This window comes from Lysobacter changpingensis (assembly GCF_017308985.1).
GTDB classification, from domain to species: domain Bacteria; phylum Pseudomonadota; class Gammaproteobacteria; order Xanthomonadales; family Xanthomonadaceae; genus Lysobacter_J; species Lysobacter_J changpingensis.
The window spans coordinates 167946-220575 of the sequence record NZ_JADWPE010000007.1 but is presented as its reverse complement, the minus strand read 5'-3'; the positions used below and the strand labels follow the sequence as shown (position 1 = coordinate 220575).

The 52630-nt window shown below is 68.0% G+C and carries 62 protein-coding genes, 2 tRNA genes and 1 pseudogene (1 of these 65 running past the window's edge); 36 read left to right on the top strand and 29 right to left on the bottom strand.

Annotated features, from left to right (window positions below; translation table 11 throughout):
- Window positions 1-348, bottom strand: the 5' portion of a protein-coding gene (locus tag I4U41_RS16870) for a DUF6630 family protein (protein WP_206862325.1). The gene continues 183 nt to the left of window position 1, outside the view; 348 of the gene's 531 nt are visible here — the first part of the coding sequence; the start codon lies at window positions 346-348; its stop codon lies off the left edge, out of view.
- Between the two features lie 276 nt (window positions 349-624).
- On the opposite strand from I4U41_RS16870, the gene I4U41_RS16865 reads away from it, so the two are divergent.
- Window positions 625-1038, top strand: coding sequence for an SRPBCC family protein (locus I4U41_RS16865; RefSeq protein WP_206862324.1), 414 nt, complete (start codon window positions 625-627; stop codon window positions 1036-1038).
- 175 nt (window positions 1039-1213) lie between these two features.
- Here the strand turns inward: I4U41_RS16865 and I4U41_RS16860 are convergent, their stop codons facing one another.
- Window positions 1214-1684, bottom strand: a complete 471-nt coding sequence (locus tag I4U41_RS16860; RefSeq protein WP_206862323.1) for a hypothetical protein — start codon at window positions 1682-1684, stop codon at window positions 1214-1216.
- A 176-nt stretch (window positions 1685-1860) separates the two neighbouring features.
- On the opposite strand from I4U41_RS16860, the gene I4U41_RS16855 reads away from it, so the two are divergent.
- Window positions 1861-2847 (top strand): NAD-dependent epimerase/dehydratase family protein, encoded by a 987-nt coding sequence (locus I4U41_RS16855; RefSeq protein ID WP_206862322.1) that lies wholly within the window; start codon window positions 1861-1863, stop codon window positions 2845-2847.
- A gap of 185 nt (window positions 2848-3032) precedes the next feature.
- Here the strand turns inward: I4U41_RS16855 and I4U41_RS16850 are convergent, their stop codons facing one another.
- The 4 genes from I4U41_RS16850 to I4U41_RS16835 form a co-directional block, all read right to left on the bottom strand.
- Window positions 3033-3635, bottom strand: coding sequence for a hypothetical protein (locus I4U41_RS16850; RefSeq protein ID WP_206862321.1), 603 nt, complete (start codon window positions 3633-3635; stop codon window positions 3033-3035).
- A 128-nt stretch (window positions 3636-3763) separates the two neighbouring features.
- Window positions 3764-3943, bottom strand: coding sequence for a hypothetical protein (locus tag I4U41_RS16845; RefSeq protein WP_206862320.1), 180 nt, complete (start codon window positions 3941-3943; stop codon window positions 3764-3766).
- Between the two features lie 10 nt (window positions 3944-3953).
- Window positions 3954-4163 carry a hypothetical protein gene (locus tag I4U41_RS16840; protein ID WP_206862319.1) on the bottom strand — a complete coding sequence of 70 codons (210 nt, stop codon included), beginning with the start codon at window positions 4161-4163 and terminating at the stop codon, window positions 3954-3956.
- A 157-nt stretch (window positions 4164-4320) separates the two neighbouring features.
- Window positions 4321-4668, bottom strand: coding sequence for an RcnB family protein (locus I4U41_RS16835; protein ID WP_206862318.1), 348 nt, complete (start codon window positions 4666-4668; stop codon window positions 4321-4323).
- 335 nt (window positions 4669-5003) lie between these two features.
- On the opposite strand from I4U41_RS16835, the gene I4U41_RS16830 reads away from it, so the two are divergent.
- From I4U41_RS16830 to I4U41_RS16820, 3 genes are all read left to right on the top strand, one after another.
- Entirely contained in the window at window positions 5004-6326 is a 1323-nt protein-coding gene (locus I4U41_RS16830; protein ID WP_206862317.1) for a metal-dependent hydrolase family protein, read from the top strand.
- A gap of 118 nt (window positions 6327-6444) precedes the next feature.
- On the top strand, window positions 6445-6666 hold the full coding sequence (locus I4U41_RS16825; protein ID WP_206862316.1) for a hypothetical protein: 222 nt from the start codon (window positions 6445-6447) through the stop codon (window positions 6664-6666).
- 256 nt (window positions 6667-6922) lie between these two features.
- Entirely contained in the window at window positions 6923-7807 is an 885-nt protein-coding gene (locus I4U41_RS16820) for a bifunctional helix-turn-helix transcriptional regulator/GNAT family N-acetyltransferase (protein ID WP_206862315.1), read from the top strand.
- Window positions 7808-7811: 4 nt separating this feature from the next.
- Here I4U41_RS16820 and I4U41_RS16815 read toward each other — a convergent pair whose 3' ends face one another.
- Window positions 7812-8186 (bottom strand): YciI family protein, encoded by a 375-nt coding sequence (locus tag I4U41_RS16815; RefSeq protein WP_206862442.1) that lies wholly within the window; start codon window positions 8184-8186, stop codon window positions 7812-7814.
- A gap of 185 nt (window positions 8187-8371) precedes the next feature.
- Here I4U41_RS16815 and I4U41_RS16810 point away from each other — a divergent pair, with 185 nt between their 5' ends.
- The 3 genes from I4U41_RS16810 to I4U41_RS16800 all read left to right on the top strand — a co-directional run bounded on the left by I4U41_RS16810 (window position 8372) and on the right by I4U41_RS16800 (window position 10430).
- Window positions 8372-8641, top strand: a complete 270-nt coding sequence (locus I4U41_RS16810) for a DUF2798 domain-containing protein (RefSeq protein ID WP_206862314.1) — start codon at window positions 8372-8374, stop codon at window positions 8639-8641.
- Window positions 8642-8706: 65 nt separating this feature from the next.
- A complete protein-coding gene (locus I4U41_RS16805) occupies window positions 8707-9672 on the top strand; it encodes an ABC transporter ATP-binding protein (protein ID WP_206862313.1) in 966 nt (321 codons plus the stop codon).
- Complete coding sequence (locus I4U41_RS16800) at window positions 9669-10430, top strand: ABC transporter permease (protein ID WP_206862312.1); 762 nt, start codon at window positions 9669-9671, stop codon at window positions 10428-10430. The genes I4U41_RS16805 and I4U41_RS16800 overlap by 4 nt, the downstream gene beginning before the upstream one ends.
- 89 nt (window positions 10431-10519) lie before the next feature.
- On the opposite strand, the gene I4U41_RS16795 is transcribed toward I4U41_RS16800, so the two are convergent.
- The gene (locus I4U41_RS16795) at window positions 10520-11077 is read right to left on the bottom strand and encodes a DUF3016 domain-containing protein (RefSeq protein ID WP_206862311.1); all 558 of its coding nucleotides are present in this window, start codon (window positions 11075-11077) and stop codon (window positions 10520-10522) included.
- A gap of 326 nt (window positions 11078-11403) precedes the next feature.
- Here I4U41_RS16795 and I4U41_RS16790 point away from each other — a divergent pair, with 326 nt between their 5' ends.
- Window positions 11404-12120 carry a M23 family metallopeptidase gene (locus tag I4U41_RS16790; RefSeq protein WP_206862310.1) on the top strand — a complete coding sequence of 239 codons (717 nt, stop codon included), beginning with the start codon at window positions 11404-11406 and terminating at the stop codon, window positions 12118-12120.
- Between the two features lie 88 nt (window positions 12121-12208).
- On the opposite strand, the gene I4U41_RS16785 is transcribed toward I4U41_RS16790, so the two are convergent.
- Both I4U41_RS16785 and I4U41_RS16780 read right to left on the bottom strand, forming a co-directional pair.
- Window positions 12209-12466, bottom strand: coding sequence for a DUF3297 family protein (locus I4U41_RS16785; protein WP_206862309.1), 258 nt, complete (start codon window positions 12464-12466; stop codon window positions 12209-12211).
- Between the two features lie 88 nt (window positions 12467-12554).
- Entirely contained in the window at window positions 12555-12839 is a 285-nt protein-coding gene (locus I4U41_RS16780; protein WP_206862308.1) for a DUF4031 domain-containing protein, read from the bottom strand.
- Window positions 12840-13077: 238 nt separating this feature from the next.
- Between I4U41_RS16780 and I4U41_RS16775 the strand changes: the two genes are divergently transcribed.
- Window positions 13078-13287 (top strand): cold-shock protein, encoded by a 210-nt coding sequence (locus I4U41_RS16775; protein ID WP_115841954.1) that lies wholly within the window; start codon window positions 13078-13080, stop codon window positions 13285-13287.
- Between the two features lie 68 nt (window positions 13288-13355).
- On the opposite strand, the gene I4U41_RS16770 is transcribed toward I4U41_RS16775, so the two are convergent.
- The 4 genes from I4U41_RS16770 to I4U41_RS16755 form a co-directional block, all read right to left on the bottom strand.
- The gene (locus I4U41_RS16770) at window positions 13356-13766 is read right to left on the bottom strand and encodes a DUF3037 domain-containing protein (RefSeq protein WP_206862307.1); all 411 of its coding nucleotides are present in this window, start codon (window positions 13764-13766) and stop codon (window positions 13356-13358) included.
- A complete protein-coding gene (locus I4U41_RS16765) occupies window positions 13753-14520 on the bottom strand; it encodes a HipA family kinase (protein WP_206862441.1) in 768 nt (255 codons plus the stop codon). The genes I4U41_RS16770 and I4U41_RS16765 overlap by 14 nt, the downstream gene beginning before the upstream one ends.
- A 131-nt stretch (window positions 14521-14651) precedes the next feature.
- On the bottom strand, window positions 14652-14843 hold the full coding sequence (locus tag I4U41_RS16760; RefSeq protein ID WP_206862306.1) for a hypothetical protein: 192 nt from the start codon (window positions 14841-14843) through the stop codon (window positions 14652-14654).
- 108 nt (window positions 14844-14951) lie between these two features.
- The gene (locus I4U41_RS16755; RefSeq protein WP_206862305.1) at window positions 14952-16226 is read right to left on the bottom strand and encodes an MFS transporter; all 1275 of its coding nucleotides are present in this window, start codon (window positions 16224-16226) and stop codon (window positions 14952-14954) included.
- Between the two features lie 303 nt (window positions 16227-16529).
- Between I4U41_RS16755 and I4U41_RS16750 the strand changes: the two genes are divergently transcribed.
- Both I4U41_RS16750 and I4U41_RS16745 read left to right on the top strand, forming a co-directional pair.
- Window positions 16530-16961, top strand: a complete 432-nt coding sequence (locus tag I4U41_RS16750) for a PepSY domain-containing protein (RefSeq protein ID WP_206862304.1) — start codon at window positions 16530-16532, stop codon at window positions 16959-16961.
- A gap of 267 nt (window positions 16962-17228) precedes the next feature.
- Window positions 17229-18902: a M28 family metallopeptidase gene (locus I4U41_RS16745; protein WP_206862303.1), complete on the top strand. Its 1674-nt coding sequence runs from the start codon at window positions 17229-17231 to the stop codon at window positions 18900-18902.
- A gap of 95 nt (window positions 18903-18997) precedes the next feature.
- On the opposite strand, the gene I4U41_RS16740 is transcribed toward I4U41_RS16745, so the two are convergent.
- Window positions 18998-19600 carry a cysteine hydrolase family protein gene (locus I4U41_RS16740; protein WP_206862302.1) on the bottom strand — a complete coding sequence of 201 codons (603 nt, stop codon included), beginning with the start codon at window positions 19598-19600 and terminating at the stop codon, window positions 18998-19000.
- 100 nt (window positions 19601-19700) lie between these two features.
- Between I4U41_RS16740 and I4U41_RS16735 the strand changes: the two genes are divergently transcribed.
- Window positions 19701-20135: an Lrp/AsnC family transcriptional regulator gene (locus tag I4U41_RS16735; RefSeq protein ID WP_206862301.1), complete on the top strand. Its 435-nt coding sequence runs from the start codon at window positions 19701-19703 to the stop codon at window positions 20133-20135.
- 15 nt (window positions 20136-20150) lie between these two features.
- Here the strand turns inward: I4U41_RS16735 and I4U41_RS16730 are convergent, their stop codons facing one another.
- Window positions 20151-20477, bottom strand: a complete 327-nt coding sequence (locus tag I4U41_RS16730; protein ID WP_206862300.1) for a DUF6249 domain-containing protein — start codon at window positions 20475-20477, stop codon at window positions 20151-20153.
- A gap of 152 nt (window positions 20478-20629) precedes the next feature.
- Between I4U41_RS16730 and I4U41_RS16725 the strand changes: the two genes are divergently transcribed.
- Both I4U41_RS16725 and I4U41_RS16720 read left to right on the top strand, forming a co-directional pair.
- Window positions 20630-21202: a sigma-70 family RNA polymerase sigma factor gene (locus I4U41_RS16725; RefSeq protein ID WP_206862299.1), complete on the top strand. Its 573-nt coding sequence runs from the start codon at window positions 20630-20632 to the stop codon at window positions 21200-21202.
- Complete coding sequence (locus tag I4U41_RS16720; RefSeq protein WP_206862298.1) at window positions 21199-21723, top strand: hypothetical protein; 525 nt, start codon at window positions 21199-21201, stop codon at window positions 21721-21723. Before I4U41_RS16725 ends, I4U41_RS16720 begins: the two co-directional genes overlap by 4 nt.
- A gap of 370 nt (window positions 21724-22093) precedes the next feature.
- Here I4U41_RS16720 and I4U41_RS16715 read toward each other — a convergent pair.
- A pseudogene (locus tag I4U41_RS16715) lies at window positions 22094-23317 on the bottom strand (RtcB family protein); the annotation flags it as partial.
- A 57-nt stretch (window positions 23318-23374) separates the two neighbouring features.
- Window positions 23375-24502 (bottom strand): slipin family protein, encoded by a 1128-nt coding sequence (locus tag I4U41_RS16710; RefSeq protein WP_206862297.1) that lies wholly within the window; start codon window positions 24500-24502, stop codon window positions 23375-23377.
- 45 nt (window positions 24503-24547) lie between these two features.
- Between I4U41_RS16710 and I4U41_RS16705 the strand changes: the two genes are divergently transcribed.
- Window positions 24548-24865: a hypothetical protein gene (locus I4U41_RS16705; protein WP_206862296.1), complete on the top strand. Its 318-nt coding sequence runs from the start codon at window positions 24548-24550 to the stop codon at window positions 24863-24865.
- 16 nt (window positions 24866-24881) lie between these two features.
- Here I4U41_RS16705 and I4U41_RS16700 read toward each other — a convergent pair.
- The 3 genes from I4U41_RS16700 to I4U41_RS16690 all read right to left on the bottom strand — a co-directional run bounded on the left by I4U41_RS16700 (window position 24882) and on the right by I4U41_RS16690 (window position 26393).
- Window positions 24882-24949, bottom strand: a tRNA-Ser gene (locus tag I4U41_RS16700).
- A 3-nt stretch (window positions 24950-24952) separates the two neighbouring features.
- Window positions 24953-25021 (bottom strand) — tRNA-OTHER (locus tag I4U41_RS16695).
- 646 nt (window positions 25022-25667) lie between these two features.
- On the bottom strand, window positions 25668-26393 hold the full coding sequence (locus tag I4U41_RS16690) for an arylesterase (RefSeq protein WP_242525306.1): 726 nt from the start codon (window positions 26391-26393) through the stop codon (window positions 25668-25670).
- Between the two features lie 67 nt (window positions 26394-26460).
- Here I4U41_RS16690 and I4U41_RS16685 point away from each other — a divergent pair, with 67 nt between their 5' ends.
- Both I4U41_RS16685 and I4U41_RS16680 read left to right on the top strand, forming a co-directional pair.
- Entirely contained in the window at window positions 26461-27162 is a 702-nt protein-coding gene (locus I4U41_RS16685) for an ABC transporter ATP-binding protein (protein WP_206862295.1), read from the top strand.
- The gene (locus I4U41_RS16680) at window positions 27159-29666 is read left to right on the top strand and encodes an ABC transporter permease (protein WP_206862294.1); all 2508 of its coding nucleotides are present in this window, start codon (window positions 27159-27161) and stop codon (window positions 29664-29666) included. Before I4U41_RS16685 ends, I4U41_RS16680 begins: the two co-directional genes overlap by 4 nt.
- 124 nt (window positions 29667-29790) lie before the next feature.
- On the opposite strand, the gene I4U41_RS16675 is transcribed toward I4U41_RS16680, so the two are convergent.
- A complete protein-coding gene (locus tag I4U41_RS16675; protein ID WP_206862293.1) occupies window positions 29791-30051 on the bottom strand; it encodes a hypothetical protein in 261 nt (86 codons plus the stop codon).
- A gap of 137 nt (window positions 30052-30188) precedes the next feature.
- Between I4U41_RS16675 and I4U41_RS16670 the strand changes: the two genes are divergently transcribed.
- From I4U41_RS16670 to I4U41_RS16660, 3 genes are read left to right on the top strand one after another with little or no spacing between them, the layout of a single operon-like run.
- Window positions 30189-31250 (top strand): class I SAM-dependent methyltransferase, encoded by a 1062-nt coding sequence (locus tag I4U41_RS16670; RefSeq protein ID WP_206862292.1) that lies wholly within the window; start codon window positions 30189-30191, stop codon window positions 31248-31250.
- Entirely contained in the window at window positions 31247-31954 is a 708-nt protein-coding gene (locus tag I4U41_RS16665; protein ID WP_206862291.1) for a pseudouridine synthase, read from the top strand. Before I4U41_RS16670 ends, I4U41_RS16665 begins: the two co-directional genes overlap by 4 nt.
- Entirely contained in the window at window positions 31951-32640 is a 690-nt protein-coding gene (locus tag I4U41_RS16660) for an HAD family hydrolase (RefSeq protein ID WP_206862290.1), read from the top strand. Before I4U41_RS16665 ends, I4U41_RS16660 begins: the two co-directional genes overlap by 4 nt.
- A 155-nt stretch (window positions 32641-32795) precedes the next feature.
- Here the strand turns inward: I4U41_RS16660 and I4U41_RS16655 are convergent, their stop codons facing one another.
- Entirely contained in the window at window positions 32796-33332 is a 537-nt protein-coding gene (locus I4U41_RS16655; protein ID WP_320415215.1) for a DUF1415 domain-containing protein, read from the bottom strand.
- 5 nt (window positions 33333-33337) lie between these two features.
- The gene (locus I4U41_RS16650) at window positions 33338-33820 is read right to left on the bottom strand and encodes a YajQ family cyclic di-GMP-binding protein (RefSeq protein ID WP_206862289.1); all 483 of its coding nucleotides are present in this window, start codon (window positions 33818-33820) and stop codon (window positions 33338-33340) included.
- 163 nt (window positions 33821-33983) lie between these two features.
- On the opposite strand from I4U41_RS16650, the gene I4U41_RS16645 reads away from it, so the two are divergent.
- Both I4U41_RS16645 and I4U41_RS16640 read left to right on the top strand, forming a co-directional pair.
- A complete protein-coding gene (locus I4U41_RS16645; RefSeq protein WP_206862288.1) occupies window positions 33984-35066 on the top strand; it encodes an NAD(P)-dependent alcohol dehydrogenase in 1083 nt (360 codons plus the stop codon).
- Between the two features lie 400 nt (window positions 35067-35466).
- The gene (locus tag I4U41_RS16640) at window positions 35467-36354 is read left to right on the top strand and encodes a DMT family transporter (protein WP_206862287.1); all 888 of its coding nucleotides are present in this window, start codon (window positions 35467-35469) and stop codon (window positions 36352-36354) included.
- A 66-nt stretch (window positions 36355-36420) separates the two neighbouring features.
- Here the strand turns inward: I4U41_RS16640 and I4U41_RS16635 are convergent, their stop codons facing one another.
- From I4U41_RS16635 to I4U41_RS16625, 3 genes are all read right to left on the bottom strand, one after another.
- The gene (locus I4U41_RS16635; protein ID WP_206862286.1) at window positions 36421-37170 is read right to left on the bottom strand and encodes a DNA-formamidopyrimidine glycosylase family protein; all 750 of its coding nucleotides are present in this window, start codon (window positions 37168-37170) and stop codon (window positions 36421-36423) included.
- Between the two features lie 6 nt (window positions 37171-37176).
- Window positions 37177-37371 carry a hypothetical protein gene (locus I4U41_RS16630; protein WP_206862285.1) on the bottom strand — a complete coding sequence of 65 codons (195 nt, stop codon included), beginning with the start codon at window positions 37369-37371 and terminating at the stop codon, window positions 37177-37179.
- Window positions 37372-37565: 194 nt separating this feature from the next.
- On the bottom strand, window positions 37566-38219 hold the full coding sequence (locus tag I4U41_RS16625; RefSeq protein ID WP_206862284.1) for an OmpW/AlkL family protein: 654 nt from the start codon (window positions 38217-38219) through the stop codon (window positions 37566-37568).
- A 312-nt stretch (window positions 38220-38531) separates the two neighbouring features.
- Here I4U41_RS16625 and I4U41_RS16620 point away from each other — a divergent pair, with 312 nt between their 5' ends.
- The 4 genes from I4U41_RS16620 to lpdA all read left to right on the top strand — a co-directional run bounded on the left by I4U41_RS16620 (window position 38532) and on the right by lpdA (window position 43396).
- Complete coding sequence (locus I4U41_RS16620; RefSeq protein WP_206862283.1) at window positions 38532-39350, top strand: DUF2884 family protein; 819 nt, start codon at window positions 38532-38534, stop codon at window positions 39348-39350.
- Window positions 39351-39442: 92 nt separating this feature from the next.
- A complete protein-coding gene (locus I4U41_RS16615; RefSeq protein WP_206862282.1) occupies window positions 39443-40885 on the top strand; it encodes a dihydrolipoyllysine-residue acetyltransferase in 1443 nt (480 codons plus the stop codon).
- Window positions 40882-41559, top strand: coding sequence for a hypothetical protein (locus I4U41_RS16610; RefSeq protein ID WP_320415214.1), 678 nt, complete (start codon window positions 40882-40884; stop codon window positions 41557-41559). The genes I4U41_RS16615 and I4U41_RS16610 overlap by 4 nt, the downstream gene beginning before the upstream one ends.
- A 19-nt stretch (window positions 41560-41578) precedes the next feature.
- Window positions 41579-43396, top strand: a complete 1818-nt coding sequence (gene lpdA, locus I4U41_RS16605) for a dihydrolipoyl dehydrogenase (protein WP_206862281.1) — start codon at window positions 41579-41581, stop codon at window positions 43394-43396.
- 77 nt (window positions 43397-43473) lie between these two features.
- Here lpdA and I4U41_RS16600 read toward each other — a convergent pair whose 3' ends face one another.
- On the bottom strand, window positions 43474-44280 hold the full coding sequence (locus I4U41_RS16600; RefSeq protein WP_425492609.1) for a YfaZ family protein: 807 nt from the start codon (window positions 44278-44280) through the stop codon (window positions 43474-43476).
- Between the two features lie 331 nt (window positions 44281-44611).
- Window positions 44612-44833 carry a DUF2061 domain-containing protein gene (locus tag I4U41_RS16595; protein WP_206862280.1) on the bottom strand — a complete coding sequence of 74 codons (222 nt, stop codon included), beginning with the start codon at window positions 44831-44833 and terminating at the stop codon, window positions 44612-44614.
- 248 nt (window positions 44834-45081) lie between these two features.
- On the opposite strand from I4U41_RS16595, the gene I4U41_RS16590 reads away from it, so the two are divergent.
- The 9 genes from I4U41_RS16590 (at window position 45082) to I4U41_RS16550 (ending at window position 52482) form a co-directional block, all read left to right on the top strand.
- On the top strand, window positions 45082-45450 hold the full coding sequence (locus I4U41_RS16590; RefSeq protein ID WP_206862279.1) for a hypothetical protein: 369 nt from the start codon (window positions 45082-45084) through the stop codon (window positions 45448-45450).
- Between the two features lie 10 nt (window positions 45451-45460).
- Window positions 45461-46291, top strand: coding sequence for a F0F1 ATP synthase subunit A (atpB, locus tag I4U41_RS16585; protein WP_206862278.1), 831 nt, complete (start codon window positions 45461-45463; stop codon window positions 46289-46291).
- 77 nt (window positions 46292-46368) lie between these two features.
- Complete coding sequence (gene atpE / locus I4U41_RS16580) at window positions 46369-46647, top strand: F0F1 ATP synthase subunit C (protein WP_115841924.1); 279 nt, start codon at window positions 46369-46371, stop codon at window positions 46645-46647.
- Between the two features lie 94 nt (window positions 46648-46741).
- Window positions 46742-47212: a F0F1 ATP synthase subunit B gene (locus I4U41_RS16575; RefSeq protein WP_206862277.1), complete on the top strand. Its 471-nt coding sequence runs from the start codon at window positions 46742-46744 to the stop codon at window positions 47210-47212.
- Window positions 47213-47260: 48 nt separating this feature from the next.
- Window positions 47261-47788, top strand: a complete 528-nt coding sequence (locus I4U41_RS16570; RefSeq protein WP_115841922.1) for a F0F1 ATP synthase subunit delta — start codon at window positions 47261-47263, stop codon at window positions 47786-47788.
- Between the two features lie 48 nt (window positions 47789-47836).
- The gene (atpA, locus tag I4U41_RS16565) at window positions 47837-49387 is read left to right on the top strand and encodes a F0F1 ATP synthase subunit alpha (protein WP_115841921.1); all 1551 of its coding nucleotides are present in this window, start codon (window positions 47837-47839) and stop codon (window positions 49385-49387) included.
- Between the two features lie 113 nt (window positions 49388-49500).
- Window positions 49501-50364: a F0F1 ATP synthase subunit gamma gene (gene atpG, locus I4U41_RS16560; RefSeq protein ID WP_206862276.1), complete on the top strand. Its 864-nt coding sequence runs from the start codon at window positions 49501-49503 to the stop codon at window positions 50362-50364.
- Window positions 50365-50511: 147 nt separating this feature from the next.
- Complete coding sequence (atpD, locus tag I4U41_RS16555) at window positions 50512-51912, top strand: F0F1 ATP synthase subunit beta (protein WP_115841919.1); 1401 nt, start codon at window positions 50512-50514, stop codon at window positions 51910-51912.
- Window positions 51913-52056: 144 nt separating this feature from the next.
- Complete coding sequence (locus tag I4U41_RS16550) at window positions 52057-52482, top strand: F0F1 ATP synthase subunit epsilon (protein WP_206862275.1); 426 nt, start codon at window positions 52057-52059, stop codon at window positions 52480-52482.
- Window positions 52483-52630: the final 148 nt, after the last annotated feature.

Sequence of the window (52630 nt, the reverse complement as noted above, 5' to 3'; positions counted from 1 at the left end):
ATCGGCGAGGAAGTCGTCGTCGTCGGTGTCCTCGCCCCAGTCGATGCGCAGCCCCAGGCGCGAGGCGAGTTCGTCCAGCACCTCGATCAGGCCGGCCGGATCGGACTCGTCCACATGGAAGCCCGCGCGCCAGTCGATCGCCTCGCGCAGCGCCTGCACGGGCTCGGTGCCGTTGGCGAGGGCTTCGCGGCAGGCGGCGAACTGCTCCAGCGCGGCGTCCTCGTCGCCGGGATTGACCAGCAGCAGGAATTGCCAGGCCACCGCTTCGAGCGCGGCGTCCTCGTCGAGGTCGGCCTCGTCGTGGAAGGCGCGGGCGAAGTTGTCGTCGGGGTCGTATTCGGAATGCATGGCGCTGCACCGCGTGGGGCGCACAGGATACGGCGTGGCGTGGCGCCGGCGCGTGCAGGCGAAAAAAAAGGCTGCCGAAGGATGCGGCAGCCCTGAAAGGAGTGGACGCCCTGGGGGAGAGTGGGCGTCCCGGCCGACTCGCAACGGCCGCAGTCAGGGTCGTTGCAGGCGCGGTGTGCCCTCCATAGGACGAATCCGAAAACCGCCTTCTGTCGGGAGGTCGGTCGCGGGCATGGCGGGCACGTGCTGGCGGGGCCACGCTGCACGGAATCGTCCATGCGGAGCGATGCCTTGGCTTCGATCCAGCGCGACATCGAGGTGGACGTTCCGCTGCGCGATGCGTGGGATGCGCTGCGGGATGTCGGCAACATCCACCGCCGGCTGGTGCCCGGCTTCGTCTCCGACTGCCGCATGGAAGGCCGCGTGCGCGTGGTGACCTTCGGCAACGGCTCGGTGCTGCGCGAGCCGATCCTGGACGTCGACGACGCACGGCATCGCGTGGCGTGGGCCGGGGTCGGCGGCACGTTCGAGCATTACAACGCGTCGGTGCAGGCGTTCGAACTGGACGGCGATCGCGTGCGACTGCGGTGGATCGCGGACCTGTTGCCGGACGAGTCGGCGCCAACGGTGGCGGGGATGATCGAAGAGGGGCTGCGGGTGATGAAGCGGACGCTGGAAGGCGCGCGCTGATCGCTCCAGCACCTGCTTGCAGGGGAGGGGTGTGGAGGGATGGCGTGCACACCGCGGAAGCATTTGCGCCATGCAGCGGCCACATCGATGCATCGCACGCCTTGACCCGCACCCAACCCCTCTCAGCTCTGCACTCCCTGCGGTCGCCGAAATGAGAGGGGCTGGACCCATGGCCTCACGGCAACGCTGTCCCCTGATCCGCGATCGCCAGCCAACGGTGCCCGTCATGGCTGTAAGTCACGCCCGTATACGCATGCTGGCGAAAGCCGATGCGCGGGATCTCGTACACCGTCTCGTACAGGATGAACGCGGAGTTGCAGCCGTCGACCACGCGGTACAGCTCGGTCCAGGTCCACTGCGCCTCGCGGTTGGCGAAGTGGCTGGCCAGCGCGGTCATGATCGCGTCGACGCCGACGAACTTGTGGCCGCTGGCGAAGATGGTGACGGCGCGCTCGTCGTGCACGGCGCGGAAGGTTTCGGCGTCGTAATCGCGGAAGGATTCCATGTCCATGCGCTGGGCGAGTTCGAACTGGCGCGCGCAGCCTCGGGCACGGCCGTCGCCGTCCTGGTCGCCGGCGAAGGCGGGCGCGAAGGTGGACAGGAGCAGCAGCGCTGCACAGTGGCGCAGGAGCGGGCGGATCGTCATCGTCGTGTCCTCGACGTGGGGGAGGCTCGACGTTAGGCCCGCGAACGGCTCCCTTTAAGAGCCAATGCCGGGGCGGTTCGTGGGGCCAATCCGGCATCGCCTGCAAGCGCGCCTGCCGCCGCCGCGCCACAAATCGCCCGCATAATCGAACTCCCCACGTCCCCGGAGCCGCTCCCATGACCCTTCTCGTGACCGGCAGCGCAGGCCATCTGGGCGAAGGACTGATGCGCGAACTGCGCGCCGCCGGGCGCGCCGCCGTCGGCATCGACATCAAGCCGTCCGCCTTCACCGACCACGTCGGCTCGATCGCCGACCGCGACTTCGTGCGCCGCCACATGAAGGGCGTTCGCGCGGTGATCCACGCCGCGACCCTGCACAAGCCCCACGTGGCGACGCATCCGCACCAGGACTTCATCGACACCAACGTCAGCGGCACGCTGGCGCTGCTGGAGGAGGCACTGGCCGCGAACGTGGAGTCGTTCGTCTTCACCAGCACGACCAGCACGTTCGGCGCCGCGCTCACGCCCGCGATGGGCGAGCCGGCGGCGTGGATCGACGAGAGCGTCCCGCCGATCCCGAAGAACATCTACGGCGTGACCAAGCTGTCGGCGGAGCAGCTGTGCGAGCTGTTCTACCGCAAGCGTCGGCTGCCCGTGCTGGTGCTGCGCACGTCGCGTTTCTTCCCCGAGCCGGACGACAGCATCGACGTGCGCAACGGGTTTTCGACCGCGAATGCCCAGGCGAACGAACTGCTGTACCGGCGCGTGGACATCGCCGACGCGGTGGATGCGCACCTGCTGGCGGTCGAGCGCGCGAAGACGATCGGTTTCGGCCGCTACATCATCTCGGCGACGACGCCGTTCACGCGCGAGGACCTGCCGGAACTGCGGCGCGATGCCGCCGCGGTGATGGCGCGGCATTTCCCCGACGCGCCGGCGCTGTACGCCTCGCGCGGGTGGCGGATGTTCCCGCAGGTCGACCGCGTGTACGTGAACGCGCTCGCGCGCGAGCAGTTGGGCTGGCGGCCGAAGTACGACTTCGCGCGCGTGCTCGACGCGCTACGTCGCGGCGAGGATTTCCGCAGCCCGCTCGCCGAGGCGGTGGGCAGCAAGGGGTATCACGACGAGGTGTTCGCGGAAGGGCCGTATCCGGTGGCGTCGTGAGCGCGGCGCTTGGGCCCCTCTCCCTTCGGGAGAGGGTTTGGGGGTGAGGGGCGGGGCGGGCGGCGACACCGGCGCATCGGTTCTTGTAGCCCGGGTAAGCGAAGCGCACCCGGGGTGGGCGTGACAGGTCCCGGGTGCGCTTCGCTTACCCGGGCTACAAAGGCAGGCCGGAAACGCTGCGCCGTCTACCGTCCCTTCGCCCGCACCTGCACCGCCGCCGCTTCGGTGAACGCGACGCGCAGCATGTCGCCCACCTTCAGCTGGCCCAGCCGTGCCTGGTGCTCGGGCTTGCGCACGTCGAGCGTGACGACGTTGCCGCGCGGGCCTTCGACGGTGATGGTGTTGTTCTTGGTGTCGATCGCGCGGATCGGCGCGAGCACCGTCACGACTTCGGCCGCACCGGCACGCGGGCGCTCGCCCGTCCTGGCGACGTCCTCGTCGCGCTTGATGTAGGCACCGGGTTCGGCGCTGCCGGCGGGCTGGATGTCGACGGTGACGGCGCGCAGGTAATCCAGCGAGACCGTGTCGCCGACGCGCACCTGCTCGAAGTTGCGCACGGTCTCGTCGGCGTGGACCTGGACTTCGTTGCCCTCCGGCCCTTGCACGGTGATGAGGCGGTTCGGCGTGTCGATGTCGGTCACCTTGCCTTCGACGGTCACGGTGACGGCGGCGGTCTCGCTGCGGTCGGGATCGGGCGGCGTCGGCTTGGCCGCATGCGCGGCGGTGATGGCGAAGACCAGGGCGACGGCGAGGGAAACGGGGCGGAGCGGGAGCGGGGAAGTCTTCACTGCGTCCTCCGTGCGTTGGGATCGCGCATCGCGCAGGGGCGACGCGCTCGCGCCGCCCGGGTGGGCGGCGCGGTTCAGTCTGTGCACGGAAAAGTGAAGGCGGCGTGTGCCGGGCGCGGCGCGGCCGATCAGTGCAGGGTGGGGCCCTTCTGCTCGCGATGGCGCACCTTCTCCACCGCGGTGTCGCCGGCCGCGTCCTGCTTGGCCTTGGCGGCCGATTTGGGCTGGCGGCGGTTCTCCAGGTCCTTCTTCTGGTCCTTGGCGCCCGATTTCTGCTGCGCCTGCAGTTTCTGCTTGTCCGGTCGCATGGCGTCCTCCTCAGTGGTGGCGCTTGTCGCTGCCGGTGCGGTGGTCGTCGCGGCCTTCGTCGCGCGTGGACGGTTCCTTGTGCACCGCGTGCTTGCGTTGGGTCGGCCCGTCTTTGCCCGCGCGCATCGCGTGGTCGCGGTCGGTGTCGCGATTGCCGCCCGAGGGCGGCGTGGTGTGGCCGCTCTTGACCCGTTCCTGCGCGTGCTTGTTGCTGCCCATGGTGTCTCCGCTGGTGGTTGGAACGGCCACCCTAGGGACTGCCGCGTTAGCGGCGGCGCACCGCGGCGTAAGGCGGGCGTTACCGCGCCCGTGTTCAGCGTGGACGAAAAAAGGCCCCGGAGTCCGGGGCCTTTCCAGCGATCTGGGCGCGACGCGATCAGTGATGCAGCAGCACGTCGGCGATGATGCCGGTGGCGACCGCGATCAGCAGGTAGCGGCCGTCGTCGCTGCGCACCCAGCGGTGGCCCGGCGGCGGCGCATGCAGGTGGTAGCGCGGGTAGTCGTCGACGTAGATGCGGCGTTCGACGTAGACCACGCCGCGGCGGTAGTCGTGCTTGTAGTGGCCCTTCTTGCGACCACGGTCGTGGTGGTCGTCGTGGTCGTCGTAACGGTCGTGATGGTCGTGGCCGCGGCCATGGCCGTGACCGCCCTTGTCGTACGCGGAGGCGACGACCGGCGAGAGCAGCAGGAAGCCGACGGCGAGGGTCGAAATCAGGCGCTTCATGGAATCCCCTGTTGAATGCGAGTGCGTGGTGGTTCTTGTGCCACCGATCCTGACTGCGCCGCACGCGCTGGCAAGTCGGGTTCGTGCGGAACCATGACGCAGTTCGCGGTTCCGCATCGAAATGCTTCACCGGGCCTTTAGGTAAGCGCTTACAGGGAAGGCCGAAGGCGAAAAAAGACCGGGGCGACGCGCAAAGCCCAGTCCGCGCGCCGCCCCGGATAAGTCTCCCTGACGAGGAGCGCGCGCAGTCTGGCAGCCGGCCGTCGCAGGACACGAGACGGGCGCCGGGCCGCCCCCTAGACTCGGCCGGAACGTGATCGCCGAAGGGGAAGGGAATGAAGCGTCGTGCCGTCGCGGCCTTGGCGGGCCTGTCCGTTGCGCTGTCGATCGCCGCCGCCGTGTCGGCGCAGGGCCCCGCGCCTTCCGCGCCCGCCTCGGCCCCGCCCATCGTGTTGAGGGCCGCGCACCTGTTCGACGGACGCAGCGGCCGGCTGGTCTCGCCCGGCGCGGTGGTCGTGCAGGGCGGGCGCATCGCCGCGGTCGGCGATGCCGCCGTGCCGCCCGGCGCGAAGATCATCGACCTGGGCGACGCCACGCTGCTGCCGGGCTTCATCGACGCCCACACGCACATCGCCTCCAACCACGACGACAACTGGGCGCAGGGCTTCTACGAGAACCTGCTGCGCTTCCCGGTCGAGCAGTCCTTCCACGCCGCGCGCAACGCGAAGCTGACGCTGCAGGCGGGCTTCACCACCGCGCGCGAGGTCGGGGCGCCGGATTTCGTCGACGTCGCCCTGCGCAACGCGATCCGCGACGGTCTGGCCGAAGGCCCGCGCATGCTGGTCGCCGGGCATGCGCTCGGCTCCACCGGCGGACACTGCGACGCCGCGCCGTTCCCGCCGGAGCGCGTGGCGCCGCTCGGCCCGCGCGACGGCGTGTGCAACGGCGCCGAGCAGTGCCGCCTGGCGACGCGCGAGCAGATGAAGTACGGCGCCGACCTCATCAAGATCTGCGCCTCCGGCGGCGTGCTGTCGGAAGCCGATCCCGTGGACGTGCCGCAGCTCACGCCCGACGAGCTGCGCGCGATCGTCAGCGAAGCCCACGCCTGGGGCCGCAAGGTCGCGGCGCACAGCCATGGCGACCTCGCCGCGAAGCTCGCGGTGGAAGCCGGCGTGGATTCGATCGAACACGGGAGCTTTCTCACCACGCCGACGCTGCAGCTGATGAAGAGCAGGGGCACGTACCTGGTGCCGACGCGCATGACGCAGGTGTGGGTGGTCGAGAAGGCCGACACCTATCCGCCGCAGATCGGCGCCAAGGCGCGCGCGGCCGGCGCGGCGCACGAGACGATGTTCCGCGAAGCGCTGCGCGTGGGCGTGCCGATCGCACTGGGCACGGACGCGGCGGTGTACCCGCACGGGATGAACGCGCAGGAATTCGGCGACATGGTCGACCTGGGCATGACGCCATCGGCGGCGCTGCTCACCAGCAGCCAGGGCTCGGCGAAACTGCTGGGCATCGAGCAGGAGACCGGTACGCTGGAAGCCGGCAAGGCCGCCGACATCGTCGCTGTCCCGGGCAACGTGCTGCAAGACATCCGCGCGACGCAGACGCCGCTGCTGGTGATGAAGCAGGGCGTGGTGGTGCGCGGGCCGTAGGCGGGCAGGGCGTCGCGACGACATCGGTCGGTTTTCGAGAAGCGGCGTCGTCGGCGCCGCGTCAGCATCGCATCCGTCGGGCCGCACCGTGCGGCTCGCGCGCACGAGGAGCGCTCGAATGAACTGGAACAAGTGGATCCGCCAGGCGCATCGCTGGCTGTCGATGGCCTTCACGGCGTGCGTCATCGCGAACTTCGCCGTGATCGGGCGCGGGGACATCGCGCTGTATGTGGGCTTCGCGACGCTGGTGCCGCTGGCGCTGCTGCTGCTCAGCGGGATCTATCTGTTCGCGTTGCCGTACGTGACGCGGCGGCGTGGGGCGGTGTTGGAGCGGACGTGAGGCGGGAGTTGGGGCATTCCCCTCCGTTCCGTCCCGTCTCGTCCCCATTCCCCTTCATCCCGGCGGAGGCCCGGATGAAGGGGGAAGGTTGTGATTCCGGGTCTTTTGCAGCCCGGGAAGGCCGAGGCCTCACCCGGGGTTGCCGTCTCCGGAGCCGTTGATCCCGGGTGCGCTTCCCTTACCCGGGCTACAAAGGCTGCGGCCGCAAAACACGCAGGCGCTTGCGCCGACCCAATTACCTGACTAAAGTCAGGCAATGGACGCACGCCAGATCGAGCAGGTCCGCAGTTTCAACCGGTCGGTGACGCGCCGGATCGGCGCGCTGTCCGACGACTTCCTCGGTCGCGGCCGGCCGCTCGCGGAGTCGCGGCTGCTGTTCGAGATCGGCCGCGACGGCGCCGACGTGCGCGACCTTCGCGCGCGGCTGTCGCTGGATTCGGGTTATCTCAGCCGCCTGCTGCGCGGGCTGGAAGCGCAGGGACTGGTCCGCTCGCAGCCGGCGCCCGACGACGCTCGCGTGCGGCGCGCAAGCCTGACCGCCAGGGGCCGCCGCGAATTCGAGGCGCTCGACCGCCTCTCCGGGGATTTCGCGACCGCGCTGCTCTCGCCGCTGGGCGAATCGCAGCGCGAACGCCTGACCAGGGCCATGGCCGAAGTCGAACGCCTGATGCGCGCCGCCGCCGTCGTCATCGCGCCGGCCGATCCCGCCAGCGCGGACGCGCGCGCCTGCATCGACGCCTACCTGCGCGAACTCGACGAACGTTTCGAATCCGGCTTCGACGCATCGCGCGGCCCGAGCGCCGATCCGCAGGAGCTCGTGCCGCCGTCCGGCGTGCTGCTGCTCGCGCGGCTCGACGAGGAGGCGCTCGGCTGCGGCGCGCTGAAAGTGCTGGGCGCGGGCGTCGGCGAGATCAAGCGCATGTGGGTCGCGCCATCCGCGCGCGGCCTCGGCATCGCGCAGCGCATGCTAGACGCGCTGGAAGCGGAGGCACGCGCGATGGCGCTGCACACGCTGCGCCTGGACACCAACCGCACGCTGCTGGAAGCGCGCGCGTTGTACGCGCGCAACGGTTACGTCGAAATCCCGCGCTACAACGAGAATCCGTACGCGGACTACTGGTTCGAGAAGCGCCTGGGTTGAGGCTTCACGCCCCCACGCGTTCGCGCACCGCATTGAAGTCGCGCACCGGGCGCACTTCGATGGAACCGAAGCGCGACCACGGGAACGAATGCGCGATCTCCACGGCGGCTTCGATGTCCGGCGCCTCGATCAGGTTGAACCCGGCGAAGACTTCCTTCGCCTCGGCGAACGGGCCGTCGTACACGTGCGTGCTGCCGCCGCGCGTGCGCATCGAGCGCGCCGTGCTCGGCACCTCGAGCTGCTGCGAATCCAGCAGCACGCCGCGCTCGCGCAGCGCGTCGGCCTTCTCGATGCAGTCCTTCATCAGGCGGTCGTACTCGCCGGCGGGCAATGCGTCCAGCAGCGTCTGGTCGGTGTAGATCATCAGCAGGAATTTCATGGCGCGCAGGCTCGACAGGTCCTTGGAACGCGCATTGTGGACCACGACGGCGACGCGGCGCTGTACCGGAAGGCACCCCTCGCGCATTCGCCCGCTCATGGGACGGTTTTTCCCCGCGATGCGGACTTATCGAAGGCGCGTGCGCTGCCTACCCTGTCGCCTCCCCCGATGCACGGAATGCCCGCATGCTCACGCCACGCCAGGCCGGTTTCGCCTTCGTTCCACTGGTCGTCACGCTGATGTCGGGCGTGATGAGCTTCGCCATGGTCGTTCTGCATCGGGGCTTCGGCCCGGGGCTGGTCGAGGCGTGGCTGCGCGGATGGCCGGTCGCGTTCGCCGTGGCGCTCCCGGCGGCGTGGGTGATCCTGCCCGGCGTGCGCGCGCTGCTGGGACGCGTGACGAAGGCGTGCGACGAAGCGACGGCGCCCGCGCGGCGCCTTGGACGCATGGGATGACGGACGTCGCGCACGCGCCGCTCCGGTACGATGCCGCAGGTTCAACGCAGGAAAGGGAACACCGCATGGCGCCGACCGCCGGCACGCAGAGCCAGGACCCCGTCATCGATGTGAGGGGCCTCACCAAGACCTACGCCACCGGTTTCCAGGCGCTGAAGGGCATCGACCTGTCGATCCGGCGCGGCGAGATCTTCGCGCTGCTCGGGCCGAACGGCGCGGGAAAGACGACGCTGATCAGCATCATCTGCGGCATCGTCAACGCCAGTTCCGGCAGCGTGACCGCCGACGGACACGACATCGTCCACGACTACCGCGCCGCGCGCGCGAAGATCGGGTTGGTGCCGCAGGAGCTGTCCACCGACGCGTTCGAGAGCGTGTGGGCGACGGTGAAGTTCAGCCGCGGCCTGTTCGGCAAGCCGCGCGACGACGCGTACCTGGAAAAGGTGCTGCGCGACCTGTCGCTGTGGGACAAGAAGGACAGCAAGATCATGGCGCTGTCGGGGGGCATGAAGCGGCGCGTGCTGATCGCCAAGGCGCTTTCCCACGAGCCGACGATCCTGTTCCTCGACGAGCCCACCGCAGGCGTGGACGTCGAACTGCGCCACGACATGTGGGAGATGGTGCGTCGCCTTCGCGAGAACGGCACGACCATCATCCTGACCACGCACTACATCGAGGAGGCCGAGGACATGGCCGACCGCATCGGCGTGATCAACAAGGGCGAGCTGGTGCTGGTCGAGGACAAGGCCACGCTGATGCGCAAGCTCGGCAAGAAGCAGCTCACGCTGACGCTACAGGCGCCGCTTGAACGCATTCCCGACGACTTGGCCGAATACCCGCTGGAGCTGACCGAGGATGGCCATTCGCTGGTTTACACCTTCGACGTGCAGGCGCAGGAAACCGGCATTACCGCCCTGCTGCGCCGGTTGACGCAGCACGGCATCGACTTCAAGGACCTGCATTCCAGCGAGAGTTCGCTGGAGGACATCTTCGTCAGCCTGGTCCGCCAGAACCGGGAGGCGCGCGCATGAACCTGCACGCGATCCGCGCGATCTACCGCTTCGAAATGGCGCGCACCTTCCGCACGCTGATGGAGTCGATCGTCTCGCCGGTGCTGTCCACGTCGCTGTACTTCATCGTCTTCGGCGCGGCCATCGGCGGGCGCATGGGCGATGTCGACGGCGTGAGCTACGGCGCCTTCATCATCCCGGGCCTGATCATGCTGTCGCTGCTGAGCGAGAGCATTTCGAACGCGTCGTTCGGCATCTACATGCCGAAGTGGGCGGGCACGATCTACGAACTGTTGTCGGCGCCCGTATCGGCGCTGGAAATCGTGATCGGCTACGTCGGCGCGGCGGCGACGAAATCGCTGATGCTCGGCACGCTGATCCTGCTCACCGCGCGCTTCTTCGTGCCGTACGAGATCCAGCATCCGTTCTGGATGCTGTGCTTCCTGGTGCTGACGGCGCTGACCTTCAGCCTGTTCGGCTTCATCATCGGGTTGTGGGCCGACAGCTTCCAGCGCCTGCAGCTGGTGCCGCTGATGATCGTCACGCCGCTGACGTTCCTGGGCGGCGCGTTCTATTCGATCAGCATGCTGCCGCCGCTATGGCAGAAGGTCGCGCTGTTCAACCCGGTCGTGTACCTGATCAGCGGCTTCCGCTGGAGCTTCTTCGGGATTTCCGACGTCAACGTCGGCATCAGCGCCGCGGCGATCACCGGCTTCCTGCTGCTGTGCCTGGGCGTGGTGTACTGGATTTTCCGCACCGGGTGGAAGCTGAAGCAGTAGGAACGAGATAGGAGCAGGAACCAGAACCTCGAGAAAGGCATCGCCGCCGTTACTCGTTTCCCGTTCCTGTTTTCTTCTCGTTCCTCGCCTCACGCTTCCGGCTTGGCGGCAAGCTCATCCGCCAGCCACCGGTCGATCATGCGCTTCTCGAAGCGCAGCGGATCGGTATTGAGCGACGAGCTGTCGCTCATCATGAAACCCGGATCGCTGAGCTTGCGCTCGCCCTGCGCGATCACGTTGCCGCTCGCGTCGGTGAGGCGCATGTTGAGCGTCATGCGCGGCGGATAGACCTCGCGGATGATGCGCGTGTTCTGCAGGTTCGGCCCGCGCCACGGTTCGAAGGAACCGGCGCGGCGGATGTCGATGATGTCCACGTCCAGCCGCTGGCCTTCGGGCAGGCGTTTTTCCGCGCGATCGCGCAGGTAGGTGGCGAGCTGCTGCACCCAGTCGCCGCGCGAGGCTTCCCATCGGTTGCCGCTGTAGCGCAGTTCGCTGAAGCGCGAAGGGTCCTCCCATCGCACGTTGACCGAATCGCTTTCGGGCAGGGCGCGGGGGGCTTGCGGATCGGTGACGGTGCGGGTGCCCGCGATCGCGCCGGATGCGAGCAGGGCGAGCGCGAGGGAAAGGACGACGAGGCGCGGTTTCATGGCGGCCTCCGCAGAGGGGATGCCTCCGGATTCTCCCACTGCGCGCACGCGGCGGCGATGCGCATCGTGGCGGCGTACAGGCGCCGTTCGCATGCGCGTGGGGCAGCTGAACGATGGTGGCGGATCGCATTCGGCTGAACAGGTCAAGGGCCGCGCCTGAGACTTTTTCGGACACGTCTCATATCGATGCCGGGGCCCGATCCGGAGACTCCCTCCTGCGCCCCACGGCGCTCACGCCCGGCCCGCTGCCCACGCCGGAACACCCCCGCCAGGAGTCCACCTCGCGTCCGCAGAGCGGACGCGGCCGATACCCCACGGAGTCACCCATGTCCCCCGCCGTACGCAAAGCCCTTCGTCCCCAACGCTGCGGCTGGCGCAGCAGCCTGCAAGTGATCTGCGTCGCCGTGGTCCTCATGGCCGCCACCAGCATCGGACCCGGCTGGACGCGAACGCGCGCGTCGGCGCCGGCCGGGGTCGCGCTGGTCGTGCCGGGCATGGGCGGACCGTACATCCCGCCGGCGCAGTCTCCGCGATACGACCTCGCCACGGACCTTTACAAGGCGGACGCGATCCAACCGGGAAAGACCGGCGGGGTGCTCGACCTCTCCGCCGCGGCGTGGAACCCGCGCAAGCCGGTCTGGCACGAGCACCTGCTGCGGCTGCTGCCGGTGGCGCCGGTGCGGATCACCTCGGGCTTCGGCCGCCGGCACGACCCGTTCGGTCGCGGCGATGCCTTCCACAGCGGCATCGACTTCGCCGGCACGACCGGCACGCCCGTGCGCGCCAGTGGCGACGGGGTCGTCGTGCAGGCGCGTTACAGCAAGGATTACGGCAACGTGGTGATGATCGACCACGGCCAGGGCGTGGTGACGCTGTACGCGCACAACAGCCGGCTGGAAGTGCGCCCCGGCGACATCGTGCTGGCGGGGCAGGAGATCTCGAAGATGGGCTCGACCGGCCGTTCGACCGGTCCGCACCTGCATTTCGAGGTGCGGCAGTACGGGCAGCGGATCGATCCGGGCCGATATCTGGCGGGGCTTTGAGGGCCAGGTCGTCCCGGCGGAGGCGGGGGTCCGGCTCGTTCCGGGCTGACCGGTAGGGCGCGACGGCCGAGGCCGGCCCAGCCCAGCGTTACTCCGCCGCGTCCGCCTCGTCGCCGCGGAACCAGGCCTCGACCTTCCCCTTGTGCTTCATCGTCATCGGATTGCCGCGACGGTCCAGCGCCTTGCCCACCGGCAGCCGCACCCAGCCTTCGCTGATGCAGTACTCCTCGACATTGGTGCGCTCCACGCCGTTGAACCGGATGCCGATGCCGCGCTCGAGCACCGCCTCGTCGTAGAACGGGCTGCGCGGGTCGTTGGAAAGGCGGTCGGGAGGCGTGGCGGTCATGGTCGTTTCCGTGTGGCGGGTCCGGCGTGCGGCCGGGGCCGCACAGGATACGTGCGCCGGTGCGATCCCGCAGCCCGGGCGTGCGGCCTCAGGGATGCTCCCCGCGGCCCTGCGCCTTGGCGCGCGCGATCACCGCCCGGACCTGGGCGCGGTCGTGGTGGCGCGAGATGGCCACCGCGCCGAGCTCGATCGCCCGCTCGCGCAGTTCCGAGGGCACGTCGTAATGCGCCCCGGAGGTCTTGTTCTGGAAGGCCCGGCGCGGGATATCCAGCCGCCCGGCCATGTCGTGCAGCTCTTCCAGCGTGTCGGCCATCAGGTGCGCCCAGCGGCGACCGCGCCAGAGATGGACCGCATCGTCGACGTACACCGTCATGGCCCGACCACGACCTCCCGGGGAAACCTGAACGGGGATCGTATCTGAACCGTCCAGCTCGTTTCGGATTTGCAAAGCCGACCAAACACGTCCAACATGCCTGCGCTGCGTTAGCCAAGGGTCACGGTGAATGTGACCCGATGTGGATTCCGTTCTTCATCGTTGCACCTCGCTTTCTCCTTGCGACCAGCTCCATCCGCCGCCAAGTGCGGTCCCACCATCCGTATAGGAGAAAGTCATGTCGAACCGTGAAACCGGTACCGTCAAGTGGTTCAACGATGCCAAGGGCTTCGGCTTCATCAGCCGCGAGAACGGCGAGGACGTGTTCGTCCACTTCCGTTCCATCCAGGGCTCGGGCTTCAAGAGCCTGCAGGAAGGCCAGAAGGTGTCCTTCACCGTCGTCCAGGGCCAGAAGGGCCTGCAGGCCGACGCCGTGCAGGCGCTGTAAGCCTTTCGCACACGCGATACCAGAAAAGCCCGGCTCCGGCCGGGCTTTTCTTTTGGGCGCTGGAAAGTTCAGTCGCGCCGCAGGCGCACCATGCGGTCCATCAGGTGCTCCACCGCATCCGCCGGATGCAGGCAGCGGCCCAGGTGCACGGGCGAGGTCTGGATGATCGAGCTGCGTTTGGCGGTGAGCCAGTGGAACCGCGCGCGCTGCGGGAGCAGGCCGATCGGGCCGCTGCCGGGGCCGCCGGCGCAGATCGCCTCCATCGCGGCGAGGTGGCGACGCACCGTGTCCAGGTCGATGTCGGGATCGAGCGCGCGCAGCCGCGCTTCGTCCACTTCGATGCGCGCTTCCAGGAATTTCGCCGTCGGGCACGACAGCAGGATGCCGACGTTGACGAACTCCTCGCGCTCCACGCGCGGGACCACGCGGATCACCGCGTAGTCGTAGGTGTCGCGGCGCGGCGTGTCAGGCGCGTGCATGGATCGCCTCCTCGACGAACCGCTGGCGCTGCGCCAGCCGCTGCATGAAGTGTTCGACGTACGCGGCGCGGTGCTCGCGCGGATCGGCCGGCGTGTCCGCGCCGATGAGCCACGCGTCCGGTACGAGCGCGAGGATTCCTTCGAAATCGGCGCGCGTGAGCTTGCCCGACAACCGCGCATCGGCGCCGGCGATGTCGTCGGCCTGCGGCAGCAGCACGTGTTCGCGGATCATCGGGAACGCGCTGCCGGCGTGCGTTGGCGAACCGTCCCAGCCGTGATGGAAATACAGGGTGGCGCCGTGGTCGATCAGCCACGTGTTGCGATGCCAGACCAACAGGTTCGGATTGCGGAAGCTGCGATCGACGTTGCTGATGAAGGCGTCGAACCAGACGATGTCGGAGGCGAGCGCGCCGGGCACGCGTTCAGCGACCGGATCGAAGTTGATCGCACCGGGCAGGTAATCGAGCGCGAGGTTGAGGCCGTCGCTGGCCTTGATCAGTTCCTGGATCTCCGGGTCCGGCTCGGTGCGCGCGAGTTCCGCGTCGAGTTCGACGAAGACCAGCTCGGGAATCGGCAGTCCGAGCGCCCGCGCGATTTCGCCGGCGACGAGCTCCGCCACCAGCGCCTTCGCGCCCTGGCCGGCGCCGCGGAACTTCAGGACGTAGAGGCCGTCGTCGTCGGCTTCGATGATCGCGGGCAGCGAACCGCCTTCGCGCAGCGGCGTGACGTAGCGGGCGGCGGAAACGGTGCGCAGGGCCATGGGTCGCGGCGTGTGGAAGCCGCGACAGTGTGAGGCAGAAACGAGGAACTGGAAACGAGGAGCCGGAAACGAGTGGGCATCGCACGCCCACCCGTTTCTCGTTTCTCTACGCCCGTTCCTCGAACTCAGCGCCTATCCGCATCCTTCGCCGGTTCGGCGCCCGGCGCGGCGGGGGCGGAATCGCGCTGCGCGCCGCCGCTGAAGCCCTTCCAGTCCTTCTCGTTCTTCTTGGTGTTGCGATCGCCGGAGCTGTGCTCGTATTCGCGCTGGGACTTGCCGGCGGACTTGGGATCGGTCTCGACGTGACGCTGGCCCATGGCGGTCTCCCATCGTGTGGATGCCGCGTCGAGCCTGCGCGATCTGGCCTGAACCTGCCGTGTTGGCGATGTAAGCGCGGCGCGAAGGACGCGCAGTTCGAACGCGAGCTACCAGGTGTCCTCGAGCATGCGCGGACGGCTCGCGAGCCAGCCGCCGTAGAGCAGCGCGAGCAGGCACAGCGCCAGGAACGCGAACGGCCACGCCCAGCCGTGCGTGCCCTCGTGCAGCCAGCCGAACAGCAGCGGACCGAGGCAACTCAGGCTGTAGCCCACGCCCTGCACGAAGCCCGACAGCCGCGACGAACCGCCCGGCGTGCGCGTGCGCAGGTTGATCAGCGTGAGCGAGAGCGGAAACGTGCTCGGCCCCAGGCCCAGCAGTGCGACCCACAGCAGCGGCGCGGCCATCGGCGCGAGCAGCAGGCCGGCGAATGCGGCGAGGTAGCTCACGCCGCACGCGACCACGATCGGGAACGGATTGCGGATGCGCACCGCCAGCGCCGGCAGGAACAGTGCGCTCAGCAGGCCCATCGTCGAGAACAGCGCGACCATCGAGCCGCCCAGCGTCTGCGTGCCGCCGGCCTCGGTGAGCAGCTTCGGCAGCCAGGTGAACATCGAATACGTGGTGAGCGAGGTCATGCCGAACATCAGCGTGAGACCCCACGCGACCGGCGAGCGCCACACGCGGCCCGTCGCGGCCTGCGTGCCGTCGAGTTCGGGCGCGGGATCGCCGCACGCGACGGCGCGATCGTGCGCATCCGTCAGCGCCTTCGCCTGGCGCGAATGGCCGAAGCGTTCCATCCACAGCACGCCGATCCACGGCAGCGCCGCCGCCGCCGCGACCAGCGACCACGCGCCGAGCGACACGCGCCAGCCGGCCGCGTGCGCGATCGGCACCGCGAGCAGCGCCGGCAGGATCGTGCCCAGCTGCAGCACGGTGATGTAGAGCGTGCTGACGGTGCCGACGCGATCGCCGAAATAGCGCTTCACCAGCGGCGGCAGCACGACGTTGCCCATGCCCATGCCGGACAGGGCGATGGCCGAGGTGACCAGCAGCATCGACGTGTCGCCGACGAAGGCGCGCGCGAACAGGCCGATGGTGGCCAGCGCCATCGCCAGCAGCGCCGTGCGCTCCAGTCCCAGGCGATGCGCGATGGCCGGCGTCACCACGCCGAACAGCGCGAACGCCGCCGTCGGCACCATGCCGAGCACGCCGGTCATGGTCGGCCCGAAGCCGAAGGTTTCGCCGAGCGTGTCGAGCAGCGGCGTGAGCGAGGTCACCGCCGTGCGCAGGTTGAAGGCCGACATCGCGATGCCCGCCAGCACGAGCGCGCGGTCGCGCCACAACGGGCGGGCGAGCGGGGCGGCGAGGGCGTCTGCGTTCATCGGAAATAACCTGTGCGTCCCGCGCGGGGCGGGTGCGGGTGTCGTTCGGATTCGTGTCGCGCGCGTCGCGCGGGGGAAGAAAGCCAGCAAGGGCCGCGTGCAGTGTGCTGGAACGACGTCCGCGCGGCCACCGTTCATGCGACAACACTGGGTTCCACGGCCGATTGCGCAAAGGCGGTCTTCACCATGAGCTCACCATCCTGACCTCACCCGAACGCGCATCGCGCGAAACGGCCCGGATTCACCACCGATTCGCGTCCCCGGAACAAGACTCCAGTCCCCTGCCAGACAAAGAGGCTCCGGATGAAGAAGACCCTCATGCTGATCGCGCTGCTCCCCGCCATGGGCGTGGCCTTCGCGCAGAACGCCGCACCGACGGAGCCGCTGACGCAGGCGCAGGTGCGCACACGCCTGACCGAGCAGGGCTACACCAACATCAACGACGTGAAGTTCGAGGACGGCGTGTGGAAGGCCGACGCGCGCAGCGCCGAAGGCGAGCGCGTGGACCTGCGCCTGGACGCGAAGACGGGGCAGGTCTACCCCGACCAGCAGGTCGCCAACCTCGGCGAAGCCGACGTGCGCGCCCGCCTGTCCGCCGCCGGCTACACCAACGTGCACGACGTCGATTACGAGGACGGCATCTGGAACGCGGAGGCGGACGATCCGTCGGGCAGGGACGTCGAACTGAAGATCGATCCGGCGACGGGGAAGATCATCGGGAAGGAGAAGGATTGATCGTTGACCTTCCTGCCTTTTGCTCCCTCCCCTGCTTGCAGGGGTGAGGAGGGACGCATGCGCGTCACTGGCGCGCGTCCCGACGAACGCCATCGGGCTATGCCCGATGGTCGTGGGGTTGGGGGAGGGATGAAGCCCACAGCGCCTTATCGTTCGGCTTGACCTGCAAGCGCGGCGGAGCCAACGGCCACCCATGCCCAACGTTGGCTGGCACCCCGCCGCGACGCTCCTTACCATCGGCCGGCACTCCGCCCTCAGGTCCACTCCATGAAGCTACCGGCCGTATCGCTGCTCGCGCTGTCCCTCTCGCTCGCCCTCAACCCCGCGTTCGCCGGCAAGCCGGCCGCGACCGACATCGATCCCAAGCGCCTCTCGCAGGACGTCAAGGTCCTGTCCTCCGATGAATTCGAGGGCCGCGGCCCCGCCACGGCCGGCGAAACCAGGACCATCGACTACGTCGTCGCGCAGATGAAGGCCGCCGGCCTGCAGCCGGGCGGCGACCTCAAGGACGGCAAGCGCGAATGGACCCAGGCCGTGCCGCTGGCACGCGCCGAGATCAAGGGCACGCCGACGCTGTCCGTCGCCGTGAACGGCAGGTCGCAGACGCTGGCGCAGGGCGAGCAGATCGCCGTGCGCGCCGCGCAGGACGGCTCCACCGCCATCGACATCAGCAAGGCCCCGCTCGTCTTCGCCGGCTATGGCGTGAGCGCGCCGGAACGCGGCTGGGACGACTTCAAGGGCGTGAACCTGAAGGGCAAGATCGCCGTCGTCCTGATCAACGATCCGGACTTCGAAGGCGGCGAAGGCGACTTCGGCGGCAAGGCGATGACCTATTACGGTCGCTGGACCTACAAGTACGAGGAGGCCGCGCGCCAGGGCGCGCTGGGCCTGCTGATCGTGCACGAGACCGACCCGGCGTCGTACGGCTGGGCGACGGTGAAGAACTCCAACACCAACACGATGTTCGACGTCGTGCGCGACGATCCGGCGTCGGTGCATCCCAGGCTCGAAGGCTGGATCCAGCGCGATTTCGCGCAGCAGCTGTTCAAGCAGTCGGGCCTGGATTTCCACGCGCTCAAGGCGCAGGCGAAGACCAAGGCGTTCAAGCCGGTCGAATTGAAGGGCGCGACGCTGAGCGCGAAGTACGACGTGGATCGCCAGATCATCACCTCGCACAACATCGTCGGCCGCATCGATGGTACGAAGCGCCCGGACGAGACGGTCATCTATTCGGCGCACTGGGACCACCTGGGCGTCGGCCAGCCGGACGCGAAGGGCGACAAGATCTACAACGGCGCCGTCGACAACGCGACCGGCACCGCTGCGCTGATCGAAATCGGCCGCGCGTTCGCCAAGGCACCGACGAAGCCGGAACGCTCGGTCGTCTTCCTCGCCGTGACGGCGGAAGAGAAGGGCCTGCTCGGTTCGGAGTACTACGCCTCCAAGCCCCTGTACCCGCTGGGCAAGACGGTCGCGGTGATCAACATGGATGCGCTCGATCCGCACGGTCCGGCGCGCAACTTCACCACCTCCGGCAGCGCCAAGCAGGAGCTGCTGGATGAGCTGATCGATACCGCGAAGAAGGTTGCGAACCTGGATTACGTCAGCGATCCGAAGCCGGAAGCCGGCCACTTCTTCCGCTCCGATCACTTCCCCTTCGCCAAGCGCGGCGTGCCGGCGGTGTCGTTCGGCTCGGGCAACGACCTGGTCGACGGCGGCCTGGAAGCGGGCAAGAAGATGGAAGACGCCTACGTCGCCGACCGCTACCACCAGCCGGCCGACGAATGGGAAGCCGACTGGACCTTCCTCGGCATGGCGCGCGACCTGGGCCTGCTCTACACCGTGGGCCGCAACCTGGCCGATTCGGATCGCTGGCCGAACTGGGACGCGTCGAGCGAGTTCCGCGCGGCGCGTGACCAGACGGCGGGTGATCGGAAGTAAAGCGTCGTGTGATCTGCTTTGCCCCCTCTCCCGCGAGCGGGAGAGGGGTTTTTACCGCCGAGGGTGAGAGGCTCGACCGCAGGCAGATGAGGCGCTCAGCCCGCGCGGGCTTCCACCAGCCGCAGCGCCTCGATCACCGCCCCGCTCTCCTCCACCTGCGCGAACTCCGCCCGCAACGTCGCCAGATGCGCGCGCTGTATCGCGTCGGCGGGGATCACCGAGCCGTCGGCATCCTTCAGATCGAAACACGCGCACGCATCGCCGATGACGATCGTGCGATAGCCCAGGTTCGCCGCGACGCGTGCGGTCGTCGACACGCACATGTCCGTGCTGATGCCGAACAACACGACGGTGTCGATGTTCAGTCGACGCAGGCGCAGGTCCAGATCGGTGCCGATGAAGGCCGCATTGACCGACTTGGTCACCAGCGGCTCGCCTTCCAGCGGAACGAAACCCGGACGATGCGCGTTTCCCGGATGCCCCGGCGCCAACACCGAGCCTTCCATCACCGAATCGTGCCGCACGTGGATCAGCGGCAAGCCGGCGCGGCGCCACGCATCCAGCACGCGCAGCGCATTGGCTTCCATCGCCGGGTTATTGCGCGGCGGCCACGGCGGCAGGTCGAAACCGCACTGCACGTCGATGGGAATCAGCGCACTGCGCGTGTCAAGTTCGAGGGCGGAACGCGGGGCATTCATGGATCGGGGGATCTCGCGGGTCGGTGGGCGCCACGATGCGCGCTCGCCAGCGCCGGTCTCAACCCGGCAGAATGCCGGCGACACCGGCACTCCCGTTGCGATGAAGAACCTCGACGCCATCGATCGCCAGCTCATCGCCCTGCTGCAGGACAACGCGCGGATGTCGACGGTCGCGCTGGCGAAGGCGGTGGGCCTGGGGCGGAGCACCGTGCAGGAGCGCCTGCAACGGCTGGAGAACGCGGGCGTCATCGCCCAGTACACGGTGCGGCTGGGCAGCGCGGGCGATCCGCTGCAGGCCTGGCTGATGCTGCGTTATGCGGACGGCTTCAGTTGCGACGACGTGATGCCGCTGCTGGTCGCGATGCCGCAGGTGCGGCTGTGCCACAGCGTCGCGGGCGAACTCGACCTGCTGGTGCTGGTGCAGGTCGATTCGCCCGGCGAGCTGGCCGACCTGCGCGAGCGCATCATCGGCTTCAAGGGCGTGGACGACGTCACCACGGTGCCGGTCCTGCGCACGACGCTGGACCGGCGCTGACTGGCAGGCCCCTCCTCACCCCAGCTTGCGTGAAGCCGCATAGGCCAGCAGGTTGCCCAGCCCCGTCACGCCGAGCAGCACGGCGACCACGCCGGGGGTGATCTCGCGCCAGCCGAAGGCCTCGATCAGCGCGAATCCCACGGCGACCGCCAGCAGCAGGATGCCCCAGCGCAGCGACGCATGCCGGCGCTGCAACGCTTCGGCCTGCACCAGCGAGCGGATCAGCTCTTCCGAACCGTTGCTGGCGATGAGCTTGGCGCGGGTGCGGGCGTCCACGACCACCTTGATGGCGTAGACGACGCAGATGAACATGACGATGGGGATCAGGAATTCGAAGTTCATGGGTGTTCTCTCGGGCCGTGACGGTGGGTACGGAACGGGAGATACGGCCGGGCGGCGATCGGTTGCAGGGGCCGGATGCATTCCCGTGAAGGCCGCGTTGCAACCATCGGGCCCCTGAACGTATCCACACAGGTCATGACCGGTGAAACCCCGTGACCGAGGACGACCGCAAGCTGGTGGACGCCGTGCTGGGCAACGTGCCCGGCGCGTTCGAACGCCTTGTGCGCGAGTACCAGGGCCTGTGCTGGCACATCATCCAGCGCATGGTCCGACAGCCGGAGGACACCCGCGAGCTGTGCCAGGAGGCCTTCCTCCGCGTGCACCAGTGCCTGCACCAGTACCGTGGCGAGAGCGCGCTGAAGTCGTGGATCGGGCAGGTGGCCTATTCAGTCGCCAAGCGGCACCTGGAGAAGCGCCGCATCGCGATCGCCGAACCCGTGGGCGACGAGGACGACGGCCTCTCGCTGCTCGACCAGATCAGCGACGGTTTCGACCTGGAGACCGCCTGCGCCGACGCCGAGATCGCCGCCGGGCTGCACGAGGAAATCGAGGCGCTGCCGCCGTTGCAGCGCACGCTGCTGACGCTGTATCACCTGGATGAAGTGCCCATCGTCGAGATCGCCCGCATCACCGGTCTCGCCGAAGGTACGATCAAGAGCCATCTGTTCCGGACCCGCGCGCGGTTGCGCGAACGCCTGCAGGCCCGGATGGGAGTGACCGCATGAACACGCCCGGAAGCCATCGCCCCGACGACCCCAACGACCCGCCCGTGAGCCGTCCCGGCTGGCGCGGCCTCGACGCGTTGCGGCTGGAAGCCGAATGGCAGGCGCAGGAGCGCGCGTTGGAACAGGAACGCCGCGGCCTGCCGCTCGATCCCGCCGATTCGCGACTGGCCGAATACCGCCTGATCGCGCGCGCATTGCGCACGCCGGCGATGGAGTCGGTGCCTTACGACCTCGCCGCGCAGATCGTGCGCCACGTGGAAGGCACGCCGGCCGCCGGCGAGCTGCTGGAGCGCTGGCTGCTTCGCGTGCTGGCGACGGTGTTCGCGCTGGCGGCGATCGCGGTGGTGGGCGCGTACGGCGCGCAGTGGCTGCCCGCCTTCGCCCGGATGTGGCCGACGCTGTCGCCTCAATCGGCCGACTGGGCCGGCCTGCTGGTCGGCTGCCTCGCGGTGTCGCTGGCGTGGCAGGGCGTGGTGCGGTTGATGCGGCAGGATGCGGAGATGCCGGCTGGTTTGGCGTGATGCTTTGAGTCCCTCTCCCAGCGGGAGAGTGGCTTGTGGCCCTTGTAGCCCGGGTAAGCGAAGCGCACCCGGGAGCCTGCGCTGAGGCGGCTGAAACCCCGGGTGCGCTTCGCTTACCCGGGCTACAGAGGCTGCTTGATAGGGGTCGAAGCGCCGCTTCGAATGAAGCGCCGCTTCGAAGGACGCGAACGATGCCATCCATGGCCAGGCGTTCGGCAGGCCACGCGGCAGTGCCGCGAAGCACGGGCTTCGAACGGGCTGCCACTGCCATCCCTGGCGTCACACACCGGCTTCGGATCGCCCGGCCCGGCCATCCATGGCCGGTCGTTCGCGGCCGCGCGCGCCAGTGGCGCGCAAGCGCGGCCGCTCCCCCCTTGATGCACACCACCTGCCGCAGCGTATGCACGATCTCCACCAGGTCGCGCTGCGCCGCCATCACCGCGTCGATGTCCTTGTACGCGGCGGGCGACTCGTCGATCACGCCCGCGTCCTTGCGGCATTCGACGTGCGCGGTGGCCTCGCGATGCTCCTTCAGCGTGATTCGTGCGCGTGCGGCGGTGCGGCTCATCACGCGGCCGGCGCCGTGGCTGCAGCTGTGGAAGCTGTCCGCGTTGCCCTTGCCGCGCACGATGAAACTGCGTGCGCCCATGCTGCCCGGGATGATGCCGAGCTCGCCCTCACGCGCGCTGACCGCGCCCTTCCGCGTGACCAGCAACGATTCGCCGAAGTGGTCCTCGCGCTGCACGTAGTTGTGATGGCAGTTCACCGCCGACTTCTCCGTCTGGAACTTCGGCAGGCGGTGGCGCATCTCGTGCAGCACGCGCGCCATCATCGCCTCGCGGTTCACACGCGCGTAGTCCTGCGCCCACGAGACCGCTTCGACGTACTCGTCGAACAGCGGCTCGCCTTCGAGGAAGAACGCGAGGTCGCGATCGGGCACGTGGAAACCGAGCACGCGCTTCTCCAGCTCGCGACGCGCCAGTTCGATGAAGTACGTGCCGATGAGGTTGCCGGTTCCGCGCGAACCCGAATGCAGCATCACCCACACGCGATCGGCCTCGTCCAGGCAGATCTCGATGAAGTGGTTGCCGCCGCCGAGCGTGCCGATCTGGCGATCGAGCTTGTCCGGACGGATCTTCGGATGCTTCTGGCGGATCTTCGCCAGCCGCGCGACGAGGTTGGACTTCTCCAGCGCCGTCTCCACGCTGTCGGGAATCCGGCGGTGCTCGCCGCCCGGACCGTTGCCGACCGGGACGCTGCGCTCGATGGAGTTGCGCAGCAGCGACAGGTCGTCGGGCAGGTCGTCGGCTCGCAGCGTCGTGCGAACCGCGGCCATGCCGCAGCCGATGTCGACGCCGACCGCGGCCGGGATGATCGCGCCCTTCGTCGGCACGACCGATCCCACCGTCGCGCCGATGCCCAGGTGCACGTCGGGCATCACCGCGACCCACGGCCCGACGAAGGGCAGGGTGGTGATGTTGCGCAGCTGCTGCCGCGCCTGGTCCTCGACCGGCACGCCGTGCGTCCAGCCCTTGATCGGCGTGGTCGCACCTTCGGCGTGCAGCAGGTCGAATGAAGCGTGTTGCGTGTTCATGGTTCCATTCCTTGTGAAAAACCGTGCGGCGCGTATCCGTTCGCCCCGCACGGAAGCTTACTGCTTGAGGCTCACCAGCTGCTTCATCACGCCGTCCAGGCCGCCGAACACGGTGAGCTTGTCGATCTTCTCGGTCACCTTCTCCAGAGCTTCCAGCTCCTTCAGGCGCATCAGTACCGGGCTCTCCTCGATCAGCTTCGCGGTGTTGAGCAGGGAACGCGTGGCGTTCGCCTCCTCGCGACGACGGATCACGTTGGCCTGCGCCGACTTTTCCGCCTGCACGACGCTGTTGAGGATCTCCTTCATCTCGCCCGGCAGGATCACGTCCTTCACGCCCACGCCGAGCAGCAGGGCACCGACCTCGCCGACGCGGCCGCGCACGTAGCCGAAGATGTCGGCGTCGAGCGATGCCTTGTCGCCGAGCAGTTCGTCCAGCGTCTTGGCGGAGACCGCCTTTCGCAGGCCGAACTGCAGCTCGCGATACACGTACTCGGCGTACTTGCCGACCTTCGTGATCGCGGCGACCGGATCGACGATGCGCACGCTTGCGGCGAGGTTCACGCGCAGGCTGACCTTGTCGCGCGTAAGCAGCTCCTGGCCGGAGACCTCGAGCGACTGCACGCGCAGGTCGACCGCCTGCACCACGACGTTCTTCCGGAAATTCCAGAAGGCGTACGAACCCGCGCCCACGACGCGCACGAGCTTGCCGTCGACGAACACCAGGCCGGCGAACTCGGCCGGGACCGGCAGCACGACGGCGACCTTCTCCAGCACGCCGAGCTGGCGCAGACGCGTCGCGACGTCGTTCGGCACATCCGGCTCGTCCTGCAGCGCGAGCGTGCGCACCTCGATCGCAATCGGGCCCTTCCAGTACAACCGGCGCGAACCCGGCGCGAGGATTTCCTCCAGGCGGCCGTTCTTCATCACCAGGCCGACTTCGTCCACGCCGATGTCGGCGAGCACGAACGTGGCGGCCAGGCACGTGCCCAGCGCGTCGATCAGCGCGTTCTCGTCGCTGCCGACGTACTCGGCGCGCAGCGCGATGTTGTGCACCTTCACCTCGACCGCGCCGAACGGGTCGAACCACGTGTGCACGCCCGGCGCGATGACGCCTTCGAATTGACGGTTGCGATACACCAGGCCGCGCTCGCCGTCGCCGATCACGACCTTCTTGGTCCAGAACATTGGAATGTCCTCCTTGTTATTGGCTCTGATGTTTCGATCCGCTTGGTGCGCGAGGGACCGGTTGCCGCGTTTGATTGGCGTCCCGGCGAAAGCGCCGCGACGCAGGAAAAAGTTGGAAACGCCCCGGACGTCGAATCCGCGGAGCACGTCGCGCCCGATGCATTCGATGCGATGGCGACCTGGATCGCGTCGCAGACCGACATCGCCTGCGACCGAATCCGTGCAGCCAGCGCACGCATGCGCGAGGGCGACGGCCCGGCGGATCCACCGCTGCGATATTCCGATCGCATCCGCATGAAGCCGGATGCGACACGGAACGCCGCAAGGGGCGTTTCCGATGGAGGGACTTTCGTCCCGATGTAACGACGTGAAAGGTCGTTTGGAGCGGGAATCGAACCCGCGACTCTCAGGCTTCGGACCTGATGCTCTACCCGACTGAGCTATCCAGTGGTGGACAAGCCGGAATCGAACCGGCGGCCAATGGCATGCGCCATTGCTCTACCTCTGAGCTACTGTCCAAGCACGACGCACTGCAATCCATCCCCGGCATGCGCCACGGCAATGCCGCGCGCACCGGGCAGGCACGGCTTCCGCCGCGAACCTGCGCCGCTGTGGACGTTTCGCATGGTGCGTCGTTCATTGGCGTCGCGATCCACCGCAAGCGATGTGCCGTGACGCCAATCCTGTGTGCGAATGCAACCGCCCGCCGCCCGCGCCGAAGCATCCAGGCGCAGCGCTGATGCGCTTCACGGCATTCCCCTCATCGAAACCAGCATGTTCCGGATGCTTCGGGATGCGCGATGCAATCGCGTTGTGATCGTGTGTGGTTGGCCTTTGCGAACGCTGGAAAACAAAACGCCCCCGGGTACGGACCGAGGGCGTTCGCGTTGCCTCGGGGAGATCGGGGTGACCGATCTCCCTCAGGAAGATCAGTCGTATCGGACCGTTTCGTCGCGCAGCCACGGCGCGCGCACGAAACCGCAGCAGCCGATGGGCCGCAGTGCGATGTGCTTTGCGATGTGGGCGAAGGATTTCATGGCGTGACGAAGATCGTGATGGTTTGTGTGCAACGAAGGGCGCGCACGTTACGCGTTCGAAAAAGCGAATGCAATACCGTTCGTCGGGGTCGAGCGGGCGAATGCGTCGTGCATGCGATCGAACGCACTCAGCGCAACAGCGGCGCGAGCTGCGTCCACACGTGATCGCGCAGCTTCGGTTGCGCGCTCGCGACCGGATGCAGGTTGTCGTCCTGGAACGCGTTGCGATCCAGCGCGATCGGTTCCAGCAGGAACGGTAGCAACGCCACGCCGTGCTGCTTCGCCAGCGCGTTGTAGTTCTCGCTGAAGCCCTGCGTGTATTCGCGACCGAGGTTGGGCGGCATGCGCATGCCGATCAGCAGCACCTTCGCGCCGCTTTTCTTCGACGCGGTGATCATGCGATCCAGGTTCGCACGCGATTGCGCCAGCGGCAGGCCGCGCAGGCCATCGTTCGCGCCGAGCTCGATCACCACCACCGCCGGCTTGTTGCGCTTGAGTTCGCCGTCGATGCGCGCGGCGCCACCGGCGGTGGTCTCGCCGCTGATGCTCGCGTTCACCACGCGCCAGCCGGGTTTGGTCTTCGCGATGCGGTCGGCGGTGAGCGACACCCAGCCCTGCGAGGCCGCCAGCCCGTATCCGGCCGACAGCGAATCGCCCATCACCAGTACGGTGCGGACCGCCTGCGGCGCGGGCGCGGCCTTCGCCGCGGGCTGGGCGAAGGCCGGGAATGCGACCGCCAGCATCAGCGACAGCGCCGCGACCCAGCCGATGGCACATTGAACCCGATGCGCAAAACCGGCATATCCGGACAGTGCGGCGGCTGAACCGCGGGCATTGGTCGTCTTAAAGAACATTTAATCCGCGCTCCCAAGAATGGATGTACAGCTGGACACGATGAACGAACACAGCATAAGGACGAACATGGCCCATTCCATCGCACCGCGCACACGCGCACAAGCCGCGCTTCAGGTGAGCGCGCTGGGCAAGCGCGTGATGCTGCCTTCTGGCGAGCTGACGATCCTGAGCGAGGTGTCGTTCGACATCGCGCCCGGCGATACGGTGGCGATCGTCGGAGCGTCCGGCTCGGGCAAGAGCACGCTGCTGTCGCTGCTTGCAGGGCTGGACACGCCCAGCGACGGGCGCGTGGTGCTCGACGGCGAAACGCTGTCCACGCTGGATGAAGATGGTCGCGCGCGCGTGCGCGGCGAGAAGGTCGGCTTCGTGTTCCAGAACTTCCAGCTGCTGCCGTCGCTCACCGCGCTGGAGAACGTGATGCTGCCGCTGGAACTGCGCGGCGACCGCGAGGTCGATGCGCCGGCTCGCGCGATCCTGGAGAAGGTCGGCCTCGGCCAGCGCCTGGACCACTACCCGCGCCAGCTGTCCGGCGGCGAGCAGCAGCGCGTCGCGCTCGCGCGCGCGTTCGTCACGCGGCCGTCGCTGCTGTTCGCCGACGAACCCACCGGCAACCTCGACACGCACACCGGCCAGGCCATCATCGAACTGCTGTTCGAACTGAACGCGCACGCAGGCACGACGCTGGTGCTGGTCACGCACGACGAACACCTCGCCTCGCGCTGCGGTCGCCTGCTCCGCCTCGACAGCGGCCGGCTGGTGGCGTCATGAAGCCGGGCAACGGCATCGTCGCGCTGGCCTGGCGCCAGTTGCGGCGCGATCTCGCGGCCGGCGACGTGCGCATCCTGATCGCCGCGCTGGTGCTCGCCGTCCTGGCGGTGACGGCGGTCGGCTTCGTCACCGATCGCGCCGAACGCGCGCTCGCGATCGAAGCCAACCGCCTGCTCGGCGGCGATGCCGTGGTGCGCGCCGATTCGCCCATCGTCGGCGCGGTGCGCGACGCGGCCAACGTGCCGGCGCTGCAACGCACGGAAACCATCGAGCTGCAGACGATGATCCGCGTCGGCGAACGCCTGCAGCTCGGCGACCTGCGCGCGCTGGGCGAAGGCTTCCCGCTGCGTGGCGCGTTCCGCATCGCCGGCACCGACCATGTCGAACGCGATGCGGGCGGCGTGCCCGCGCGCGGCACCGTGTGGATGAGCCGCGCCGGCGCCGACACGCTCGGCGCGAAGCCCGGCGACGAGATCTCGCTGGGCGACGCGCGCCTGCGCCTGGCGGCGCTGGTGGTGCAGGAACCCGACGCGGCGCTCGACTACTTCAACGTCGCGCCGAAGGTGTTCCTCAACCTCGCCGACGTGCCGTCCACCGGCCTCGTGCAGGAAGGCAGCCGCATCCGCTACCGCCTCGTCGTCGCCGGGCCTGCCGCCGCGGTGGAGACCTTCGTCGCGAAGGCGAAGCCGGCGCTCGGACGCGGGCAGCGCCTGGAAACCATCGCCGACGCGCGGCCGGAGATCCGCTCCGCGCTCGACCGTGCCGGCCGCTTCCTCGGTCTCGCCGCGCTCGTCTCCGTCGTGCTCGCCGCCGTCGCGGTCGCGATGGCCGCGCGGCGTCACAGCGCACGGCATCTGTCCGGCACCGCGGTGATGCGCTGCCTCGGCGCGAGCCAACGCACGCTGGTCGGCATCCAGGTCGGCGAACTGCTGATGCTCGGCGTCGTCGCCAGCACCATCGGCGTGCTGCTCGCGTTCGCGCTGCAGTGGGCGATCGGCGGCTGGCTCGCGCAGGCGCTGAAGCTGTCGATTCCGCCGGCGGGCTGGATGCCGGCCTTGCAGGGTTATGGCGTCGGGCTGGTGGTGCTGATGGCCTTCGGCGCGCCGCCGGTGCTGGCGTTGCGTCGCGTGCCGGCCTTGCGCGTGCTGCGTCGCGACCTCGATCCCACCGAGCCGAGCGCGTGGCTGGTCGGCATCGCCGGCTTCGTCGGGCTCGCCGCGCTGCTGTGGTGGAAAGCCGGTTCGGCCGCGCTGGGTTTCTCGATGCTCGGCGGCATCGCCGCGACGCTGCTGGTGCTCGCGCTGCTGGCGTGGGCGCTGATCGTCGTGGTGCGGCGCGTGCGGTCGCGCCTGCGCGGCAGCCTTCGCTACGGCCTGGCGAACGTGAGCCGTCGCGCCGGCACGAGCATCGCGCAGGTGTCGGCGCTCGGCCTGGGCCTGATGGCGCTGCTGCTGCTGACCTTCGTGCGCACGGACCTGCTGGACCGCTGGCAGCTCGCGCTCGCAAGCGATGCGCCGAACCGCTTCATCATCAACGTGCAGGACGACCAGGTCGACGCAGTGCGTGCGTTCATCGCCGAACAGGGCGTGGCCGCGCCGACGCTGTATCCGATGATCCGCGGGCGCCTGGTCGAGCACAACGGCAAGCCCGTCACCGGCAAGGATTACGAGGAGCAGGGCGCACGCGCGCAGCGGCTGGCCGAACGTGAGTTCAACCTGTCCGTCGCAGACCGGCTTCGCGACGACAACCGCGTCACCGAAGGCGAGTTCTGGACGGGCAAGCCCGCCAAACCCGAAGTCTCCGTCGAGGAGGAATTCGCCAAGCGGCTGGGCTGGAAGATCGGCGACCGCATCGCGTTCGACATCGCCGGCCAGGCGTTCGAGGCGACGATCACCAGCCTGCGCAGCGTGGAGTGGGAGAGCTTCCGTCCGAACTTCTTCGTGATCGCCTCGCCCGGTTCGCTCGACGGTTTCCCGGCCAGCCACATCACCGCGGTGAGCGTCCCGCCGCAGCGCACGCGCTTCACCGCCGAGCTGGTCGAGCGCTTCCCGAACCTGTCGGTGATCGACATCGACGCCGTGCTCAAGCAGGTGCGCAGCACGGCCGACCAGGTCTCGACCGTGGTGGAAGTGGTCTTCTACTTCTCGCTCGCCGCCGGCCTGCTGGTGCTGATGGCCGCGGTGAGCGCGAGCCAGGACGAGCGGCTGCTCGAAGGCGGCGTGATGCGCGCGATCGGCGGCAGCCGGCGGCAGTTGCGGCTGGCGCAGGCGTCGGAGTTCACGGCGATCGGCCTGCTGTCGGGACTCACGGCGGCGATTGCTGCGTCGTTGCTGGCGGGCGTGGTCGCCACGCAGGTGTTCGACCTGCCGTGGGAAGCGGACTGGCGCATGGCCGCGGTCGGCGCGGTGGCGGGCGTGCTCGCGGCGCTGCTCGCGGGCATGTTCGCGACGCGGCGCGTGCTGGATGCGCCGCCGTCGGTGACGTTGCGCGAACTACAGGGCTAGCAAGCTCCTGTAGCCCGGGTAAGCGCAGCGCATCCGGGATTGCCTCGCCGTTGCTGCAACCCGGGTGCGGCCTGCGGCCTTACCCGGGCTACAAATGCTGCAAACGCATCGCAACCGGATCGCGCTACTGCACCACTCCCTGCGGCTGCGCACCGAAGCGCCGCGGATAGTCCCGCTCCTCGATCACCCGATCGACTTCCTCGGTCGCCAGATCCGGCGCGCCGTAGACGGCATAGGCGATCTCGCCGTCGCGCACGCCGATCTGGTGCAACCGATAGCGCGGCCGGCCACCGCCGGTGTTCTCGGGGTAGTGCAGCGGCGGCTCGGCGCCGTCCATGTCCAGTTCGCTGTTGTCGACCGTTCCGCCGACGAAGAGGGCGCGCATCGCGGTTCTCCTTCTGGGCCTTTGCACGCGATGGTGGCCCGCGCGGCGTTGAATCGGCATGAAACCGCGCGCGGATGCCGCATCGCGCACAGGTAGAATTGACGGCGATCACCTTTCACGCAGCCCCGGACCCGCCCATGCGCGCCGAAGACGGCGACGTCGCACTGGAAACCCTGTTCCTGCCGTTCATCGACGGTTCGCTCGCGTGGCCGTCTTCCGGCGGTGCGTTGTTCCTGCGCGCGCGCGATGGCTGGCCGCTGCACCAGCGCGCCTGGCCCGGACTGCGTTGCGAACAGAGCTTCCGGCCCGCGGCCGATGCGCTCGAACGCTCCGGCATGACGCGCGCCGACGAGGACGAAACCACGCGTTTTCCGCTCGTTCTCGTGCTGCCGCCGCGCCAACGCGACGAAGCGCGCGCGCTGTTCGCACGCGCCGTCGCGCGCTGCGCGCCGGGCGGTCGCATCGTCGCCTGCCTTGCGAACAACGAAGGCGCGAGGTCGGGCGAAGCGGACCTGGAGCGCATCGCCGGCGCCGTCGCGAGCCTGTCGAAGAACAAGTGCCGCGTGTTCTGGACCGCGCCCCTGGACGGCCCGGCCGACGCCGCGCTTGCCGCGCAATGGGCCCAGGCCGACGCGCCGCGACCGGTCGCCGAGGGCCGCTTCATCAGCCGCCCCGGCGTGTTCGCCTGGGACCGCATCGATGCGGCCTCGCGCCTGCTTGCCGAACACCTGCCGCACGATCTCGCCGGGCACGCGGCGGATCTGGGCGCCGGTTACGGCTATCTCTCGGTGGAACTGCTCACGCGCTGTCCGGGCATCCGCGCCGTCGATTTGTACGAAGCCGAACGACGCGCGCTGGATCTCGCGCGCGTGAACCTCGCGCCGTTCGCCGATCGCGCCGCGCTCGGTTTCCACTGGCATGACGTCACGCGTGGCGTGGACGGCGCATTCGACGTGGTGGTCTGCAATCCGCCGTTCCATGCGCAGGGCCGCGCGGACCGCCCCGACATCGGCCGCCGTTTCATCGCCGTCGCAGCGCAGGCGCTGAAGCCGGGCGGGCGGTTGTGGCTGGTGGCGAACCGCCATCTGCCCTACGAGTCCGAGCTGGACGCGCGCTTCGGGCGCGCACGCATCGTCGCGCAGGAAGGTGCTTTCAAGGTGGTCGAAGCCGTGCGCTCGCAACAGGGATCCACTGCATGAAGCTCGTCAAACTCATCGCCAACCTCGGCTACGGCAGCCGCAAGGACGTGACGGCGATGTTCCGCGAAGGCCGCATCACCGATCCGCAGGGCGAGGTGCTGTACGCCGACGACAAGGTCGGTCACGACGCCATCCGCGTCGACGGCGAACCGCTCGATCCGCCGCCCGGCATGACGCTGATGCTGCACAAGCCGGTCGGCTACACGTGTTCGACGAAGGATCCCGGCCGCGTCATCTACGACCTGCTGCCGCCGCGCTTCCGCCTGCGTTCGCCGCTGTTGTCGAGCGTGGGCCGGCTCGATCGCGACACCAGCGGCCTGCTGCTGATGACCGACGACGGCGCGCTGCTGCATCGCATCGTCTCGCCCAAGGCGAAGCTGGCGAAGGTGTACGAGGCGACGCTCGCGCAGGACCTGCGCGGCGACGAAGGCGCGGTGTTCGCCAGCGGCACGCTGATGCTCGAATCGGACACCACGCCGCTCGCGCCCGCCGCGCTGCACGTGCACGATGCGCGCCACGCCGCGTTGACGCTGACCGAAGGCCGCTACCACCAGGTGCGGCGCATGTTCGCGGCGGTCGGCAACCACGTCGAGGCGCTGCATCGCAGCCGCATCGGCGGACTTTCGCTCGGCGACCTGCCCGCCGGCCGCTGGCGTTTGCTGGACGCCGGCGATCTCGACATCCTCTTCGGAGCCAATGCATGAGCCTTCTCGCGCCCGTGGACTTCACGCCCGCCGCGGTGCTGTTCGACATGGACGGCCTGATGATCGAAAGCGAACGCGCGCTGCTGCAGTGCTGGCGCGAGGCGTCGCAGGAGCTGGGGCTCGAACTCGAGGACGCGCTGTGGCTGTCGTTCGTCGGGCTTTCCGATCGTGCGTGCCATGAGCTGCTGCGCGCGCGCCTGGGCGACGAGGACATGCTGCAGGCGCTGCTGCACGGCCTGCAGGTGCGCTACGACGCGCACGTCGAGGCGGGCCTGCCGTTGAAGGTGGGCGTGCTGGAGCTGCTCGCGCTGCTGGAGGAGCGCGGCATCCCGCGTGCGGTCGTCACCTCGACGCGCCGCGAGCGCGCGCTGCAGAAGCTCACCACGACCGGCCTGCTGCCGCATTTCGACGAGGTGGTCGCCGGCAACGAGGTGCGGCACACCAAGCCCGCGCCGGACATCTACCTGCTCGCCGCGCAGCGCCTGCGCGTGTCGCCGTCCGACTGCGTCGTGCTGGAGGATTCCGTGCCCGGCGTGCGCGCCGCGCTCGCGGCGGGCATGACGCCGATCCAGGTGCCGGACCTGGTGATTCCCGACGACGCCGTGCGCGCGCTCGGCCATCGCATCGTCGATTCTCTGGTGCATGCGCGGGCGTTGATCGAGCCGGCGCTGAAAGCCTGTGATTGAAGGCCCTCTCCCTCGGGAGAGGGGTGGGGTGAGGGGTAACGGAAGGGAAGCGTACGAAAAGCAGGTGCGGTGAGTGCCGCGAGCTTCGACCTTGCCCCTTCGTCGCCCCTCATCCGCCCTCCGGGCACCTTCTCCCGCAGGGAGAAGGGAAGGGATCACTCCATCAACCGGTCCCAGCCCTCAGGCCCCAGCTTCTCCAGCGTCGCGATGTTCCGCTCCACGATCACGTCAGGATCCGGAAACGCCGCCACCGCCCGATCGATGCTCGCCTCGCGCAACAGATGCAGCGTCGGATACGGCGAGCGGTTGGTGAAGTTGCCCATCTCGTCGGCATACGTGCCGGCGAACCGGTACTGCGGATGGAAGCTCGCGACCTGGATCTCGCCTTCCAGGCCCAGCGCCGCGACCGCAGCATCAGCGCGATCGAGGAAATCGTTGTAGTCGAGGAAGTCCGCCAGCACGCGCGGATGCACCAGCAGCGTGGTGTCCACGACGTCGGGATCCGTACGCGCGAGCAGCGACAGTTCGGAGGCGAGCTCGTCCAGCAGCGCGTCCGGCGTGGTCGCCTCGCTGAGCACGAAACGCACCTGCTGCTTCACGTACACGGCTTTCGCGAACGGGCACAGGTTGAGCCCGATCACCGCGCGTTCCAGCCAGCGGCGGGTCGCGGCGATGGGGTCTTCGACGTCCACGCGCGTCAGTCGCGGAAGTTTTCGAACTGCAGCGGACGCTCGAATTCGACGCCGCGCAGCAGCGCGATCGCCGCCTGCAGGTCGTCGCGTTTCTTGCCGGTCACGCGCAGCTTGTCGCCGTTGATCTGGCTGTCGACCTTGAGCTTGGCGTCCTTGATCGAGCCCTGGATCTTCTTCGCCAGCTCGCGCTCGATGCCCTGCTTCACCGTGATCTTCTGCCGCGCGCCGGCCAGGTTGGTTTCCACGTCGCCGAACTCCAGGCAGCGCACGTCGATGCCGCGCGCGATGAGCCGCGCACGCAGGATGTCGTTCATCTGCTTGAGCTGGAAATCGCTCGGCGCCGATTGCGTGATGACCTGGTCCTCGAGCACGAACTTCGCGTCCACGCCCTTGAAATCGAAGCGCGTGCCGAGCTCGCGGTTGGCCTGGTCTACGGCGTTGGTCAGTTCGTGGCTGTCGACTTCGGAGACGATGTCGAAGGAAGGCATGAGCGGCTCCGTGGACGGTTTCGGGGGCGCAAAGGGTAGCGCAGCGGGCGCGAAGGTGCAGCGTTGGAACGCTGTGTCGACGCCATGCCGACCATTGGCGCACGGTGCGCGCATGCCGGCGCGACTAGACTTCCCGTCATCCGCCGCATTCTCAGGAATCCCCATGTCCAAGACGCCCGCCTACGCCGCGCTCGGCGCGACCACGCCGCTCGTTCCATTCGCCATCGAGCGCCGCGAGCCCGGTCCGCACGAAGTCCTCATCGACATCCTCTACTGCGGCGTGTGCCACTCCGACATCCACCAGGCGCGCGACGGCTGGGGCGGCTCGGTGTTCCCGATGGTGCCGGGCCACGAGATCGTCGGCCGCGTGTCCAGGGTCGGCAGCGAAGTCGCCGCGTTCAAGATCGGCGATGCGGTCGGCGTGGGCTGCTTCGTCGATTCGTGCCGCACGTGTCCTTCGTGCGAAGCCGGCGAGCAGCAGTACTGCAATTTCGGCATGACCGGCACGTACAACAGTTTCGAGCGCGATCCTGGCGACCGTCGCCGCCAGGACCGCACCCGTCCGACCTACGGCGGCTATTCCACGCAGATCACGGTCGATGCGGGCTACGTGCTGCGTATCCCCGATTCCATCCCGCTCGACCGCGCCGCGCCGCTGTTGTGCGCGGGCATCACGACGTATTCGCCGCTGAAGCATTTCGGCGTCAAGGCGGGCGATCGCGTGGCGGTCGTCGGACTGGGCGGACTGGGCCACATGGCGGTGAAGCTGGCCGCGGCGATGGGCGCGCACGTCACGGTGCTGAGCACGTCCGAGTCCAAGCGCGCCGATGCGCTCGCGCTGGGCGCTCGGGATTTCGCTGCGACGCGCGATGGCGACGTGTTCAAGGCGCTCGCCGGCCGTTTCGATTACATCCTCGACACCGTCTCGGCCGAACACGACTACAACGCGTACCTCAACCTGCTCAAGCTCGACGGCACGATGGTGCTGCTCGGCCTGCCGGAAGCCCCGGAGCCGGTCGCCGCCGGTGTGCTGATCCGCAAGCGCCGGCGCCTGGCCGGCTCGATGATCGGCGGCATCGCGGAGACGCAGGAGATGCTGGATTTCTGCGCTGAGCATGGCGTGGCGTCGGACATCGAGCTGATCCGGATGGACCAGATCAACGAGGCGTACGAGCGGATGTTGAAGTCGGATGTGCGGTATCGGTTCGTGATCGATATCGACAGCCTGCGGCATGCGGCGGGGTGAGGCCGCGCGCTTGCGAGCCACTGGCTCTCGCGCGGCCGAACGCCCGGCCATGGATGGTCGGGCAGGGCGACGCGGAGCCGGTGCGTGGCGCCATGGCCGGGATGGCGGGATTGCCCGCGAAGACGGTGCTGCTCTTGTAGCCCGGGTAAGCGAAGCGCACCCGGGGTTGGAGAGGCGAACGCGCTCCCGGGTGCGCTTCGCTTACCCGGGCTACAAAGGCTACAAAGGCTACAAAGACTTCAAAGGCGGGCATTGTTTCCGCACCTCGCCGTCGCGTCCTTACGGCAACAACGAGAGCGATCAAAGCGGCCCCACCGCGCGGAAAGACACACGAATCCGGCCCCTGCCGCCCCAACCCCCGCGCGCCGTATAGTGCCGACCCCACCCGTCGGTTCACGCCATGTCCCCCTCCCGCAATCCGCAACAGGGCCGCGCCATGCTGACCATGCTGGTCGCGGTGGCGATGTTCGCGATGATGGACGCGGGGCTGAAGCAGCTGGCCACGCACTATCCGCCGTTCCAGGTGGCGTCGCTGCGCGGTGCGGCGTCCCTGCCGCTGGTGCTGGTGTGGGCGATCGCCACGGCCGGCATCGCGCCGCTGCTGCGCGTGCGCTGGTCGCTGCACCTGCTGCGCGGCGTGCTGGGCGTGGCGATGATGGCGACGTTCGTCTATGCCGTTGCCCGCTTGCCGCTGTCGACGACCTATTCGATCTTCTTCGTCGCGCCGCTGCTGATCACCGCGCTGTCGGTCCCGGTGCTCGGCGAGAAGGTCGGACCGCGGCGCTGGGCCGCCATCGTCGTCGGCCTCGTCGGCGTGATCATCCTGCTGCGCCCCACCGGCGAGGGCATGATCAGCCTGGCCGCGATCGCCGTGCTCGTCGCGGCGGTGATGTACGCCGTCAGCGCGATCACCGTGCGCGTGCTCGCGCGCACCGACAGTACGCAGTCGATGATGGTCTGGCTGATGGTGATGATCGCCGCCGGCGCGGGCGCGATGGCGTGGCCGGACTGGGTGGCGATCCGTCGCGAGGACCTGTGGCTGATCGCCGGCATCGGCGTGGCCGGCGCGCTGGGACAGTACGCGATCACCGAGGCGTTCCGCCTCGGCGAGGCGTCCGCGATCGCCCCGCTGGAATACACCGCGCTGGTATGGGGCGTGCTGTTCGACCTCACGTTCTGGGGCGTGTTGCCCGATGCGATCACCTGGATCGGCGCGGCGATCATCGTCGTCAGCGGCCTGTACCTGATCCGGCGCGAGAAGGTGCACGCGGAGGCGGAGCATCCCTGAGGGCGAGGAAAGCGTGGAGGGGAACGAGGAACGAGAGACAGCCAGGACGCCTCGTTCCCCGTTCCTCTAGACCCGTTCCTGGCGGTAAAGCTTCTGGCACCGCTCGCAGAAAAACGCCCGCCGCTGCGCGCGTCCCAGCTTCGCCCGGTACGTCAGTCGCTGGCCGTCGCGCGGGCAGAGCGTCTTCGTATGCACCTGGTAGTGCTTGCGCAGCACGTAGGCCTTTTTCCAGCGCAGGAAATCGAAGCTGTATTCGCGCGCCTGCGTCACCAGTTCGCCGAGCTTGCGCGAGGACAACGCACCCACCCGGCTCTCCGGATGCACGCGGATCCGGTGCAGCACCTCGTTCTTGATGATGTTGCCCACGCCGGAAAAGATCGTCTGGTCGAGCAGCGCGTCGGCGGCGAGCATCTCCGGCCGCGCGCGCAGTTTGCGTCGCGCCTGCTTCGGGTCCCAGGCGTCGGCCATGACGTCGGCACTCCAGTCGTAGACCGTGTCGAGGTCGCCTTCGATGTAGCGCAGCGAGCAGGCGTAGAAGTTCAGTTCGTCGCCATCGTCGAAGCGCAGGCTCATGCGCGGCGCGGCTTCGCGGCGTTCGTTGATGCGGTAGCTGCCGAACAGCATGAAATGCACGCGCATCGTGAACGCGGGAAAACGGATCAGGAAATGCTTGCCCCAACTGCACAGCGCGGTGATGCGTTCACCGCGCATGCGTTGCAGGTCCAGCCGGCTGTTGCCGGCGACCTGCGTCACCAGGCGCCCTTCGAACCCCGCCGCCTCCTCGCGCAGGATGACGATCGAGGGACCTTCGGGCACGGCGGATCAGCGTTCGGTGCTGGCCGAAAGCGCCGCGTTCAACGCCGCGTTGCCGTTCACCAGGTCGGCCCAGCGCAGCTCCTGGCCGTTGCGTCGGCCCTTCTCCACCAGCTTCAGGCCATCGCCGTCGATGGTCAGGGTGTAGGCGCGTTCCTCGATCTGGATCTCGCGACGAAGGGGCTTGTCGAGCTTCGTGGTCATGCGCAATTCCTCGCAGGGGTGAATTCCGGGGATCACCGCGACCCTACGGGGAGGCGGTTAGCGTGGCGTGAATACGTTCAGCGCGCGGTCGAGCTGTCCCCGCGCGCGCGTCGGCGACGTACCGCGGCCGACATGAAACGGGCCCCAAACGGGGCCCGTTTCGCCGTGCATGGAACGATGCGACGCGGGGCGCCTTAGAAGCGCGCGCCCAGGCCCACGCCGACGGTGACCGGGTTCAGTCCGGCCTTGCCGACGTTGGTGCCGTCGACGGTGACGTTCGGCTGGCCGGTGGTGTCGTGCATGTAGCGCACGTCGGCGCGGGCGAACCAGGTCGGGGTGATGTTGACGTCCACGCCGGCGGTGGCCATCGCGCCCTTGGCGGTTTCCACGCCGATGCGCTGGCCGGCGAGCGCGCCGGTCGGCTCGGCCTTCTCGCCGTCGGTGTTGGCTTCGAAGTAACCCAGGCCCACGAACGGACGCACGATGCTCTGGGTGTTGCCGAAGTGGTACTGGCCGCTCAGCGCGTAGGGCTGCGTGTCGACGCTGGCGATCTTGCCGTTGGGCGTGCGCACGCGGTTGCCGAACTTGTCGGCCGCGCCCCACGCCTCAATGGCGATGTTGTCGGTGACGTAGTAGTTCGCGCTCAGCGTGGCGGCGCCGTCGCCGTCGACGTTGGTGCGCGTGCCGTCGATCTGCGGGTTCTTGGTCGGCTCGGCCAGCGAGTAGCCGCCGACCACCGCGAAACGCTTGCCGCTGGTGTCCGGACCGGTGATCTCCTGCGCGAATGCGGCAGGCGCGATGGCGAGGGTGGCCACGACGGCCAGGGTCAAATGACGAAAGTGCTTCATGGAGACATCTCCTGTTATTGGATTCGTGCCTTGGGGGAGGCAGCCTTCGAAAGGCGCGGCCAACGTAGCGATCGGTCGATGAACCGTTCTTGCGTCGCGATCGCGCGATCACGGAACTTTCGCGATGCGGACGTCGCCGCGCGTTGCGCGCGTGCCTGCCATGGGCTGGATGAACCACGCTTGACCATGCCGCCCCGGCGTTGACGAACGCTCCACGCCACGGCTTTCCGACGAACGTGCGGGTGCGGTGGAGGACAGCGCGCCGCGCCCGAGGCAAGATGGCAAGCCACGGACCGGACGGGGAAGCGCTCCATGAATCGACTGTTAGCGTCGTGCGTGCTGTGCGCCGCGTGCGCGGCGAACATCGCGCCCGCGGCGGAGATCGAACTCGATGCGTCGTGCGACATCGACAGTGACTACGACCTGACCATCGACGAACGCAGCGTCATCCTCACGCGCGAGGCGGGTACGCCCCACGCGATCGTCATGCGCCAGGGCCGGCTGTTCGTCGACGACCGCTGGGTCGGGTTGAACGCCGCCGACCGCCAGCGCATCGCCGACTTCGAGAAGGGCGCGCGTGCGGCGATGCCCGAGGCGCAGGCCATCGGCCGCGACGCCGCCGACATCGCCTTCACCGTGCTGGGCGAGGTGGCGGCGGGTTTCGCCAGCGATCCGAAGCTCGTGCAGCAGAAACTGGATCGCGCGCGTGCGCAGATCGACGCACGGCTGGCGCGTTCGGTCACCGCGACCCGCTTCAACGGACGCGAGCTGGGCGACGGCATCGGCGAGGCGGTGGCCGAGGTGATCCCGAGCATGATCGGCGACATCGTGTCCGGCGCGATCGGCGCGGCCTTCAGCGGCGACGCGTCGCGGCTGAAGCGGCTGGAGGACCTCGACGCGCAGATCGACGCCCGTGTTGAACCGCGCGCCCGGGCGCTGGAGAAGCGTGCGCAGGCGTTGTGCGGGCGGCTGGCCGAACTCGACCGGATCGACGATGCGCTGGAATTCCGCCTGCCCGGCGGCCAGCCGCTGGGCCTGCTGGAGTCGCGCCGCGCGGACGGCGGCACGCCCGCCGCCGATGCCGCCGAACAGGCCGCCCGGGCGGAACCGGCCGGCGAAAGGACACGTTAGGTACTGGATACCGTGACGTACGGCCGGCGCGGTTGGCGCATGGGCCGGCAAACCGCACAATAGGGTTTTCGCGTCTGCGGGACCCCCCACACATGGCTGAGCTCAAAGAAGCACGCGTTCCCGACATCGGGAACTACGACGGCGTGCCGGTGATCGAATTGCTGGTCGCGGTCGGCGACACGGTGAAGCTGGACCAGGGACTGGTCACGCTGGAATCGGACAAGGCCACCATGGAGGTTCCGGCGCCGTTCGCCGGCGTCATCCGCGAGATCAAGGTCAAGATCGGCGACGAGCTGGCCGAAGGCAGCGTCGTGGCGCTGATCGAGCCGACCGACGGAGCGCCGGCCGCCGAAGTGCCGCAGCCCGCCGCCGCTCAGGCTCCGGCTCCGGCCAAGGCCGCCGCGCCCGCGCGTGCCGAGCCGGCCGCGCCGTCGCAGCAGGTCAAGACCGCCGAGACCGGTGCCAAGGTCGAGCCCGTCGTCGTGCCGCAGCAGCCCGACCGCATCGCCCAGGCCTCGATCGACGCCTCGCGTCCGGGCGTGGATCCGGAAGCGATGCCGCCGCGCAGCCCGCCGGTCACCTTCGACTCGGGCGAGTTGATGCCCGACAAGGTGCCCTACGCCAGCCCGGCAGTGCGCCTGTTCGCGCGCGAGCTCGGCGTGGACCTGTCGCACGTCGCCGGCAGCGAGCGCGGTGGCCGCATCAGCCGCGAGGATGTGCAGAAATTCGTGAAGTCGGTGATGGAAGGCGGCGCCGCGCCGTCGGCCGGTGCCGCGCCGGTCGCCGGTGGCGGCGGCCTCAACCTGCTGCCGTGGCCGAAGGTCGACTTCGCCAAGTTCGGCGAGATCGAAAGCAAGCCGCTGTCGCGCATCCAGAAGCTGTCCGGCGCGAACCTCGCGCGCAACTGGGCGATGATCCCGCACGTCACGCAGCACGACGATGCCGACATCACCGACCTGGAAGAGCTGCGCGTCGCGCTCAACAAGGAAAACGAGAAGAGCGGCGTCAAGCTCACCATGCTCGCCTTCCTGATGAAGGCGTCGGTCGCGGCGATGCAGAAGTACCCGACCTTCAACGCATCGCTCGATGGTTCCGGCGAGAACCTGGTGATGAAGAAGTACTTCCACATCGGCTTCGCCGCCGACACGCCGAACGGGCTGGTCGTGCCGGTCGTGCGCGACGTGGACAAGAAGGGCGTGCTGCAGATCGCCCAGGAAACCGCCGAACTCGCCAAGAAGGCGCGCGACGGCAAGCTGGGCCCGGCCGACATGAGCGGCGGCTGCTTCTCGATCAGCTCGCTGGGCGGCATCGGCGGTACCAAGTTCACCCCGATCGTGAATGCACCGGAAGTCGCGATCCTCGGCGTGTCGAAGTCGGCGATCCGTCCGGTGTGGGACGGCAAGCAGTTCGCGCCGCGCCTGATCCTGCCGCTGTCGCTGAGCTACGACCACCGCGTCATCGACGGCGCCGCCGCCGCGCGCTTCACCGCGTACCTGGCGCAGCTGCTGGCCGACATGCGGCGCGTGCTGCTGTGACGTTCCGCGCGCTGGGCCTGACGCTGGCGGCCTTCGCCGCCCTCGCGACGACGTCCGCCGCGCACGCCGACGAGGCGTGCGCGCTGGACCTCGGCCGCGGCTGGCCGCCGGCGACGGAGAACTACGGCACCGCCGTGGAGCAGCTGTTCTTCGGCGGCGACAAGCCCGTGCTCAGCCTGACCCGCCTGCCCGCGCGCAGCGCCGAAAGCGGCGTGCAGCTGTTCGCCGGCGAAGGCGAGGGCGACTGGCGCCTGCGCTACACGCAGGCCGACGAACGCATCGAAGTGTGGAGCGGCGGCAAGCGCGAACTGCGCATCGGCCAGCAGCCCGAGGTGATCGAAGTGCCGATGCCGGCCGCGCTCGCGCGTCGCGTCGTCGCCGACTGGCAGCGTGCGCTGAGCACGCAGGTCCCGGCCGATCGCACCGCGCAGTTCCACGAGGGCGAGGTGCTGCTGTTCGTCGTGGACGATGCGGCGGCCGGCGGGTCGCTGCGCGTCAGCGGCCTGCAGCCCGGCTGCGGCCCCACGGCCGAACTCATGGAACAGGTCGGCCTGCTGATCGAGGCCACCGACGATAGCGACGAGAAACGCTACAAGCGCTGGCGCGAGCTCGAGGAATCGCTCGACGAACTCGACGTGCAACTGGAACAGACGCTCGCCGGCGCCACCGGCTGAGCCGCAGGAGAACCCCACAATGGCGACCATTGAAGTCAAGGTGCCGGACATCGGCGACTACGACGGCGTACCGGTGATCGAGCTGCTCGTCGCCGTCGGCGATACGGTGAAGAAGGACCAGGGCCTGGTCACACTGGAATCGGACAAGGCGACGATGGAAGTCCCGTCGTCCGACGAAGGCGTGGTGAAGGAGATCAAGGTGAAGGTCGGCGACAAGGTCGCCGAGGGCGCCGTGATCGTCGTGCTGGAAGGCGCCGGCGAAGCCGCCGTGCCGAAGCCGGCCGAAGCCCCCGCGCCGGCCGCCGCCGCGCCGTCCCCCGAGCAGACGAAGCCGCCGGTCGCGCCGTCCCCGGCCGCGCCGCCGAGCGAGGCGCCCAAGCCCGCGCTCGGTACCGGTCGCAAGGCCGACATCGAATGCCGCGTGGTCGTGCTCGGCTCGGGTCCCGGCGGCTACACCGCCGCGTTCCGCGCGGCCGACCTCGGCCTCGATACCGTCATCGTCGAACGCTACGCCACGCTTGGCGGCGTTTGCCTCAACGTCGGCTGCATCCCGTCGAAGGCGCTGCTGCACGCGGCGGCGCTGATCGAGGAAGCCGCGCATTCGGCCGACATCGGCATCAGCTTCGGCAAGCCGAAGATCGACCTCGACAAGCTGCGCGACTTCAAGCAGAACAAGGTCGTGTCGCAGTTCACTAAGGGCCTGGCCGGCATGGCCAAGCAGCGCAAGGTGCGTTCGGTGCAGGGCGTCGGGAAATTCGTGTCGCCCAACGAACTGGAGATCACCGGCGACGACGGCAAGACGCAGCTGCTGCGTTTCGAGCAGTGCATCATCGCGGCCGGTTCGCAGGCGGTGAAGCTGCCGAACTTCCCGTGGGACGACCCGCGCATCATGGATTCCACCGATGCGCTGGAGCTGGCCGAAGTGCCGAAAAAGCTCCTCGTCGTCGGCGGCGGCATCATCGGCCTGGAAATGGCGACGGTGTATCGCGCGCTGGGCAGCGAAGTGACCGTCGTGGAATTCATGGACCAGCTGATGCCGGGCGCCGACAAGGACCTGGTGAAGCCGCTGGCCGATCGCCTGAAGAAGCAGGGCGTCGTCGTCCATCTCAAGACCAAGGCCGCGAAGGTCGAGGCCGCGAAGGGCGGCATCACCGTGTCGTTCGAAGCCGCCGACGCCGGCGCGACGCCCGCGCTGGAGAAGGGCACGTGGGATCGCGTGCTGGTCGCCGTGGGCCGCGCGCCGAACGGCAACAGGATCGACGCCGACAAGGCCGGCGTGCAGGTGACCGAGCGCGGCTTCATCCCGGTCGATCGCCAGATGCGCACCAACGTGCCGCACATCTTCGCCATCGGCGATCTCGTCGGACAGCCGATGCTCGCGCACAAGGCGACGCACGAGGGCAAGCTCGCGGCGGAAGTGATCGCCGGCGAGAAGCGCGAGTGGGTCGCGCGCGTGGTGCCGTCGGTGGCCTACACCGATCCCGAGATCGCGTGGGTCGGCGTCACCGAGACCGAAGCCAAGGCCAAGGGCCTGCACGTGGGCGTGGGCAAGTTCCCGTGGGCCGCGTCCGCCCGCGCGGTCGGCATCGGCCGTGGCGAGGGCTTCACCAAGCTGGTCTTCGACGAGAAGACGCATCGCGTCATCGGCGGCGGCATCGTCGGCGTGCACGCGGGCGACCTGATCAGCGAAGTGGCGCTGGCCATCGAGATGGGCGCCGAAGCCGGCGACATCGGCGCGACGATCCATCCGCACCCGACGCTCAGCGAAACGGTGGCGATGGCGGCCGAAGTCTACGAAGGCACGATCACCGACCTGTACATCCCGAAGAAGAAGTAGGTCGGGGTTCCAGGCGGCAGCAACGAAACAGGCGCGGAGTTCCGCGCCTGTTTCGCTTTGGTGCGTTGCAACTTCGATCAGAACGAGAACGACACCCCCGCGACCGGCCCCTTGAAGCGATGGTCGAGGCCGAGCGATCCATCGCGTCCGCCGCGACGCGCATCGAGCTTGAACCAGTCGTAGCCGACGAATGCGCCGAACACCGGCGTGAAGCGGTACTCCACCGCCGCGTTCGCGCGCGAGATGCTGCCGTCGTAGTCGCCGAAGTCGCCCCAGTCGGCGTCCAGGTACTGGCCCTGCAGGTTGATCAGCCACTTCTCGCCCGGCGCGAACGTGAACCGCGCACCGACCACGGGTGCGTAGCCGTCCTGCTGGTCGCGGTCTTCATACCGGTACGGGCCGGCTTCCGCGAGCAGGCGTCCGTCGAGCTTCGCCCATTCGGCGCCGATCTGCAGGCCCAGTTCGAAGGTATCGGTGTCCACCACCGCGTAGTCGTACATCAGGCTCGCCAGCGTGAACTCGGCTTCGGCACGCGCGAAGCTGCCCGCGGGGATCGTGACCTCGCCGAACGACAGGTCGCCATCGAGCGTGGTGGTGTTCTCCTTGTCGTACTGGAAGTAGTCGAATACCAGCCGCTGGCGTTCGCTGAAACGGAAGGTGCCGTCGATTCGCGGCGACACCTCGTTGCTGCCGAAATCGAATTCCTGGCTGTAGCGATAGTCCTGCCCCATGAACTGCGTGCGGGCGGTGAGTTCGCTGGACGCGTCGGCATCCATCACGCCGAGGCGAAGGGTGAAACGATCGTTCTGTTGCGCCTGCGCGGCGCTCGCGAAGAGCAGGGAAGACAGGCCCAATGCAAGGCCCAAATGCTTCAACTCCATCATCAGTCCACTCCATCGAAACGAATGCGAGTGGCTATGGAGCCGCAGGCGCGATGCAGCAGAAGTGAAAGTCGCCGCGTCGTGCGCGTCGATGCGGCGACGACGCGTTCGAGGGCATATGCGATCACATGCGGCTCACGCGCATCGCAGCGCGACTGCGCGATTCGCGATGGCCGGACAAGGCGAAGCCCCGGCGCGAGCCGGGGCTTCGGAGGGCCCACCGGGACTGCCGTTGACGAGGAGAGACCGTCGGCGGGCGATCGGTGGATGGGACCGGGGGACTCGGGAAAGGTTCCGCAACCGGTCGCGATGGGACGCCGGAAGCGGAACTGCGTCACAACGCGACGGCGCCGCTCGCAGCATCGGGTTGGCGCGCGGCCTGGCCGCGCGCTTCGATGCGCTTCCACACCTTCTCGTGGAAGTGGAGCGCGACCGTGTTGCACGCCGGCTCGACCAGGGCCAGCGCACCGCCCACCCAGACGCTGCCGGTCATCAGGTAGCCGACGGTGAAGGCGACGCTGAAATGGACGGCGGCGAAACTGAAGGTCTTGGCCATGAGCGGGTCCTCAAATGAGAGTGGTTCTCATTATGCAGCTGCGGCCCTCGCGGTCCAATCGAATGTTCCAGCGGCGGCGATAGGTTGCGGCTATCGTTCAGGAAAATGTCGCAGTCGGGGCGAAACGTGGGGATTGGCCCGAAATCCGGCCTCCGTAACCCTCGCCGGTTGCCCGGACTTAAGGCGACCTTTATACTTTTGCGGCTCTACCGGGCGCTTTGCGCCTGCCCCAGACCGACGAGTCCCGCGTGCACGATCCCTTGTCCGCAGGCCGCCGGCTGGCGTCGCGCGCGGCTGCCTGGCAGGCCGCCGCGGCAGCGCTGGTCGCGCTGGCGTTCATCCCCCTCGGGGCGCCCATGGCGCTGGCGGCGGCGGTGGGCGGCGGCGCAGTCGTCGCGGGCGGGGTGGTGGCGGCCCTGATGGCCCTGGGCGGCGGCATCCAGCCGGCCGGCATGGCGATGGGGCGGCTGCTCGCCGGGGTGATGTTGAAGTGGGTGGTGGTGTTTGGAGTTTTAACCCTCGGCCTGGCCGGGTTCAAGCTGCCGCCATTGCCGATGCTGGTGGGAGTGCTCGCGGCGACGCTGGCATTCGTACTGGCCAATCTTTTGAAACGATAAGGTGTCTTTCGTGAGCGAACAGACCGGTTCGGGCGGCCTGAACGAATACATCCAGCATCACCTGCAGCAGAACACGATCGAAGTGTTCGGCGGCGCGTTCCATATCGACACCTGGGCGGTGTCGCTGGTGCTGGGTCTGATCTTCATCGGCTGGTTCGCGCTCTTCGCGCGCAAGGCCACCGCCGGCGTGCCGTCCAAGGGGCAGGCATTCGTCGAACTGATTCTGGAGTTCATCGACGGCCAGGTGAAGGACAGCTTCCACGGCGACCGCCGTTCGATCACGCCGCTGGCGCTGACGATCTTCGTCTGGGTCGTGCTGATGAACTGCATGGACCTGTTGCCGCTGGATGCACCGCATACGGCGATCACGCTCTTCGCAGGTGCGGAAACCGCTCACCACACGTATTTCCGCTGGGTCCCGACGGCCGACCTCAACACCACGCTGGCGATGTCGGTGGTGGTGTTCTTCCTGATCCTGGGTCATTCGATCAAGGCCAAGGGCGGCTTCGGCTTCGGCAAGGAACTGCTGACCGCGCCGTTCCACGCGCATGGCGCCGGTGCCAAGATCGCGCTGGCGCCGGCCAACCTCGGCCTCAACGTCATCGAGTACCTCGTCAAGCCGGTCAGCCTGGCGATGCGACTGTTCGGCAACATGTATGGCGGCGAGCTGGTCTTCATGCTGATCGCCGGCCTGCTGGGCGGCAGCATCCTCATGTTCATCCCGGGCGTGTTCTTCAACATCGCATGGGCGCTGTTCCACATCCTGATCGTGCTGCTGCAGGCCTTCATTTTCATGATCCTCACGGTCGTCTACATCGCCGGCGCGTACGAGAGTCACTGATTTCGCTTTACCGCTTCACCTTCCAAGCTTCACCTTCCTTAGTCGTCCAAACCAAAACGTTTCAGTAGGAGAAAACCATGGAATTCATCGCCAGTGTGCAGGGCCTGACCGCTATCGCGATCGGCATGATGGTCGGCCTCGGCGCGATCGGCGCGTGCCTCGGCATCGCGCTGATGGGCTCGAAGTTCCTTGAGTCGGCTGCCCGCCAGCCGGAACTGGTTCCGATGCTGCAGGGTCGCATGTTCCTGCTGGCCGGCCTGATCGACGCGGCGTTCATCATCGCGCTGGCCGTCGGCCTGCTGTTCGCCTTCGGCAATCCGCTGCTGGGCGCGCTGCAGACCGCTGCTGGCGCCTGATCCCGGGCCGCAAGCCGATCTATTGAGCCGTCCGAGACCCGGACGGCTCTCCCGGGCGTAAAGCCCGAAAAACCCGCGTTCCATCGGAGCTGTCATGAATCTCAACATGACCTTCTTCGGCCAGATGATCACGTTCATCGTGTTGATCTGGTTCACGATGAAGTTCATTTGGCCGCCGCTGAACAAGGCGATCGAAGAACGTCAACAAAAGATTGCCGAGGGCCTGGCTGCCGCCGAGCAGAGCCAGAAGAACCTCGCGCAGGCACAGCAGAGCGTCGACGCCGAGCTGCGTAGCGCGCGTACCAAGGCCAACGAGATCATCGAGCAGGCGCACCAGCGCGCCAATCAGATCATCGACCAGGCCAAGAACGACGCGATCGCCGAAGCCAACCGGCAGAAGTCGGCGGCCGAAGCCGAGATTGCGGCGGCATCGAACCGCGCCCGCGAGGAACTGCGCAAGCAGGTCTCCACGCTGGCCGTGACCGGCGCCGAAAAGCTGCTTAAGCGCGAAATCGACGCCAACGCCCACAAGGCGCTGCTCGACGAGCTGGCAGCCCAGCTTTGATCTGTGCACACGGCATCACCCAGGCTCGCTCGAGCGGAATGATCTGAAATGACCCAGGCCTTGACCCTCGCCCGTCCGTACGCACGTGCCGCCTTCGCGCTTTCGCGCGAGGGCGGTCGCACCGCTGCGTGGTCGCAGGCGCTCGCCTTCGCTTCGCGCGTGGCTGCCGATCCGCAGGCGCAGGCGCTGCTCGGCCACCCGCTGCTCAACCCCGCCGACGCGGTCGGCCTGCTTGCGCCGGACGGCGCCGATGAAGCCTTCACCCGCTTCCTCGGCCTGCTCGCCGACAACCGCCGCCTCGTGCTGCTGCCGGAAATCACCGGCCAGTTCGAAGAGCTGCGCGCCGAAGCCGAGCGCGTGGTCAAGGCGAAGGTCACCGCTGCGAGCGAGCTGCCGTCCGCCGAACTCGACGCCATCAAGGCCGCGCTGAAGAAGCGCTTCGGCCGAGAGGTCGAGATCGAGACGGCGGTCGATGCCTCGCTGATCGGCGGCGCGGTGATCGACGCGGGCGACGTGGTCATCGACGGCTCGCTGAAGGGCAAGCTCGAGCGCCTGCAGTCGACGCTGTCGCAATAACGAATTCATCTGCAATTCCGGTCTATGCCGGATCAAGGGACTCAACCCATGGCAACCACCACGCTCAACCCGTCCGAAATCAGTGAACTGATCAAGACCCGCATCGAGAAGGTCAAGCTGACCGCCGAAGCGCGCAACGAAGGCACCGTCACCTCGGTGTCGGACGGCATCGTGCGCATCTACGGCCTGGCCGACGTGATGCAGGGCGAAATGATCGAGCTGCCGAACAGCACCTACGCGCTGGCGCTGAACCTGGAGCGCGACTCGGTCGGCGCCGTGGTCCTGGGTGACTACGAGCACCTGCGCGAAGGCGACGTCGCCAAGACGACCGGCCGTATCCTCGAAGTGCCGGTGGGTCGCGAACTGCTCGGCCGCGTCGTGAACGCGCTGGGCGAGCCGATCGACGGCAAGGGCCCGATCGGCGCCTCGCAGACCGCTCCGGTGGAGCGCGTCGCCCCGGGCGTGATCTGGCGCAAGTCGGTCGACCAGCCGGTGCAGACCGGTTACAAGACCGTCGACGCGATGATCCCGATCGGCCGCGGCCAGCGCGAGCTGGTCATCGGCGACCGCCAGACCGGCAAGACCGCCCTGGCCATCGACGCGGTGATCAACCAGAAGGGCACGGGCATCAAGTGCGTGTACGTGGCGATCGGCCAGAAGGCCTCGACCGTCGCGAACATCGTGCGTCGCCTGGAAGAGAACGGCGCGCTGGCGCACACGATCGTCGTCGCCGCCACGGCGTCCGAATCGGCCGCCATGCAGTACATCTCGGCCTACTCGGGCTGCACGATGGGCGAGTTCTTCATGGACCGCGGCGAAGATGCGCTGATCGTGTACGACGACCTGTCCAAGCAGGCCGTCGCCTACCGCCAGATCTCGCTGCTGCTCAAGCGCCCGCCGGGTCGCGAAGCCTACCCGGGCGACGTGTTCTACCTGCACAGCCGCCTGCTCGAGCGCGCCGCGCGCGTGTCCGAGGAGTACGTCGAGAAGTTCACCAACGGCGAAGTGAAGGGCAAGACCGGTTCGCTGACCGCGCTGCCGATCATCGAAACGCAGGCCGGCGACGTGTCCGCGTTCGTGCCGACCAACGTGATCTCGATCACCGACGGCCAGATCTTCCTGGAAACCGACCTGTTCAACGCCGGCATCCGCCCGGCCGTGAACGCCGGTATCTCGGTGTCGCGCGTCGGTGGTGCGGCCCAGACCAAGATCATCAAGAAGCTGTCGGGCGGCATCCGCATCGCGCTCGCCCAGTACCGTGAGCTGGCTGCGTTCGCGCAGTTCGCCTCCGACCTGGACGAAGCCACCCGCAAGCAGCTCGAGCGCGGCCAGCGCGTCACCGAGCTGATGAAGCAGAAGCAGTACGCGCCGATGTCGATCGCGCTGCAGGCCCTGTCGATCTACGCCGTCAACGAGGGCTACCTCGACGACGTGCCGGTCAACAAGATCCTGGCGTTCGAAGAGGGTCTGCACGCCCACTTCGTCAACACGCAGGGCGAGCTGGTCAAGACGATCAACAGCACCGGCAACTGGAACGACGAGATCGAGGCGACCTTCAAGAAGGGCATCGCCGAGTTCAAGCAGACCGGCACCTGGTGAAGCCGTGATTCGTGATTCGGGATTGGTGATTCGCAAAAGCAGCACGCGGATCGCCAACCATACGAATCACGAATGACTAATCACGAATCACGAGCGAGCAGAGCGAGCGACAGATGGCAGGCGGACGCGAAATCAAATCCAAGATCAAGAGCGTGCAGAACACCCGCAAGGTGACGCGCGCGCTCGAGATGGTCTCGGCTTCCAAGATCCGCAAGGCGCAGGAACGCATGAAGGTCTCGCGTCCGTATGCGCGCGTGATGAAGCAGGTGATCGGCCACCTGGCGCAGGCCAACTCCGATTACCAGCATCCGTACCTGGTCGAGCGCCAGGACGTGAAGCGCGTCGGCTACATCATCGTGTCGTCGGACCGCGGCCTCGCCGGTGGCCTGAACAACAACCTGTTCCGCAAGCTGCTCGGCGAGTTCCGCAAGTGGCACGAGCAGGGCGTCGAGATCGACGTCGTCACCATCGGCCAGAAGGCCTCGGTGTTCTTCCGTCGCATCAAGGTCAACATGGTCGGTTCGGTCACCCACCTGGGCGACCAGCCGAAGCTGGAAGACCTGGTCGGCGTGGTCAAGGTGATGCTGGACGGCTACAGCAGCGGCAACCTCGACCGCGTGTTCGTCTGCTACAACGACTTCGTCAACACGATGACCCAGCGTGCGGCGTTCGACCAACTGCTGCCGCTGCCGCCGGCGGAGACGCAGGTCGCCAAGCACGACTGGGACTACATCTACGAACCCGATGCGGCGACCGTGCTCGACCACGTGCTCAACCGCTACGTCGAGTCGCTGGTGTACCAGGCGGTGCTGGAGAACGTCGCGTCCGAGCATGCCGCGCGCATGGTCGCGATGAAGGCCGCCTCCGACAACGCCACCAAGCTGATCGGCACGCTGAACCTGGTCTACAACAAGGCCCGCCAGGCTGCGATCACGCAGGAAATCTCGGAAATCGTCGGCGGCGCCGCGGCGGTGTAAGGCGGTGATTGGTGATTCGGGATTGGTGATTCGTTAGAAGCAGCGTTTCGCGCTCGACCGAATCACGAATCACCAATCACGAATCACAACGAATCAATCGGGCGACGCAAGCCGCCGAAACGAACAAAGTTAATCGGAGCAACCACAATGAGTCAGGGCAAGATCGTTCAGATCATCGGCGCCGTCGTCGACGTCGAGTTCCCGCGCGAGTCCGTGCCGAAGGTGTACGACGCGCTGAAGGTCGACAACACCGCCATCACGCTCGAAGTCCAGCAGCAGCTCGGTGACGGCGTCGTCCGCACCATCGCCCTGGGCTCCACCGACGGCCTGAAGCGCAACCTGGTCGCCACCAACACCGGCCGCGCGATCGCGGTGCCGGTCGGCGCCGGCACGCTCGGCCGCATCATGGACGTGCTGGGCAACGCCATCGACGAAGCCGGCCCGGTGCAGGCGGCCGATCATTGGGAAATCCACCGCGCGGCCCCGACGTACGAAGACCAGTCCTCGGCCAACGAGCTGCTGGAAACCGGCATCAAGGTCATCGACCTGATGTGCCCGTTCGCGAAGGGCGGCAAGGTCGGCCTGTTCGGCGGCGCCGGCGTCGGCAAGACCGTCAACATGATGGAACTGATCAACAACATCGCCAAGGCGCACTCGGGTCTGTCCGTGTTCGCCGGCGTGGGCGAGCGTACCCGCGAGGGCAACGACTTCTACCACGAGATGAAGGACTCCAACGTCCTCGACAAGGTGGCGATGGTGTACGGCCAGATGAACGAGCCGCCGGGTAACCGCCTGCGCGTCGCGCTGACCGGCCTGACGATGGCCGAGTACTTCCGCGACGAGAAGGACGCCTCGGGCAAGGGCCGTGACGTGCTGCTGTTCGTCGACAACATCTACCGCTACACGCTGGCCGGTACCGAAGTGTCGGCACTGCTGGGCCGCATGCCGTCGGCGGTGGGTTACCAGCCGACGCTGGCCGAGGAAATGGGCGTCCTGCAGGAGCGCATCACCTCGACCAAGACCGGTTCGATCACCTCGATCCAGGCCGTGTACGTTCCCGCGGACGACCTGACCGACCCGTCGCCGGCGACCACCTTCGCCCACCTCGACGCCACCGTCGTGCTGTCGCGAAACATCGCCTCGCTGGGTATCTACCCGGCCGTGGACCCGCTCGACTCCACCTCGCGCCAGCTCGATCCGAACGTGATCGGCCTGGAGCACTACGAGGTCGCGCGCAAGGTCCAGTCGACGCTCCAGAAGTACAAGGAACTGAAGGACATCATCGCGATCCTGGGCATGGACGAGCTGTCGGAAGAAGACAAGCAGGCCGTGTCGCGCGCCCGCAAGATCGAGCGCTTCTTCTCGCAGCCGTTCCACGTGGCCGAAGTCTTCACCGGTTCGCCGGGCAAGTACGTGTCGCTGAAGGACACCATCCGCGGCTTCAAGGGCATCGTGGAAGGCGAGTACGACCACCTGCCCGAGCAGGCGTTCTACATGGTCGGCGGCATCGAGGAAGCGGTCGAGAAGGCCAAGAAGATCACCGGTTGATCGGTTGATCTTGTTCCCTCTCCCATCGCAGCACTGAACGGTGCGCGAAGGTGAGAGGGTCAGGGTGGAGGCTCCGCTTCCGCCCTCACCCCAACCCTCTCCCGCAGGCGGGAGAGGGGGACGCAGAAGAAAGGCACGTTCTCCATGGCATCCACGATTCGTTGTGACATCGTCAGCGCCGAGCAGGAAATCTTCCACGGCGACGCCGAGCTGGTGGTCGCCACCGGTGAGATCGGCGAGCTCGGCATCGCGCCGAAGCACGCGCCGCTGATCACCCGCCTGAAGCCGGGCAAGGTCGTGGTGACCCTGCCCGGTGGCGAGCAGCTGGACTTCGCGATCTCGGGCGGCATCCTCGAGGTGCAGCCGACGGTCGTCACCGTGCTGGCCGACACCGCCGTGCGCGCGCAGGACATCGACGAAGCCGCCGTCCGCGCCGCGAAGGAAGAAGCCGAGCGGATCCTGTCGAAGAAGGATCCGAAGATGAGCATGGAAGAAGCCCAGGCCCAGCTGGCCATGAGCATCGCCCAGCTCAGCGCGCTGGAGCGTTTGCGCAAGAACATGAAGCACTGAAGGACGGGATTGGGGATTCGGAACAACGAACTCCCTTCACCGCGGACAAGGCGACGGCGACCCCGTCGCCTTTGTCGTTTCTGGGCCCCGGCAACTCACGGAGCCGCGTACGCTCTTCCCGAATCCCGAATCCCGAATCCCGAATCCC

What these genes read in the sequence shown, in the direction of transcription:
- atpD (WP_115841919.1), top strand. Translation starts at nt 50,512, where the DNA reads ATGAGTCAGGGCAAGATCGTTCAGATCATCGGCGCCGTCGTCGACGTC.
- I4U41_RS16820 (WP_206862315.1), top strand. Translation starts at nt 6,923, where the DNA reads ATGGACGCACGCCAGATCGAGCAGGTCCGCAGTTTCAACCGGTCGGTG.
- I4U41_RS16550 (WP_206862275.1), top strand. Translation starts at nt 52,057, where the DNA reads ATGGCATCCACGATTCGTTGTGACATCGTCAGCGCCGAGCAGGAAATC.
- atpA (WP_115841921.1), top strand. Translation starts at nt 47,837, where the DNA reads ATGGCAACCACCACGCTCAACCCGTCCGAAATCAGTGAACTGATCAAG.
- I4U41_RS16865 (WP_206862324.1), top strand. Translation starts at nt 625, where the DNA reads ATGCGGAGCGATGCCTTGGCTTCGATCCAGCGCGACATCGAGGTGGAC.
- lpdA (WP_206862281.1), top strand. Translation starts at nt 41,579, where the DNA reads ATGGCGACCATTGAAGTCAAGGTGCCGGACATCGGCGACTACGACGGC.
- I4U41_RS16735 (WP_206862301.1), top strand. Translation starts at nt 19,701, where the DNA reads ATGAAGAACCTCGACGCCATCGATCGCCAGCTCATCGCCCTGCTGCAG.
- I4U41_RS16650 (WP_206862289.1), bottom strand. Translation starts at nt 33,820, where the DNA reads ATGCCTTCCTTCGACATCGTCTCCGAAGTCGACAGCCACGAACTGACC.
- I4U41_RS16840 (WP_206862319.1), bottom strand. Translation starts at nt 4,163, where the DNA reads ATGGGCAGCAACAAGCACGCGCAGGAACGGGTCAAGAGCGGCCACACC.
- I4U41_RS16625 (WP_206862284.1), bottom strand. Translation starts at nt 38,219, where the DNA reads ATGAAGCACTTTCGTCATTTGACCCTGGCCGTCGTGGCCACCCTCGCC.
- I4U41_RS16675 (WP_206862293.1), bottom strand. Translation starts at nt 30,051, where the DNA reads ATGCGCGCCCTCTTCGTCGGCGGAACGGTCGACAACAGCGAACTGGAC.
- I4U41_RS16615 (WP_206862282.1), top strand. Translation starts at nt 39,443, where the DNA reads ATGGCTGAGCTCAAAGAAGCACGCGTTCCCGACATCGGGAACTACGAC.
- I4U41_RS16860 (WP_206862323.1), bottom strand. Translation starts at nt 1,684, where the DNA reads ATGACGATCCGCCCGCTCCTGCGCCACTGTGCAGCGCTGCTGCTCCTG.
- I4U41_RS16830 (WP_206862317.1), top strand. Translation starts at nt 5,004, where the DNA reads ATGAAGCGTCGTGCCGTCGCGGCCTTGGCGGGCCTGTCCGTTGCGCTG.
- I4U41_RS16785 (WP_206862309.1), bottom strand. Translation starts at nt 12,466, where the DNA reads ATGACCGCCACGCCTCCCGACCGCCTTTCCAACGACCCGCGCAGCCCG.
- I4U41_RS16630 (WP_206862285.1), bottom strand. Translation starts at nt 37,371, where the DNA reads ATGACCACGAAGCTCGACAAGCCCCTTCGTCGCGAGATCCAGATCGAG.
- I4U41_RS16670 (WP_206862292.1), top strand. Translation starts at nt 30,189, where the DNA reads ATGCGCGCCGAAGACGGCGACGTCGCACTGGAAACCCTGTTCCTGCCG.
- I4U41_RS16645 (WP_206862288.1), top strand. Translation starts at nt 33,984, where the DNA reads ATGTCCAAGACGCCCGCCTACGCCGCGCTCGGCGCGACCACGCCGCTC.
- I4U41_RS16640 (WP_206862287.1), top strand. Translation starts at nt 35,467, where the DNA reads ATGTCCCCCTCCCGCAATCCGCAACAGGGCCGCGCCATGCTGACCATG.
- I4U41_RS16750 (WP_206862304.1), top strand. Translation starts at nt 16,530, where the DNA reads ATGAAGAAGACCCTCATGCTGATCGCGCTGCTCCCCGCCATGGGCGTG.
- I4U41_RS16745 (WP_206862303.1), top strand. Translation starts at nt 17,229, where the DNA reads ATGAAGCTACCGGCCGTATCGCTGCTCGCGCTGTCCCTCTCGCTCGCC.
- I4U41_RS16775 (WP_115841954.1), top strand. Translation starts at nt 13,078, where the DNA reads ATGTCGAACCGTGAAACCGGTACCGTCAAGTGGTTCAACGATGCCAAG.
- I4U41_RS16685 (WP_206862295.1), top strand. Translation starts at nt 26,461, where the DNA reads ATGGCCCATTCCATCGCACCGCGCACACGCGCACAAGCCGCGCTTCAG.
- I4U41_RS16720 (WP_206862298.1), top strand. Translation starts at nt 21,199, where the DNA reads ATGAACACGCCCGGAAGCCATCGCCCCGACGACCCCAACGACCCGCCC.
- I4U41_RS16760 (WP_206862306.1), bottom strand. Translation starts at nt 14,843, where the DNA reads ATGGGCCAGCGTCACGTCGAGACCGATCCCAAGTCCGCCGGCAAGTCC.
- I4U41_RS16710 (WP_206862297.1), bottom strand. Translation starts at nt 24,502, where the DNA reads ATGTTCTGGACCAAGAAGGTCGTGATCGGCGACGGCGAGCGCGGCCTG.
- I4U41_RS16810 (WP_206862314.1), top strand. Translation starts at nt 8,372, where the DNA reads ATGCTCACGCCACGCCAGGCCGGTTTCGCCTTCGTTCCACTGGTCGTC.
- I4U41_RS16855 (WP_206862322.1), top strand. Translation starts at nt 1,861, where the DNA reads ATGACCCTTCTCGTGACCGGCAGCGCAGGCCATCTGGGCGAAGGACTG.
- I4U41_RS16845 (WP_206862320.1), bottom strand. Translation starts at nt 3,943, where the DNA reads ATGCGACCGGACAAGCAGAAACTGCAGGCGCAGCAGAAATCGGGCGCC.
- I4U41_RS16660 (WP_206862290.1), top strand. Translation starts at nt 31,951, where the DNA reads ATGAGCCTTCTCGCGCCCGTGGACTTCACGCCCGCCGCGGTGCTGTTC.
- I4U41_RS16755 (WP_206862305.1), bottom strand. Translation starts at nt 16,226, where the DNA reads ATGAACGCAGACGCCCTCGCCGCCCCGCTCGCCCGCCCGTTGTGGCGC.
- I4U41_RS16570 (WP_115841922.1), top strand. Translation starts at nt 47,261, where the DNA reads ATGACCCAGGCCTTGACCCTCGCCCGTCCGTACGCACGTGCCGCCTTC.
- I4U41_RS16595 (WP_206862280.1), bottom strand. Translation starts at nt 44,833, where the DNA reads ATGGCCAAGACCTTCAGTTTCGCCGCCGTCCATTTCAGCGTCGCCTTC.
- I4U41_RS16825 (WP_206862316.1), top strand. Translation starts at nt 6,445, where the DNA reads ATGAACTGGAACAAGTGGATCCGCCAGGCGCATCGCTGGCTGTCGATG.
- I4U41_RS16770 (WP_206862307.1), bottom strand. Translation starts at nt 13,766, where the DNA reads ATGCACGCGCCTGACACGCCGCGCCGCGACACCTACGACTACGCGGTG.
- I4U41_RS16815 (WP_206862442.1), bottom strand. Translation starts at nt 8,186, where the DNA reads ATGAAATTCCTGCTGATGATCTACACCGACCAGACGCTGCTGGACGCA.
- I4U41_RS16665 (WP_206862291.1), top strand. Translation starts at nt 31,247, where the DNA reads ATGAAGCTCGTCAAACTCATCGCCAACCTCGGCTACGGCAGCCGCAAG.
- I4U41_RS16575 (WP_206862277.1), top strand. Translation starts at nt 46,742, where the DNA reads ATGAATCTCAACATGACCTTCTTCGGCCAGATGATCACGTTCATCGTG.
- I4U41_RS16795 (WP_206862311.1), bottom strand. Translation starts at nt 11,077, where the DNA reads ATGAAACCGCGCCTCGTCGTCCTTTCCCTCGCGCTCGCCCTGCTCGCA.
- I4U41_RS16800 (WP_206862312.1), top strand. Translation starts at nt 9,669, where the DNA reads ATGAACCTGCACGCGATCCGCGCGATCTACCGCTTCGAAATGGCGCGC.
- I4U41_RS16690 (WP_242525306.1), bottom strand. Translation starts at nt 26,393, where the DNA reads ATGTTCTTTAAGACGACCAATGCCCGCGGTTCAGCCGCCGCACTGTCC.
- I4U41_RS16620 (WP_206862283.1), top strand. Translation starts at nt 38,532, where the DNA reads ATGAATCGACTGTTAGCGTCGTGCGTGCTGTGCGCCGCGTGCGCGGCG.
- I4U41_RS16740 (WP_206862302.1), bottom strand. Translation starts at nt 19,600, where the DNA reads ATGAATGCCCCGCGTTCCGCCCTCGAACTTGACACGCGCAGTGCGCTG.
- I4U41_RS16805 (WP_206862313.1), top strand. Translation starts at nt 8,707, where the DNA reads ATGGCGCCGACCGCCGGCACGCAGAGCCAGGACCCCGTCATCGATGTG.
- I4U41_RS16780 (WP_206862308.1), bottom strand. Translation starts at nt 12,839, where the DNA reads ATGACGGTGTACGTCGACGATGCGGTCCATCTCTGGCGCGGTCGCCGC.
- I4U41_RS16730 (WP_206862300.1), bottom strand. Translation starts at nt 20,477, where the DNA reads ATGAACTTCGAATTCCTGATCCCCATCGTCATGTTCATCTGCGTCGTC.
- I4U41_RS16790 (WP_206862310.1), top strand. Translation starts at nt 11,404, where the DNA reads ATGTCCCCCGCCGTACGCAAAGCCCTTCGTCCCCAACGCTGCGGCTGG.
- I4U41_RS16680 (WP_206862294.1), top strand. Translation starts at nt 27,159, where the DNA reads ATGAAGCCGGGCAACGGCATCGTCGCGCTGGCCTGGCGCCAGTTGCGG.
- I4U41_RS16835 (WP_206862318.1), bottom strand. Translation starts at nt 4,668, where the DNA reads ATGAAGCGCCTGATTTCGACCCTCGCCGTCGGCTTCCTGCTGCTCTCG.
- I4U41_RS16600 (WP_425492609.1), bottom strand. Translation starts at nt 44,280, where the DNA reads ATGATGGAGTTGAAGCATTTGGGCCTTGCATTGGGCCTGTCTTCCCTG.
- atpG (WP_206862276.1), top strand. Translation starts at nt 49,501, where the DNA reads ATGGCAGGCGGACGCGAAATCAAATCCAAGATCAAGAGCGTGCAGAAC.
- atpE (WP_115841924.1), top strand. Translation starts at nt 46,369, where the DNA reads ATGGAATTCATCGCCAGTGTGCAGGGCCTGACCGCTATCGCGATCGGC.